We start from the raw sequence: 57173 nt of genomic DNA on the forward strand, positions 1-57173 counted from the left end.
CATGTCATTCCACCCGTCCGCGAAACACCCTCACTGCCCTCCGGACAGGCGCACATTTCGGTTGAGCCAGAGTCTTCCGGACAAACATCTGACACCGCAAGCCATATTTTCAAAACAAAAGGCTCAAAAACAAATAGCGTAAAAGAAGCCTCTGTGCAGGAATGTCAATCATGAATATTATCGGAATTTATAACGCCCCGGCCTGCGTGACCATGCTTGGCCTGATTGCATCCGTATTCGCTTGTACACTGGCCATTAACGGCAATCATGAGTTTGCTCTGGCTGCACTCATCTGGGCCGGTATTTTTGACCTGTTTGACGGCATGGTGGCCCGCCGCGCCCCTCGGACAGAGACTGAATCCCGCTTCGGGGTTCAGATTGACTCGATTGTCGATGTCATCAGCTTTGGCATTACACCGGCCATTATCATGACCACGATGTACCACAACATCTGGACCCTGATGATTGCCGTCTTCTATGTTTGTGCCGCTGCGCAACGTCTGGCTTATTTTAATGTCCTTCAGGAATCTCACGTACCGCCGCAAAAAAACGCCCGGCAGGGTCAGCAACCGGTCAAACAAACCGCCACAAAATCGTATCTGGGCCTGCCCGTGACATTTGCAGCGCTGATTTTCGGTGTCGGTCTTTTCCCTTCCGTGTTGATGTCTGAACAGGCTGCAAACCAGTATGCTGATGGCTTGATGCTGCTGACCGGCATGCTGTTCATTACACCATTCACCATGAAAAAACCGGGCGGCATTGTCTATCTGCTGATGCCGGTGCTGGCTCTTGCGGCCACTGTATTCTGGCTTTGGCAAGGTATCAACGGAGGCTTCCATGTGGGCTGAGATTATTTTATCCGCATTGATTCTCATGCTGCCGCTGATCATTTCCGGTTCCTTTCACATGATGGTGGTCAAACGAAACTGGTTCTCTGCCTGGGCCATTCCGCTCAATGAACACGCCTTCGGCAGGAATAAAACCTGGCGGGGTATGTTGGTGATGCCGCTTGCCACCATTCCCGGCACCGTCCTGATCTGCATCCTTTACACCTGGTTCCAGCCATGGATGCTGGTTGACCTGACCACCACAGATCCGGTGTTGCTGGGCATTTTGCTTGGCATCGGCTATGTGATTCCTGAACTGCCGAATTCATGGGTCAAACGCCGGTTGAAGATTCCGCCGGGCCAGCAGGCGGCAAAAAATGCGTTCTGGTTTACGCTGATTGATCAGACGGACTCAGCCATTGGCTGCGCGATTGTATACGCACTCATGCTTGATGTGCCGGTGATCGTCTTTCTCTGGATTATTTTACTCGGCCCGCTGGTGCATCTGATTGTGAATCTCACCCTCTACAGCATTGGCCTGAGAAAACAACCCTTTTGATGTGAGGCGAAATCGTATGCCAGTACCCAATCAACCCTCAGATTCTGACCGGCGCTCCGTTTCTGAAACACGGGCCGGGCCAGTTAAACCACACCGGATTCCGCAGATACAGTACATCAACCGGGAAACCGGGCTGAAAGAAACGGAACGGGTTTATGGTGAACAAGCACTGATGTTTCTGTATCACACCCGATCCGGTGTGTTCCTGCGTAAACACCTGTTTCGTCATCCCTGGTTCAGCCACCTGAACGCGATAAAAAAGCGCCTGTGGCTCAGCCGCAGGCACATCCGTGAATTTGCGGATACTTTCGGTGTCGCGATCGATGAAGCAGAAAAACCCATCGGCGACTATCACTCGCTGGATGAATTTTTCTGCCGCCGTCTGACACCACAGGCCCGTCCTCTGTGCCCGGAGCACCGGGCGCTGCTGTCACCGGCGGATGGCCGGGTACTCTGTTACCCCATCCGGCCAGGCGCCAAAATGCAGCTCAAGGGCCAGCAGGTCAGTCTGGAAGCGCTGCTCCGGTCTGCGGAAAGCGCAGCGGCACTTGATGGCGGCACAGCCCTGGTGATCCGGCTGGCTCCCAAAGACTATCACCGTTTCCATTTTCCGTGTGACGGGACACTGGCTCACCAGAAAAATATCTCAGGACCACTGGAATCAGTGCATCCGATCGCTTTAAGCAGTGGCGCCCAAAGTTTCCTGAATAAACGCACGATCACCACCATCACATCACCGCACTTCGGGGAGATTGTCATGGCAGAAATTGGTGCCCTGACGATTGGCACCATCGAACAAACATTCAGTGGCACGACCTTTTCACGGGGTCAGGAAAAAGGCTGTTTTCGTTTTGGCGGCTCAACCGTCGTCCTGCTGTGGGGCCCCGAAGGCCCGACAGTCGATGCAGACATCCTGGCCAACAGCACCAGCGGCATTGAAACACTGGTGAAATACGGCACACAAATCGCTGCCCTGCATAACAATTAACAGATTTAACATCATCGACAGATTCAACGACCATGAAACAAAACTACATTATTCATACACCAAATGATGCCGCTGAAAAGCAGGCACAGCTCGGCGGTAAAGCGGGCAACCTGTTCCGCCTTCAGTCGGCGGGGCTCAAAGTCCCTGAGTTTATCTGCATCTCTGCAGAGGCATACCGTCAGTCAACCGCCGCCATCCGGCCACAAATCCGGCAATATCTGGACCAGTGCCAGTTCGGCTCGCTCGACTCACTCACCGCAACGGCCAAAGCAATACAGGCCCTGATTTTGTCTTGTGAACTCCCCGAAGCCCTGTGTCAGGCGCTGGAGGAACACCTCAATCACTTTGAAACGACGACGCAGTTCTCCGTCCGTTCATCAGCCATCAGTGAAGATGGTGACCGAAACTCCTTTGCCGGACAGCTCGGTACATGGCTGAATGTCAGTGGTGCCGATATTCAGGCCAAAATCAAAGCCTGCTGGGCCAGTGCTTTTGAACCCGGCGTGCTGACTTATATTCACCAGCGCACCAATATCCGTCATGAAGAGAATGCGGTTGCCGTGGTAATTCAGCGGATGGTGCATGCTGTCAGTTCAGGCGTCATGTTTCAGGCTGACCCGCAAAACGGGCTGGAAAAACTGGCCATTGCCGCCGGTTACGGACTGGGAGAAGGCATTGTTGGCGACAAGGTAGAAACCGATTTATACCTCTTTGATAAACCTACCCGGACATGGCAGCTGCACATCGAAGAGAAACAGCGGCAACTGCGCAGTCATCCCGGAGGCGGCACGCAGGAAACCAGAGTACAACCGGACCTGCAAAAACAGGCGGTGCTTTCTGAGCAGCAGCGGCTGGCCCTGCTGCAGGCTTCAGACCAGATAGCCCGGATTTATACCACCTGGCAGGATATCGAATGGTCGTTCGATCACAGCGGGCAACTTTATATTCTGCAGTCCCGCCCGATCACAACGATTCCCGCCGGACATGAACGTGTCTTTGATAACTGTAATATTGCAGAAAGCTATCCGGGTATCATTCTGCCGATGACATTTTCCATCGTCCGCAATGATTATTATCACTGCATGAAAGGCACGATGCAGATGCTGGGTATCCCGGCCAGTGTGATCAAAGACCGGGAAGACGTGTTACAGCATCTGGTCGGATTTATTCATGGCCGCACGTATTACAACATCAGTAACTGGTACCGGATATTTCTGACCATTCCTTATTTTAAACAACGGTTTATTCACTTTTTTGAACAAATGGTCGGCACCGACGGTTCCTTCACCGACAATCTGGATGACATGCCGCTCAGCCGCTCAGCGCGTTTGAGAACAGCGGTGATGTTTCCGCTGAAACTGGGCTATTACGCACTGCGCCACCGGCAGATGATCAACAAATATTTTGCGATTACCGCTGAAATCCGCCGGGATTACGAAGCCATTGATACCGACAATGCCGGTTCTGATACGCTCATCGCAGCACTGCATCAGCTGGTGATCCGGTTTACCGAATCGATGGCGTTCCCGCTGCTCAATGATTTTTATGCCATGTCCTTTATGGCGCTGACCCGCGAGCAGTTTGCCAGGGCCGGTATTGCCGATGCAGATAATCTCATCAATCAGTTACTCGGCAATCAGTCGGTAGAGAGCACCAAACCTGTTGATTCCCTCAATACCCTGATCACACAGGTTCGACGCGATGAACAACTGCAGTCCTGTTTAAAACGGCTGAAACAGATGCCACATCTGAACCAGCCACAGGCGCTCGCCAGTGCGCTGACTCACGAAGGATACACAGCTTTTGCCGCGGCGCTGAAAGGGCATATTGAACGCTACGGCTACCGGTCCCCGAAAGAACTGATTATGGAAGCCAGTACTTTCCACGAAAATCCATTCCATTTACTGCATATCCTGCTCGAGTCAGCGGCACAGGAACCGTCAGAGCCAGCACCAGCGACCGATGCCGGACCGCAGCTGGAAGCCGCACTCAGTCAGAGTAAGAAAAAACGCTGGCTGAAATGGTTACTGAAGAAAACACGCCAGGCGATTGCTAACCGCGAAGCCACCCGTCTGGACCGGGGGCTGCATTTCTCTTTCTTCAGAACCCTGCTCCACCATATCGGTCACCGTCTGGTCAGCGAAAATATGCTCACCCGGGCGGAGGATATTTTCTATCTGACATTATCTGAACTGGAAGATTTTCGTCAGGGTTGCGGCGTCACCTCAGACTTCAGGCCGTTAGTGGCACTGAGAAAGAATGAGGTAAAAAATCAGGAGCGAAAAACGCAGGATAACAAAATATTTACCCGCGGCAGCGTTTATGCCAATACAATCCCGGATATCCGGCTGAATTTACAAGACAATCCGGATATATTAAAAGGCGTCGGCTGTGCCGGAGACCGGGTCAGTGCACCCGCACGGATTATCACCGACCCGTCTCAGGGCTCTGACCTGAAAGGCCGGATTATGGTCTCAGAAACAACCGATCCGGGTTGGGTATTTTTAATGACGATGTCAGCGGGGTTAATCTCAGAACGGGGCAGCCTGCTGTCTCATACTGCCATTATTGGCCGGGAACTGGGCATTCCGACGGTGGTTGGCGTGAAACACGCCACCCGTTATATTCAGGATGGCAGCCCAATCACCCTGAACGGAAAAACCGGGGAAATTCATCTGAATGAAGCAAAGAACCCGGCGGTTTCTCCCGTGTCTGAAACGGATTCAGCCACCGGAGCAGAGCAACTGCCAGCCTGACGCGGCCGTCCGTCCCTCCCCCTGAAAAAGGGGGAGAGTCTGATAAGAGGGACAAGGGTATGATAAGAGAAACAGGAGTCTGTTTTGTGGCGTAAAGTATTCAAAATCATAGGTCTGTACAGCCGGGAACGCAGTCCTGCCGGGATCACCCTGCTGATTTCGGTTCTGTTGCTGGCCCCCGTCATCAAACATCCCGTCCACCCGGTCGTCCTGTTTACCGGCATACTTTCAGCAGTGTTGATGTTATTCCTGATTCGCCTGTCTGATGATTTATGCGATCTGGGGATTGATCGCATCGCTCACCCGGAGCGCCTGCTGTGCCGCGATCAATTCAGTGTGTCTATTCTGAAACGATGTCGCTGGCTGGTAACAGGGCCGCTCATCGTCATGAATACTGTGGCGGCAGCCCACCCTGTTGCCATGCTGATTTTTTTACTGTCCGCCCTGCTGATTTGCAGCTTATTTTTTTTCATCAAGCCCTGGCTGCCAACCTTGGTTCATACCGCATTGCTGAATGCGATGCTGGGTATTTTTCCCTGTTATGCCGGGGTATTAACCACCGGGCACATCGGGATGGCACACCTGCTGATGGCGCTTTTCTTCTGGCTCGGCAGCTTTGCCCATGATTTATCTCACTCGCTGCTGGATACGGCGCACACCCCTCCCGGTCAGCTCAAACCACTGAACCGGTTCAACCAGAAAACACTGGCGATGACATCACTGGCCCTTTATTTACTCAGTGCCGGCACCGGTTATCTGCTGTTTCACTATCAGGCAGTCAGCTCTGTTTTCCTGGCCGCACTTGGCATTTGCACACTGGTGATCATACGTCTGGAATGCGCACTCATCCGCCATCCGACCCGCAATACAGCCCGGCCGTTTTACGTCTGGGGCTACCTGTTCTTTCTGCTACCGGTGCTGGCCGACATCGCTTTCCACCTGTTTCACTGAGCAACCTGATCTGAGCGCGCTCAGCCGCTACCGGCGCTGTCGCTAACCACTTTTTCCATCAGAAAATTGTTAAGGATTTGTCCGCGTATCTCACATGCGTTTTCACGAACCACCGAAAACCCCATGTGTTCATAAAACGGTCTGGCGGTCAGACTGACTTCGGAATAAAACCGGGTCATCCCGGCTTTTGCCCCGGTCTCCAGCACATGCTGCATCAGTGCTGTTCCCACACCCAGCCCCTGATATTGATGATGGCAGAAAAAATGGTCAATCAAACCATCCGGCTGTAAATCGGTATAGCCGACAATTGTCCCGTTGATTTCAGCCACAACCGGCTGATTATCATCCATCTTCTGCTGCCAGATCGCCATATCAAATCCCTCCGGCGCCCATGCTTGTGTCTGGGCCGGTGAATAATCCCGAATGTTGATATGGCGCACCGTATGATAAAAAAGTTGCCACAACATCGGGGCATCACTGGATTGATAAGCCCGGATAGTGAGTGCTGTCAATGTCTTTTCCCCGCAGATTATTCTGATTTTCAGTAAGGTATCGAATTCTGATCACCCGGACAACCGGAAAAATAATGTAGGCATCGGCCTTCACCTTGGTTATAGTTGATTATATTTATCCAGATCCGGAGACAAATATGCCAGAAAAATGCCGGTGGTATTGTGTCACTTCGGTGTTGCTTTGCCTGCTTTTAGCCGGGTGTTCCGGACAGTTTTTGTTTCGCAATATCGACTGGTTCGTACGTGATTATGTGGATGACTATGTCTCACTCACGGATGCGCAGGAAGAGATACTGGATGAAGAAGTTCACCGCATCCAGCGCTGGATGATTCATCATGCAGTCGCAGAATACATCCGCTTTCTTGATCAGCTCTCCGGACTCAACCCGGCTGAGATTTCATCCGGTGAATTCTCATCACTCCGGCAACAAACACTGGTGTTTACCCGCACACTGATGAAACAGGCAGCCCCTGCAATCACCCGCCTTTCAGAAACGTTCACGCCAGAACAGTCCCAGCAATTTATCTCGGCTTTACACCAGCGCCATCATGATCTGAATAAAAAATATCTGTTTGGGACTGCCGAAGAACTCAGGGAAAAAGCCGAAAAACGCATCCGGGAACGTCTGGAAACATGGCTGGGCGATCTGACGCCAGAACAAAATCAAACGATCCGGGTCTGGATCAACCATAACGATATGAATTCACGGACCTGGCGAACCTGGCAGCACAAGCTGGAAGCGGAAGCACAGTCTTTGATGGACCAGAGAAAAAAGCCGGCAAGCTTTCAGGCCCGGCTCAATGACTTATTACAAAATACAGAAAGCTATTACCCTCCTGGCTTTCGCAGGCTGGTTGAACATAATCAGCGCACCAGTCAGACTTATCTGTTGCAAATCATCCACCAGATGACTCCGGCCCAGACAAAACATTTCCGGCAAGAAATACAGGACTGGAAAGATATCGCACTGGAAATTCAAAACACGGTCATCAAATAACGTCAGGGTGACCGGAAAGTATGATGATACGGTCATAAACCTCTCGCCAGCCGCCACGCCACCCGTTATGATAACGCTTTCTGTTCATAGCGCTTTTTGTTCATAGCGCTTTTTGTTCATGGCGCTGTCTGTTCATAGCGCTTTCTCTGTTCATACTGCGTATTAATCCTGAAAGGTAAGGAATCATTAATGTCTGTCTGTGCTGTACTCTTCGATATGGATGGCCTGCTGCTTGATAGCGAACGGCCGGCGCTGAAAAACTTTCAGGCGACCTGCCGGCAGTTTGGTCTGAATGATTTTACGGAAGTGTATCTGACCTGTATCGGCACCAACCTCGCCCGGACGCACGAGATTTTACAGCAAGCCATGGGACAGGTGGTCGATTATCCGGCATTCGCCCAAACGCGGGAGGAAAATTATCAGGCGCTGCTCGCGCAGGGAAATGTACCGCTGAAACCCGGCGCTTCTGAACTCCTTCAACAACTTCAGGCACTGGGCATGCCTATGGCAGTCGCCACATCGACCCACCGGGAACGCGCATTACTGAAACTTCGCCAGACCGGGCTGACCGGTTATTTTCAGACGGTGATCGGCGGCGATCAGGTCACACACAGTAAACCTGCCCCGGAAATTTATCTGAAAGCCGCCGCCGCATTGAATATCGCTCCGGCAGATTGCCTCGTACTGGAAGATTCAGCCAATGGTGTGCGTGCCGGTGTCGCAGCCGGTATGCAGGTCATTCAGATCCCGGATCTCATTCAGCCGGATGCGCAGCTGCTGACGCTGGGACATACGGTCTGTGACAGCCTGACCGAAGTACCCCGGCACTGTACATTCACTCCTGCAAACATTTCTGCGGTTGATTCATGTTGTCATTAAGGAGAATACGATGACCCTCACCCACTGGCTACCCTTTTTCACCATTTGTTTGCTGGGCGCGATGTCTCCCGGTCCCAGCCTGGCTATTGTCGCCCGGCATGCTTTGGCAGGCAATCGTTTGAACGGGCTGGCGGCGGCATGGGCGCACGCCTGCGGCATTGCTTTCTATGCGTTTATCACGATGTCAGGTCTGGCGATTATCCTCCGGCAACACCCGACGTTGTTTCAGGCCATCAGCTATGCCGGCGCTATCTATCTTGCTTATCTTGGTTTCAGGGCACTCCGGTCTCAAAATGGTCTGGCAGCTAAACTGGAATCAGGCCAGCAAACCTCCGTGTTACAATCGGCCCGTGAAGGCGCACTGATCTCCTTGCTGAATCCGAAAATTGCCTTGTTTTTTATCGCGCTGTTCAGCCAGTTTGTCGCACTGGGTCATGAGATAACCGGCCGGATCATTATCGTTGCCACACCGGCGGTAGTGGATGGTTTGTGGTACAGCCTGGTGACATTGTTGCTGTCAAGTGCACACGTGGTCGACCGTATCCGGTCCAAAGCCGTGATGGTTGATCGCCTGTCAGGAATCGTATTGATTTTACTGGCTGTCCGGGTTCTTTTCGTTATCTGACCGCCCGGACAGAACACGCCCCGGAGTCACCATTCAATCCGGATCGGGGTGCCGACTTTGACCAGCGCCATAAATTCGTCCATTTCGTGGTTGGTTAACGCAATACAGCCATCGGTCCAGTTAAACCGCTGAGCCACATGACCCAGACTGCCGAAACCATTTTTTTGTCCGTGGACCATGATCAACCCACCGGGGGAAACCCCGGCTTTTCTGGCGTTGGCGATGTCCTGCTCATTCGGATAGCTGATATGCATCGCCCGGTAAAAGGACGAATCTTCTTTTTTATAGTCCAGTGTATACGTCCCTTCGGGCGTTTTTTCATCCCCCTGCTGCCGTTTGTGACCTTTCGGATTCGCACCCAGCGCAATTCGAAACTGTTTCACCACCTGATTCCCGTTCATCAGATACATTATCCGCTCGGATTTATCAACTTTCACCAGATCAACGCTGGCGTATCCGGGCAGGGAAATCAGGCAAACCATCAACAACATCAATTTCATAAGGAAGTGATCATCTCTCATCGCTGACTCAAAAACCTCCGGGTCATCAGGGCGTGTTTAAAGCGGTCATGGTATGTCGGTTTAATTTTAGTTCAGACCGAATCAATCGTCAGGTGTCCGTCTCTTCTCTCAGCCAGTTTTTGAACACCTCAATCCGGGCCAGACGAGACGATTCGGGATCATGCCAGATATCAAACCGTAAACCGGGTGTCAGCGCAATATCAAATGGCTTGACCAGCAGTCCACGCTCAATAAAATCATCTGCAAAACTCAGTGGTGCCAGACATGCCCCATGCCCGGCAGCCACTGCATTCAGCGCCATATCAAACGTCGTCACTTCCATCCACATCACATCTTCACCCGACATTGCAACACCCGCGACCTGAAACCAGTGCTGCCATGAAGTATGCTGCGCATCAATCCCTTCGATGAGCCAGCATTTCAGCAACTGTTCTGGTGTGGTGAATTTTATTGATTCTGCCAGTTCAGGCGAACAGAAAGGAATCAGTGCTTCCTCAAAAAGTAACTCTTTGTGAAAGCGGCGATTATCGAGTTCCGTAATCAGATTCTGCCAGATAGCCACGTCCACACGGGTATAGTCCTGATCGGGAATTTCACAGCAGGAATAAACCCGGACCTGAATCTTCGGATAACGCATGGTAAACTTCCACAGTTTGGGCATCAGCCAGCGGGAAGCAAATGACGGGGTTGTATACACCTCCAGCGGGCCTTCTACCGGCTCCGACTGAATCGTATTCAGCCCGGAGATGATCTGTCCGAAGCCATCATTCACCCGCTCAAACAGAATTTCTCCTTTGCGCGTCAGCCGCATATCACGTTTATGACGGACAAAGAGTTTGCAATCCAGCGCCTCTTCTAACTGGCGTATTTTCTGACTGACAGCCGCCTGACTCACACATAATTCACGGGCTGCTTTGGTGTAACTGCCCAACCGGGCGGACACTTCAAAATACCGCAGCCCTGAGAGCCATCTTAATCGTTTATCCATAAGCTTTACTTATTATTTATATAATCATTCATCGTTCGTCTTTCCTGTTGATAATACGCATACTGACGCCATTATGTCACGTCAATGGAATCATAATGATGATAAAAATGGTACTTCAATGGGATATCAGCTTCCGTATTTCACTGAAAAAGCGTGATTTTGTATGGCAAACACGTTCACATTCAACCAAACCTTCCACCCTGCCGGAATGCTTTTCAGTGCACCTCAGAAAAGACACCGGCCTGCCCACAGAGCAGGATGATCAGAGTGATTATCGTAAATATTTATAACTTCAGCTTAAGTAGCATAACCTGACATGGATGCCTGTCAGTCACTGACTGCGTATTTTCTGATTGCGCAACCGTCCTATCTGATGCAGCATATTCATCACATCATTCACAACAAAGGAATTCATATGTTGATCAGCAATCTGGAAGTGGTTCCCGGAAAAACAATTACCCGGCATCTGGGCCTGGTTCAGGGCAGTACTGTCCGGGCAAAGAATGTCGGACGCGATATAATGGCTGGCCTGAAAAATATCACCGGCGGAGAACTCAAAGGTTATACCGAACTGCTGGAAGAATCCCGCGCGGAAGCGATGGCGCGAATGAAAGCACAGGCCGAATCCATTGGCGCCAATGCGGTAATTAATGTTCGCTTCTCGACGTCTTCTGTTGCTCAGGGAGCTTCCGAGATCTTTATTTACGGAACGGCTGTTGTCGTGGAGTAATGCCATGAACGCCATTCTTTCCCTGATTACATTTATCGTCCTGATTAGCATTGGCTATTTTGCCGGACGCTGGCTTGAAAAACGCCATTATCAGCGCATATTTCAGCGTGAAGAAATATTTCGTGATTTGGTGGTCATTCCGGGACGCCAAATCCCTGCCGGTGTGACTGAGACCACACTCGTTTGTGGCAGTGTGGTGATTTCCGTCGACTACTTTAAAAGGATTCTGGCCGGATTGCGGATGATTTTTGGTGGCCGGCTGAACAGTTATGAAAGCCTGCTGGACCGGGCCCGCCGTGAAGCGATTCTCCGGGTTCAGGAACAGGCGAGCGACCTGAATGCTTTTGCAGTCTATAATCTGAAGATGGAAACTTCATCGGTCTCGAAGGGGCGCGGTAACAACATAGGCAGTATTGAAGTGATTGCTTATGGTACCGCACTGATCAAATGACATTCCCACAGAAAAATCCGCGTATTCCGGAAGGGATTAATAACCCCGCAGCCCACCCGCTGCGGGAGTTGATTTTTCTCGGATCAGGTTTATGTATCCTGCTGCTGTTAACGGCTGTACTCATCTGGACGATGTTCACACATTTCGCCCAATGGATTCCGGTTCGCTGGGAAGCCCGGATCGCTCCGGACATCTCTACCCCGGCTGAATATCAGGCCTCCCGCCAACAGCTGCAAGCCCGTCTGGATCAACTGCTCACAGCAATGAACACAGCTTCGCCATCTACAGCGTTTGACCCCGGTGTCTCCATTGAACTCAATATGATGAAAAGCGATGAAGCCAATGCTTTTGCAACTCTCGGCCCGCAGATTTTTGTCACCACAGCCCTGCTCGATGAGGTTCACTCTCAAATCGGGCTGGATATGGTGCTGGCGCATGAAGCGGCACATATTGTCCACCGCGATCCGATCCGGACGCTGGCGGGAACTCTGGGTGTGCAACTGCTGATGTCAATGGTGACAGGCAATACACAGGTCGCCACACTCAGCGGAAGCGGCAGCCAGCTGTTACTGCTCCGCTACAGCCGGGAACAGGAAACCGCAGCCGACGAGCTGGCCCTGAAAACACTCTGGCGGGTTCATGGAACGTTAAGCGGTGCAGACGAGTTTTTTCAGCAAATTCTGAATAAAGACAACCATAGACTCCCTACATTTCTGCTCTCTCACCCGCATCCTCAGGCCCGGATTGAGCACATCCGCCAGATGATGCAGCAATACGACTTTTAAATCGACGAATCACTGGCTTATGCCAAGGCCATCGGTGCAGATCCCATCATGCAGTTACCGACACTCAAGGATAAAAACGGCAATGATGCCAGCGTTGCAGGCTGGCATGTTTCTCAATCATCAACTATTGCTGAAATGCCGGACGGGCTGCAATCATTTGTTGCCAGCGCAACAAATGCGGATAAGCCTCCATTGGCAGTTCCAGCGCATTTTTCGCCATAGTAAACGTCACAAAGGCGGTAATATCTGCAACCGTAAACCGGTCACCGGCAATGTATTCACTTTCACTCAGCCGGTCATTGAGCTGTTCTAAAAAGCGGATACTGCGCTGCTTAGCTTCCTCTCCCCATTCGGCCACACAATTTTCGCGGTCTTTATAAATTGCGGTGAGATGACGAAATGCAAACGACACCATTTGTAATCCCTCACACTCCACAATCCGCTGCCACATTTCAACCTGCGCTTTTTCTTTCGCTCCCGTGCCAAACAATGCTTTATCGTTCCCGACGCTTTCATCGAAATAGCGACAGATAGCAAGACTTTCACAAATCGTGCTGCCGTCATCCAGCTCCAGCATGGGCACTTTTCCGTTCACACACTTGCGTACATAGTCCGGATCCAGGTTATCGCCTTGCCGGACGTTGATCTCAACCCGCTCTGCTTCAGCGCCGATTTCTTTGAGAAAAAAGCTCACCCGCAGGCAATTCGGTAATCCATTCATTTGGTAAATTTTCATTCATGTTCCCTTTCACAATAACTAACTGATCGTTCTGAATTCTATTTAACCTAATAACTAAACGATCAGTCAAGAATAATCTGATAAACTATGACGGTTTGAATCAGTTATATCGGGAAGTACCAGCACACATGGCACGTAAAGCAAATTTTGACAGGCAGGAAAAGTTACTGATTGCAATGGAGTTATTCTGGAAAAAAGGGTATGCAAATACCTCTGTTTCTGAGTTGGTGGAGGCGTTGAACATTAACCGCTTCAGCCTTTACAACACCTACGGAGACAAACAACAACTCTATTATGAAGCGCTGGAAACCTATCTCAATCACGTTTCTTTCCCTTTAGCAAAGCCGCTGGCAAAAGAAGATGCGGATTTAGACACGCTGGCTGATTTCCTGAAAAAGTTTGCGAAACGCCAGCGGGAAAAAACATGTGGATGCTTCGTCCAAAATGCACTGGTTGAGCACGCCGGAGAAGATCATCAGGTCCTGCGCAAGGGCCACTTTATTTTTGATTACATGCTGGAGATTTTCACCCACGCACTGGAAAATGCCAAACGTCAGTCGCAGATTTCACCGGACACCAACGTGCACCAGCTAGCCAGATTACTGCTGAATCATATTCAGGGCATGCGGGTGCTGGGCAAAGCGAAACGCTATGATGATTTAGATGATGCGGTGGCATGTTTGCTGGGGTTGCTCAATGGGTACAGAGTAGAGAAACATTAGTATGAATTATATACAAACTAAAAAGGTCCGTTGGTTTACCAGCCTCGTCGATGTACTGGGCTGGCTTGAAATTAAAGCGGAAGATTACGACTGGCATTTCTCGGATGTAGATGGTGGTTGGGAAACACTGAGCGATCCTTCATGGGTAACAGGCGAAGAATTAGCCAGGAATTTGGCGGATTTTGATTATCAGTTCATATGGTCGGTTATATCGGTCTTTCCCAAAGGTACCAAACCTTTCACCAGTGAAGAACCTTACGCTAATGGTAACCCTGAGTTCTGGTCGGGAAAACCCGAAAAACAGTTGAGTGATTCATTATTTGAAATTGTGTGTTGGGACAGCAGTGCAACATTGTTTATCGGATTGCCTCCTGAGCTTGAGAAAAAATTGCTCAAAAATGCCCCGGGTATTAAAGACTTAAACAAGCAAAATGAGCAGCGTCGGCGTTAGTACATACAAAACTCATCCTTCACCAAAGCTCAATAAATCACCAAACCAAGAAAACTATTCAGGGATGAATGGTCAGGCTTTTCAGCACAGGGACGTGCTTAAAAGCCGGTTCTGGACAACACGCACAAAAGCCAAATAAAAAGATTTTCTGGTTCGTCTTTCATCTTTGAAAGATGAACTGGTTTGTTATACAGATTTATGTCAATGTAACTAAAGCTTTTATGGCTTTATCCCGTGTAAGTAGACGGGAATTAACCTTCACGCTCGAGAATGACTTGTTAAAAATCTGAACAGTCATGCTATTTTCTTGGAAAGTTAGCCCAAGCCCCCAGACATCCCCAGATTTTGGGCGATTATCCATTAATTCAGTGGTTATTAGCTTAGAAACTTTGTTTAAGGGTTCGAGGACAAAATAATCAGGAACAATCCTTATGCACAAGTATGCCTCTGAAGTTAACCGCTCAATATTTACTTTACGCACATCAAACCAATAACCACCTGATTGATTTTTTGCAACTGCCGGAGATAGTAAACTAATCCGATCTTTATGAAAAACAGTGGTATTTGAGTATTTTTTAAATCCAAGAGCCTGTAATACATCCAAATTGTGATCTCTTGTTACGCGGCTATCTACCATGCTACTACTTCCGAAAATTGTCCCAGGGAGGGCTACAGACCAACGCAAATCAACTTTGCTATCCCCACCATGTTTTTTTAAAGGCGAAAAATGCTCCAATATAAATCAATTAAATATTACTGATTAACATTGGCTCCATATACGCTTATGAACAGCTTCAATACAAAAATTTACGTGGATTGTGACTAGCTATAGTCCAAAATAATTCTTCACCCAATTTCACTCTAAGTTCTGTCGACAGACGTTTCTCTGAATACTTCTCACTTTCTACCATATAGAAATCAGAACCAAATAATACATGCGATAAAATTTCCTTATCTTGAAGTAAAATTTTTAAGTATGATGAATTTTCTTGAAAATTAAATATTGTATATGAGATATCGGTGTATAAATTTGGATAATTTCTACTTTGTATCATATCAACAATTTTTTTAACCCAAGTAGGATAGCTGATATCTCTCGGTTCATCTAAGTGTCTCTTCCATTCAGAGATCCCTCCAAAATGAGCAAGACAAACCTTTAATTTGGGAAAGACTTCCATAATTTCTTTATAGTTATCGGGATCAGCAAAAGAATGAGCAACTTCTTTTTTATATTTTTTTGAATTAACGGAGCCAGGAGAACAATGAGCTAACAATGGAATATTATTCTCAGACATATACGGGTAAATATATTCCATCAAAATGGGGTGATCAGGCCTGTACCCTAAGGTCGGATAGATTTTTACACCTTTAAATCCATTTTCTTCAATTAATGATTTCAGCCTATCTAACGCCAATGGCCTTCTTGGATCTATATGGGCAAAAGGAATTAATATATCTTTATATATTTCTGATTTAGCAAGCTTGGCTAATTCCTTATGCTGTTGATCTATATCTTCTTCTACTTCCCCTGCCCCCATATAAGCCATATCCATCGGTAAAATGATAAATTTTGTTTTTTGGGGATAATACCCCATCAAATTCAATAAATTATCTTCCTGTGTTTCTCTGTAAGCAGCTTTTATAAATGCTGAATATCTATGCATTTTGTCATTTTTTGTCCAAGGGATGATTACTTTCATAATCCCTCGCAATACCCAGCGCAGTGGCTTTATTCTTGCGGCTGGAACTAGAAATAAAGGGAAATATCTATTAGGAATATGTTTATGAGTAAACAAATGGTTATGGCAGTTATATATGATTTTATCATCCATACTTTGTCCCCTTTTTTAGATAATAAAAACATCCAGGAACAGTCACCGCCAACAAGTCCCCACCCAGAGCAAAATTCCGGACGAATTTTGAAGCTGTCTGAGCAGGATATGAGCACAAACCCACTCAAGTAAAACCACCAAAACTAATCCATCAACACCGTATATGCTAAACGTAGTATAAAGTGGTCAAAATTCAACTCAGAAAATGTTGTGAAGTCCAATCTGTATTCCAACTCAAAGCATTAAAACAAGCGCCACACTTCTCCTTCACCAAAGCTAAATAAATCACCAAACAAAGAAAACCATTCAGGGATGAATGGTTAGGCTTTTCAGCACAGGGACGTGCTTAAAAGCCGGTTCTGGACAACACGCGCAAAAGCCAAATAAAAAAGATTTTCTGGTTCGTCTTTCATCTTTGAAAGATGAACTGGTGCGCTATCGACATTGCCCATGAAACCGGTGAACGATTTAGCGCATCATATCAACCGCCGCTGGCGTGATTCTGCCCTGTATGCATTCCCACCAAAAACCATAAACCTGCATGAAACTCATAGACTTTTTCCGCCCGCCCCGCCACACTATGGGGATGATTGACCAGCAGATTTGATTCACCCAACCATGAAGACATCACTCGACCACCTTCCCGAAAGAAAGCAGCATGAGCTGGCGCAGATTTCAGCCATTCTCCGCAATACGCTGGATGAATATCTCGTCGGGAAGCAAGGGAGTAAATCCGGGTTTCAGATTCATAAAATCATTCTGTTTGGCAGCCATGCCAAAGGCGGCTGGGTCAGTGATATTCCCAATGGTTATGTCTCCGATTACGATGTTCTGGTGATCGTGAACAAAGATGCGCTGGTCGATGAGGATATTGTCTGGCGCAAAGCGGAAGAGCAGATCGAGCGCAAAGTCAAAAGCGCCCCGCTGGGGTTAATTGTGCATACCCTAAATGAAGTCAATGAGCAGCTTCAGAAAGGCCACTATTTTTTTAAAGATATCCGCGAGCAAGGGATTTTGCTGTTCGATGCAAATAAGAAGGCACTGGCTGAGCCGGGAGATTTGACGGATGAAGAGCGGCTTGAGATTGCGCAGGGGCATTATAATCATTGGTTCCAAAGTGCAAAAGAATTTCAAGAGTTCTTTGAGCTTGCAATTACAAAAGGCTACATCAATAAAGCCGCTTTTGAACTTCATCAGGCTACCGAGCGCTTTTATGCCTGTACCCTGCTTACTCTGACAAATTACCTGCCTAAAACTCATAATCTCGAAAAACTGAAAAAGTATTGTGCGGATCAGGATTTGGCTTTTGCGGATATTTTTCCGATGGATGATAAATTTCACCGGCGGAGTTTTCGTCGCTTACAGCGGGCTTATATTGATGCACGATATTCAATGCATTATGAGATTACTGAGGAAGAGCTTCGGTATCTGGCTGGTGAGGTGGAGAAGTTGAAGGAGCTGGTTGAACGGGTTTGTTTGGTGCGATTGCAGGGGTGAGCGACCTATCGTTCCCACGCTCCCGCGTGGGAATGCATACTGCAGCTGAATCGCACTTCATCAATATCTATTTCCCGACAAGCCGGTTCTATTCGCATCCTGCTCAGAGAACCTGAAAATTTGTCCATGAATTTTCGCCCTTGGATTGGAATTTTCTTTTGGAAATGTCTGTCTCTCAATTTTCTCGTTCCCATATAGGATGATAAACAATCTTAAATCAGAGAAATACAGAATAATAAACAGTCTCCAATCTCGACATTATTACTTGTGGATACTTATCTAATTTGGTTGTCATGAGTTTTCTTTTGCATGTCTTGCTATATTTTCAATGCCATCAACAACGGATTTTATCTTTGAATAATTTTCAAAATACCGAACGTTGCAATCTGCTACCCTCTTGTGAATTGAAGTGCAATAATCAAAAGCTTCTTTGTCACCAAGCTCAAGTGAACTACTTAACTCTTTATATATGTCACTCAGCTCTTTCTTAATCTGTTGAATATTACGAAGGTGCATCATATACAAATTGTAGGCTTGTTGGAACCCATGACTACCAATATACGGGGAGTCCAAAAGGTCAAAATCATTGCGCCTTGCCATAACTTCCTGTGTTTGGTGGATAACTATCTCAAGAGCATCCTTTGTTTCATCAACGCAAGTTTTAAAATATAAACGCTTGTCTTTATATTCTTTCTTTTCATCAAGCTTGAATAGCCTCATGTAATTGAAAAAAGTCAGCACCAACGCAGCAACTGAAATTATTACACTAAAATATTCCATAGTTCTTACCGAGGAAATAAATCAAGTATTTTTCACACTTCATAAAATCTGACAAAAATCTGGGAACAGGCACCATATAACTCCCAATAAACCCCACCCCCAGGGCAAAATTCAGGACGAATTTTGAGGTTGTCTGAGCAGGATGCGAATACAACCGTCCCGGCCAACACCAAAGCACCCAAAGGCTCTTTCTGGTTCCTCTTTGAGCCAGCAAAGAGGAACTGGTGCACAATCACCGATGCCAAATAAAACGGCGAACGAAACAGCGCATCATACAGCCTCACTCAAATAAAACGCCAAAACTAACCCGTCAATAGACTTATGCTAAACGTAGTATAAAGTGGTCAAAATTCAACTCAGGAAATGTTGTGAAGTCCGGTATGCATTCCCACGCGGAGCATGGGAACGAGCGCATTAATACCAAATCTTCCGGGGACAGGCATCATATAACACCCAAGAAATCCCCCACCCCAGGGCAAAATTCACGACGAATTTTGAGGTTGTCTGAGCAGGATGCGAATACAACCGTCCCGGCCAACACCAAAGCACCCAAAGGCGCTTTCTGGTTTGGCTTTGAGCCAGCAAAGAGGGACTGGTGCGCGTTCACCGATGCCAAATAAAACGGCGAACGAAACAGCGCATCATACAGCCGCATTTAAATAAAACGCCAAAACTAACCCGTCAACATACTTATGCTAAACGTAGTATAAAGTGGTCAAAATTCAACTCAGGAAATGTGGTGAAGTCCGGTATGCATTCCCACGCGGAGCATGGGAACGAACACAAACACTGACCTTAAAAAGTAAAAAAGCCCGGAAGAGTGGGCTTTTGAGCGTCGTAATTCACTCTTTTTTGTTTAGTTTTGGGCGCTCGACAATGTAGGCGTACAGAGCAATGAGGGGAAATATGACAAAGGCATGCTCTCCCAGACTATGCCAGAATATATATGCTGCAATCGCAGCAACAACCGAAAATAATATTAATAAAATTCGATCCTTTATCCAGCTTCGCATTAGTGTGTCCTTAGTGCTGGTTGTTTTAAAGCCTCATCAGCCGCCCACGCAGGGAAACCAAGCTCCCGGAACGCTTTCTATAGTTCTGCCCGGCTGCATGACGTCGCTCTGGTTGTTGCCATAAGAGCCGAACCAATGATTACACCGGCGTAGCCCGCCGCAGTGATACCGGCGACAGTTGTCCCTGCTGCTCTTCCTGCAATCGTAGCAATTGGCATATCCGCGGCTTTTGTCATCAGAGACGTTTCTATGCTTGCGAGCGCACCAGACATTGTTGTTACACTGCCAAACACAGTTTTTGGGGTAGGAACTCCCATTGAATCCATATACGTCTCAATGTTATACGTAAACGTGTCTATATCAAATCGACAAATAGCCATTTTGTTGATATTACTCCTCATGATATGCACTATATTGCGCAATTATTACTTAAAAACTGGCAGTAAACAAGTCGTAAAATAAACAGTCTCTCACGAACGGATTTCACGGAAAGCTTCATAAATATTCCGGCGGTAACCTTCCGGGAACAGGCACCATACGCCCCCCAAGAAATCCCCACCCCAAGGGCAAAATTCAGGACGAATTTTGAGGTTGTCTGAGCAGGATGCGAATACAACCGTCCCGGCCAACACCAAAGAACCCAAAGGCTCTTTCTGGTTCCTCTTTGAGCCAGCAAAGAGGAACTGGTGCGCGTTCACCGATACCAAATAAAGCGACGAAATAAACGGCGCATCATACAGCCTCACTCAAATAAAACGCCAAAACTAACCAGTCAACACACTTATGCTAAACGTAGTATAAAGTGGTCAAAATTCAACTCAGGAAATGTGGTGAAGTCCGGTATGCATTCCCACGCGGAGCATGGGAACGAGGAAAAACGATGAACTAATAAGCGCATCAAACCACACCATAATCAACAAAAATCCGCCACCTAACTTAAATGAAACGCCTCCATAAACATCGATTTCACCTCATCTTCCGACGGCTTCACTTTGCAATTACCTTCGATACTTTTTACGGTCACAGCTTTCGCGGTATACTTCAGCACTTCCGCCTGGGTCAGCACTTCCGCCGCCCCAAGCAGCTGATTTAATAATGCTTTGAACTGACCCAGTTCCGTCATACCGAGTGCTGAAAGAATATCTGTAATTAATTGCGGCTCGCTTTCCTGCACCACTGCCATATATTCAGCCAGCAACAAACCATTCGCCCGGCCATGATCAATATCTTTAAAATAAGTGAGAGAATACCCCATGGCATGCACCGCCGTGGTGCCGGTTTGCGCGATTACCATTCCGGCGAGCATAGCGCATTGCATCAAATCATTTCTCACGCGCTCATCAAGCACGGATGCATCGTTCCGGGCAACCGCTTCACACATCAAAGGGGCTGCTTTGACAAAAAAACGGATACTTTCTTTTGCCAGTGCGTCGGAGACAAGTGAAGCACGGATGCTTAACATCCCTTCAATGGCATGCGACAGCGCATCAACAGCCGTATTCACCGTGGTTGTGACCGGTAAGCCCAACATATATCTGGCGTCAACAAACGCTACTTTCGGGAAAATAATGTCTGACACGATACTTGTTTTCGTTTCAGCAGCATCGTTGGTCAGGATAGAATATTGCGTAACTTCAGAACCCGTCCCGGCAGTCGTAGGGACAGCGATGACAGGTAAAACATCCTCCGAATACTGACCATTAAACAGATCGGCTTCTGCAACATCCTGCTTTGCCAGTAACGCCATCGCTTTGGCCGCATCCATGGGGGAACCACCACCGATCGCCACGATAAAATCAACCTGATTTGCTTTTGCAAACGCCGCACCTTCATACGTACAGGCAACCGTAGGATTTGCCATCACCTGATCAAAAACAACGTATTCAATCCCCTGCTTTTCCAGCGCTGCAACCACATCGTCCTGCGATCCGTTTTTCTTCGCTGAAGATCGCCCGGTCACCAGCATCGCTTTGTTGCCGAATGATTTCAGTACATGGCTATTTTCAATAATACAATGATTGCCGGAAAACACTTTCGTTGGCATATGATATGTGTAATTCATATTTTTCTCTTTATTATGTACGTTTTTCCCGCTTTACAAAATTTCCCCAGCCCGGCTCACCGACAAAATCACCATGATCGTAAACTAAACGGCCACGGGAATAGGTTTGTTCCGGATACCCTTTTAACTGAATGCCTTCCCAGATCGTATGATCATAATCGGAATGCATGTTATCGACGGAAATTGTAAAATTGGCCTGCGGATCATAAATCACAATATCCGCATCTTTACCCACTGCGATACTGCCTTTATCCGCACAACCAAAAATTCTGGCCGGATTGGTCGAACACAATTCAACCGCCTGATTAAACGAGATTTTCCCTTCATTGGCCGCTGATAACATATAAGGATAAAGATTTTCTACCCCGGCACATCCGTTGGGGATTTTAGTGAAATCATCTTTGCCCCAGTCTTTTTCAAATGACTGGAATGGACAGTGATCCGTTGCCACCACATCAATATCGCCATTTTTGATTGCTTTCCACAATGCATCCTGGCTTTCCTGACCTTTCATCGGCGGGGAGCAGACAAAATTCCGGCCATCTTCCCGTTTATAAACATCACAGGTAAACTCCAGATATTGCGGGCAGGTTTCAATGAAAATATCAGGGTTTTCTTTTTTGGCTTCAATCGCCGCTTCAAGCCCTTCTTCATCGGCCATATGCACCAGATACAGCGGCGCGTTGAGATGTTTGGCCCAGTGTACCGCCCGCTTATCCGCTTCCGCCTCAACATACTCCGGACGACTCAGATAGTGATACCAGGCAGAGGTTTTTCCTTCCGCTAAAAACCGCTCTGTATTGTAATCAATCAAATCGGGATTCTCGGCATGGAGATTAATCATCGCACCCACTTCTTTCGCTTTCAGCAGCAATTGTACGAAGGTGCCGTCATCAACCATCATGCCTTCTTTTTTATACACAAAGAAACATTTAAAACTGGTAATTCCCGATTCAACCGCCGAACCCATCTCCTCTAAGATCGCCCCGTCATTTAAATCGGTAATAATGCAGTGATACGCGTAGTCAACACAGGCTTCCTGTTCACAAATCGCTTTTTTAGAATCGATCACCTCTTTGATGGTCATGCCTTTACGCTGCATCGGGTAATCAAAAACCGTGGTTACACCGCCACAGGCCGCCGCACGGGTACCTGCCAGATAACTGTCGGCTGAAGTCGTTCCGCCAAATGGCATCGCCAGATGGGTATGTACATCAATTGCGCCCGGTAACACCAGTTTATCCGCGGCATCAACCACGGTTGCGCCCTCAGCCTCAAGGCTCATCCCAATCGCGACAATTTTACCGCCGGCAATCCCCACATCAGCTTTGACTGTCTCGCCAGCGTTAACCACTGTGCCGTTTTTAATAATCAAGTCCATATGATTTCCTTACTCTACTCTGCATCGGCTTTTAAGACGGCATTTAACAAAACTGTCGCACCGGAAGTACAATGCTCAGGTGAAGAGTACTCCAGTTCGCAGTGCGATAAGCCATCTTTTGACTGAACAAAAATCATGGTTGAGGGCAGCATATAGGCGACAAACTGGGCATCATGTCCGGCCCCCGAATGGAGCACCTGATGAGACACACCCGTTTCTTCAGCCGCAGCTTTCACAAAGCTCACTAAAGTATCATTCCAGTACACCGTGTCCCGGTTCCACATTTTATCCACCTGACAGCTGCACCCTGCCCACGACTTTTCCGCACAGGATTTCACAATGGCTAATACCTGCCCTAACACCTCTGCACTTTCATGGCGTACATCGATACAAAAATCGACTTCATCCGGCACGCAGGTATGAACATTGGGATGGCATTCGATTTCGCCGGTTGTATACACCAAATCTGAATAACCCAGTTCGTCGATTTCATCATGTAAATAACACAACGCCTGTGAAGCCGCATATAAAGCATCACGACGTTTCGGCATCGGGAAAGTCCCGGCATGCACCGTTTGTCCGTAAAATCTCAGGCGGTAGTTGAACATCCCTAAGACACAGTCAACCACCCCAATATCATTACCGGCATCTTCCAGTATCGGCCCTTGTTCAATATGAATTTCAAACATGCATTTATAGGTGTCCGGTGAGAGTCTGTTTGCAGCATCGCCTTTAAAACCAGAGGCTTCCAGCGCCTGACCGAAGGTTGTCTGCTTATCGAGCACACTTTTTGACTGCATCATGTCGTCGTATTGAAACTTACCTTTCACATCTTCGGGTAAATAGTCATAACAAACGATACCGGAGACCATCATTGCCGGCGGATAAAGCGAACCTTCTTCATTGGTCCAAATCATCGCCGTGAGCGGATGTTTATGCGGAATGTTTTGTTCAGCCACTGTCTCTAACACTTCCATTGCAGACATCACGCCTAAAATGCCATCGTAGTTGCCGCCATTTTTAACCGAGTCTGAGTGCGAGCCCATGACGATGCGCTTCGCTTCGGGATCGGAACCCGGCAGCGTGGCGTATACATTCGCTACATCATCGATTTCAATCGTCGCGCCAATCGCTTCCATGCGTTTAATAAATTCGTTTCTTGCCAGCACATCCTCTGGCGACAGGGTATAGCGGGTGATGCCACCATGTCCGGCATCGCCAAACTGACTAAACGTGGATATTTTATCGGTCATTCTTTCTAAGCTACATTTATACATCTTTTTATCCTTTTAATTCCCTTTATAAAATGCCATCAGCTACAGCAAACTCACCCTGACTGACCATCTCCTGCCAGCTTTTCACTACATTCGTTGTGGAAACATCTTTCATTGAAATACAGTCACGCGGGCACACCAGAGAACACAAATTACAGCCTTTACATGTATCGGTATTAATCGCCGGAATCGGGTCGCCTGTTCGGGATTTTTTATCTGTTAATCCGATGGACTGATAAGCACCATCATTACAGGCGGTATAACACTTGCCACAGCCGGTACACCGGCTTTCATTGATTGAGGCGACGACCTTATAGTTCATATCCAGCTCGGCCCAGTCTTTATAATGTGACAATGCCCTGCCACGCAGCTCACTGACACTCTGCATGCCTTTCGAATCCAGATATTGGGACAAGCCGGTGATCATACCTTCAACAATCCCGAAACCATGGTGCATGACGGCAGTACACACCTGAACAGTCGTGCTGCCGAGTGCAATAAATTCGGCACAATCCTTCCAGTTGCCAATCCCGCCGATTCCGGAGATCGGTAAATTAAACCAGTCGGTCCGGCCAAGAGAAGCCAGCATATGCAGCGCGATAGGTTTAACCGCGGTGCCGCAGTAGCCACCATTGGTTGCGCCATTCCGGCCTTTGGGATACGGAATAAAATCATCCAGATCGACACCAATAATCGACTTAATGGTATTGATTAAAGCCACCCCATCTGCCCGGCCATCCACCGCAACTTTCCCCTGATCACGAATATCGGCGACATTTGGCGTGAGTTTCATCAGGACAGGTAAATGGGTTGTATCTCTCACCCATTGCATGATCTCTGCTGCAACTTCCGGCTCCTGCCCAATCGCAGAACCCATCCCTCTTTCACACATGCCATGAGGACAACTGAAATTCAGCTCAAAACCATCCACACCGGTATCTTCTATGCGGTGAATCAGTTCAACCCATTCGTCTCTGTTTCCGGCCATAATCGAGGCAATGAGCGCATGTTCGGGGTATTTTCTTTTCACTTCAGCCATTTCTTTGAGGTTAATACTTAACCCGCGGTCAGAAATAAGCTCAATATTATTTAAACCGATAATCTTGCCTTTACCTGCTTTTAAAGCGGCATAGCGGCTATGTAGATTTTTCACCGGATTTCCGACCGCTTTCCAGACAGCGCCCCCCCATCCGGCCTCAAAGGCTCTCATTATTTGTGCACCGGTGTTTGTTGGTGGTGCAGACGCCAGCCAAAACGGATTCGGGCTTTGAATGCCACTGAATTCTGTTTTTAAATCTGCCATATATTTATGCTCCCTGTCGTTCGACGGTATACCCAGGCGATCTGAAGATGCATCATTCTGGTTGCCCGGGTAAAAAGTCCTTTTATTTCTTATGGTTATTATTGTTCATGCTCTTTGTTTTTTAAAACAGTTGAACTGTACTCAACAGAAACCGATCCGGAAAAAATAAAACGGACAGGCAAAGTATCCGTTTCAGTTTTTTCCGGATGTGAATCAGATGAGTACATCGACCTGATGCAAAATTTCATCCATCTTGAGCATTTCTTCAGAAAGCTGTTCATCATCAATGATCAATGCAGGCGCAACAATCAGTACATTTTCATGGGAATAGGTCATAAATTTTTTGTCCTTCAGCATCCCCACGATTTGCTTCATGATTCCCTGCGGGTCTTTTCCATAAGGCACCAGTGGCTCACGCGTCGCTTTATCTTTGACCAGCTCAATGGCCGCAAACAGGCCGATGTAGCGAACATCCCCCACGCAAGGGTGTTTTGTTTTAAGCGATTCAAGAATTTCACCAAGCGACAGGCCGATCTGGCTGACATGGTCGAGAATCCCGGCATCCCGATAGTAATTCACGGTTGCCAGACCCGCTGCACAGCCAAGCGGATGACCACTGTAAGTCAGACCGCAGGAAAGCACATTTTCATCGAAATAATCCGCAATCTCCTGACTGACAGCCACGCCACCCAGCGGGACATAACCGCAGGTCACACCTTTGGCAAAGGTGACGATGTCCGGCTTCACCTTAAAATGTTCAAAAGCGAACATCTTTCCGGTTCTTCCCCACCCGGTCATCACTTCATCACAGATCATCAGAATGCCAAATTCATCACAGAGCGCACGAACCCCCGGCAGGTAACCTTCCGGCGGGATAATCACCCCATTCGAGCCGGTGATTGTTTCCATCACAATCGCCGCAATATTGTTTGGGCCTTCATAAAGGATCTGCTCTCTTAACTTAGCCAGATAATAGGCTGTCGCCTGTGTTTCTGACTCAAAATCAATGGATTCCCGATACATATAAGGATCGAAAAATTTGATAAATCCAGGCGCACCCGGTTCCAGTGCATAACGGCGTGGCTCCCCGGTTAAATTCCCCGCACCAAAAGAGGAGCCGTGATAACTGCGATAGCGGCTGAAGACCTTAAATTTGCCTGAAAACATCCGGGCGATTTTGACTGCATTTTCATTCGCATCGGCACCCGCATTGGTGAAAAATACTTTGCCCATGTTATCAGGCATCAGATTGATAATTTTTTCGGCAAGCGCAGCCCGCGGCTCTGATCCCAGCGAAGGTGAGAGAAAACAGTATTGATCGACCTGATCTTTAATCGCCTGATTAATCACGGGATTCGCAAACCCCAGATTCAGATTCACCAGCTGAGAAGACATATCGGTATAGCGATTTCCATCATAGTCCCAAAAATAAATGCCTTCCGCCTTTGCAACCGGAATCGGATCGCTTCCTTTCTGAGCACTCCAGGACTGTAAACTATATTTTTTTTGAGTTGCTTTTATTTCGCTTCCATTCATTGTGTATCGCCTTCTTGGATATGGCTTAACTACCTTGATAACCTGAGCACTTTGCTCAGGGCGGGTGGAGGAGATAAACCTTCAATTCGTCATGGTTATTAATTGAATATCCACTGTAAGCATTTCTCATTGTTTGATAAATTAACATTTATCTAACTAAACATGACGGTTTATGAAACAATGAAAGCTTTACTTGGACAGTTGTCCGATATGGATATCAGGTTGCTGCGGGTGTTTATCGCTGTTGTTGAAAGTGGTGGTGTGAGTGCTGCGGAGATGGAACTGAACATCAGTCGCTCGACAATCAGCCGTCATTTAAAGAGTCTCGAAGCCCGGCTGGGTATCGTACTTTGTCACCGGGGCAGAGCGGGTTTTTCTCTGACCAGTGAAGGAGAACACATTTACGCTTCCGCTGTGCGTTTGCTCATTTCAATGGAAGATTTCCGGCAAGATGTGAACGATCTTCATCAAAGCATCAAAGGCCAGCTGGTCATTGCCATGTTCGATATGACCGTGACCAACCCGGCATGCAGGGTCAATGAAGCGATTGATAGTTATATAAAAAAATTCCCGGACATCTCAATTGAAATCCATGTTGTGCCGGTCAATGAAATTGAAAAAGGCGTGATAGACGGGCGTTATCATATTGGTATCATTTCCCCGGTTCGCCGCTCGGCGAGTTTAAGATATATTCCGTTATTCGGAGAAAAAATGAACCTGTATTGTGGAGAAGGACATCCTCTCTTTGACACCAGCGGTTCGGTGAGCACACAAAAAATTATGGCACAACGCTATGCGGGACTGACGTTCAGCAGTCCCAACATGGAACATGGAAACGCACTCGGACTGATCAAAAACGCAGCGGCAAGTAATCAGGAAGGCATTGCTACGTTAATCCTTTCCGGTCAGTATATCGGTTTTTTGCCGGAACACTTTGTCCGGCGCATGGAGCCTGACGGACGATTCCAAAAGCTGGAGAATGCAAAATTCAGTTATGATTGTGAGTTTACCGCGATCCACCGAAAATCCCCCAAACCGACACGGGTTGTTCAACAATTCATTGAAGCTTTATCTCAGGTCAAAGAGCGCTGAAGGCGCCCTTTATTTTGACATTCCTGTCACCTCTTCAGGAATCAGATCTCAGATAGATGATTCAGTCAAATCTGACCTCATTACAATTGTTGCACTAATTGTAATGTTTAGTTGGATAAATGTTAATTTATCCAACATTCATCCTCCCTTAAAGTAGATCAATCAACCCAATGTCATTTACCATTGCATAAACAAGGAATGTCATATGTCTGAGACAGTGAAGGATGATAGATCCAGTCAACTCAAACAGATTGGAAATTTTTATGAACTCGAAATCGGTCAGGATCTGACTGAAAGCCCCTACTACAACGACGATCTTGCCCCGACAAAAGTGGCAGAGCGAACCTGGGGAAAATGGAACATCGCCGCGCTGTGGGTCGGTATGTCCATCTGTGTGCCAACTTATACGCTGGGAGGGGTGCTCACCGCTTACTTTGGACTGTCGGTCACCGAAGCGCTGTTCACCATTCTCATTGCCAATCTTGTTGTTTTAATCCCACTCACACTGAATGCATTTTCGGGCACGAAGTACGGCTTACCGTTTCCGATCATCCTGCGTTCATCCTTCGGGATTAAGGGGTCGAATGTTCCCTGTTTAATCCGGGGGTTCGTGGCATGCGGCTGGTTTGGCATTCAGACTATGTTTGGCGGGTTAGCCATTCACTTATTTCTGTCTGAAATATCAACATCCTGGGCAAGCTTAGGCGGTCAGGGAGAAGTGTTTGGTTTCTTCATTTTCTGGCTGCTGAATATTGGCGTGGTGCTGAAAGGTTCAGAATCAATCAGGTGGCTGGAAACGCTGTCTGCACCATTACTGTTAGTCGTCGGGCTGGGTCTGTTAGTGTGGGCGAGTGACAAAGTCTCTTACACTGAATTACTGGCAACCCCGGCGAACCGCCCGATTGGGGATGGCATCGCCAAATACTTCTTTTCCGGGCTGACAGCGATGGTTGGCTTTTGGGCCACGTTGTCACTCAATATTCCTGACTTCAGCCGTTATGCAAAATCACAGAAGGATCAGGTCGTCGGGCAGATTATCGGGCTTCCCATCACCATGTTTTTGTTCGCCGCCCTTGGCGTGGTGTTAACCGCAGCGTCAACAACGATGTTCGGTAAAACGATTTCAGATCCCATCACTCTGATCGGGCAAATCCAAAGTCCGTTTTTAGTTTCGGTTGCGATGATTTTCATTGTGATTGCAACCTTATCAACCAACACTGCGGCCAATGTCGTCTCCCCTACCAATGATTTCCAGAATGTCGCGCCCAAATACATCAATCATACCAAAGGCGTTCTGCTCACCGGGGTGATTGGCCTGCTGCTGATGAGCTGGGAACTGCTGAAGAAAATGGGCTGGATTCAGTCAGATGTGAGTGTTGAAGCGTTTATTTCCAATTGGTTACTTGGCTATTCATGTTTACTGGGACCAATCGCCGGTATCATGATTGTCGATTATTTCTTTGTGAAGAAGCAGTCCCTGAATGTACCCGCCCTTTATCTGGAAAATGCATATCCTGCGGTAAACCGTGCTGGTTTTATCGCATTCTTTGTGCCGGTCATCTTTACCTCGATGACGCTCTCACTGAATGTGATGCCCTGGGTTTATAACTACGGCTGGTTTACAGGGGCCTTCTCCGGCGCGGTGTTATATTTCGTTGCATCTCATTTCCAGTCGCAGCCAGTATTTGATGCGGGTTTGGAAAAAGCCTGATTGTCAGGTAATTATTCCGGGACTCTCCACCTTCTGCTGTCAATTACCACGCTTTTTGCGTGGTAATTGGTACGAGAGAACATCCCCGCAGAAAACCACAAACACGTATGAAACTCATAGACTTTTTCCGCCCGCCCCGCCACACTATGGGGATGATTGACCAGCAGATTTGATTCAACCAGCATGAAGACATCACTCGACCACCTTCCCGAAAGAAAGCAGCATGAGCTGGCGCAGATTTCAGCCATTCTCCGCAATACGCTGGATGAATATCTCGTCGGGAAGCAAGGGAGTAAATCCGGGTTTCAGATTCATAAAATCATTCTGTTTGGCAGCCATGCCAAAGGCGGCTGGGTCAGTGATATTCCCAATGGTTATGTCTCCGATTACGATGTTCTGGTGATCGTGAACAAAGATGCGCTGGTCGATGAGGATATTGTCTGGCGCAAAGCGGAAGAGCAGATCGAGCGCAAAGTCAAAAGCGCTCCGCTGGGGTTAATTGTGCATACCTTAAATGAAGTTAATGAACAGCTTCAGAAAGGCCACTATTTTTTTAAAGATATCCGTGAGCAAGGGATTTTGCTGTTCGATGCGAATAAGAAGGCACTGGCTGAGCCGGGAGATTTGACGGATGCAGAGCGGCTTGAGATTGCACAGGGGCATTTTGACTATTGGTTTGAAAGTGCACAACGGTTTATCTATTTCTTCGAACAATCCCTATCTGACAGAAAATGGTTCAATGAAGCAGCTTTCAATCTGCATCAGGCAACGGAACGCTTCTATACCTGTTTATTACTAACTCTCACCAACTACCGTCCTAAAACCCACAATGTCGAGAAATTGAAACATTATTGTGCCGAGCAAGATCCTGACTTTGCAGATATTTTTCCGATGGATGATAAATTTCACCGGCGGAGTTTTCGCCGCTTACAGCGGGCTTATATTGATGCGCGGTATTCGATGCATTATGAGATTACAGAGGAAGAGCTTCGTTATCTGGCTGGTGAGGTGGAGAAGCTGAAGGAGCTGGTTGAACGGGTTTGTTTGGTGCGATTGCAGCAGTAAATTTACCTCTCGTTCCCACGCTCCTGCGTGGGAATGTGTACTGAGGGTGAAGACCATCATCCCTATTAATTCAATGACTTTTATATGCTTTTACCTTATCCCAGAAAAACAATACATCAGCAAACTTCCCAGAAGAAGTTGAAAAGTACATCTTATCAAGAGCAATACAGGTTTTTGGCGAAAGAATACTTGCTGCTTTCAGTAAGCACCCAGTGTAGGCATGGTTGTATGGGAATCGTTTATGAACATTCAGACCTGCCAATATTGGATTCATAGCACACCATATCGATACTAATTTCGGATATTCATCAGAGAGTATTTTTAATTTCTTGATAATATCTTCATTTAGAAGATCTTTTTCATCAATACATTCAACTTCAGAATGAAGGACATCTCTAACTTTTTGATTTTCATTAGCATTTTGTTCAAGAAACCGATCTAATTCTAATATGTAGAAATCAAAATCTTTTTTGCAACCTAGAATAAAGGACTGATCATAGTGGTATTTATCTATTTTTTGCTGCGATTTCACCTGAAATGCCAGCACAACAAATGCCAACAAAGCAATAATTGGTGAATAAATGCCACCGAAAGCACTTCCCATTTCTGACCAGTATTTATGTTCGCTCCAAATTCCAAAACCAAACTTGAAAATATATAAACCTATCGGCAGAAACAAAATAACTAACAAAACGACATTAATTATAATTTTCATCTTGTTGTTTTTCATGTTAGTTCCCTAAAGCATAACTGTTGTTCTTCAGCACTTTGCTGGCGGTGTAACTCAATTTCAATGTGCTGGCATAATACAACTCCCAAGAAACCCTAACCCCAGGGCAAAATTCACGACGAATTTTGAGGTTGTCTGAGCAGGATGCGAATACAACCGTCCCGGCCAGCACTAAAGAACCCAAAGGCTCTTTCTGGTTCCTCTTTGAGCCAGCAAAGAGGAACTGGTGCGCGTTCACCGATGCCAAATAAAACGGCGAACGAAACAGCGCATCATACAGCCTCACTTAAATAAAACGCCAAAACTAACCCGTCAACATACTTATACTAAACGTAGTATAAAGTGGTCAAAATTCAACTCAGGAAATGTTGTAAAGTCCGGTATGCATTCCCACGCGGAGCATGGGAACGAGCGCAAAGCTATTTCACGAATACTTAAAGCTGTTTTTTTATTCATAATCAACCCAGATAAAATAATCTGGATTATGGATGCACATCAACTTTGGGATTGAATTAGCTCTCATATTAAACAAACCGTTTGGTACTGATGATTGATTTTATAATAATAAATCCCTATTGATTTTCAGAGAGGGAAAGATCGGTTATGCCCATCTATCCAACTGCACCTGAAGGTGTTTCAGTTGATGAAAATATGAAGATGATACGATCAAAATTTGGACGTATTGTTGGTCCAGGGGATTATTATTGGTTTTATGAGCAAGTCAGGAACAAAGGCCCATGGGATTTTAAACAAGTAGGTTCATTTGAAAACTTCGGAAATTTCCATTACGGTGCCGTAGGTTATGCTGGTGGTATTCCCGAACCCATATTACTCAGGGCAGCAGGGTGTGCTCAAATGAAAGCAGGAACATCACTTGATAACTGGGGAAGCTGTTGGGGAGGTGAACCATATGGGGATGACCCTCATGATCAATATTACATCTCTTTAGGGATTGAATATGCAAAAAACAAAGGCTATTAGCCTGATATTACTTGGCGTTCTTCTTACTCTGGCTGGGCATTACCTTCTTCAGCCTGAAGTTAATCTGGATAAGCAGGTCTTCAACAAGCCAATTTCAGAAACACTCTCCGTTGTCGGCTACAGAAATAACACAGGTAATGCAACCGCAGGATTCAGCTATTTCTTTTATGTAATGTCACAAGGCGATGATTTACCTGAACCATTTTTGGTAACAGATACGCCAGAAATTCAGGTAACGCCTGATAATCATCAAGCATTTACCCTCACAGTGAAAGGGAAGGTGTATCAATTTACCAATTTGATATGGGTGAAAGAGGATGGGAAGCTCGTGCCAGTTTCCATCATGTTCAAAGCTGAGAATGAAAAACACAAATCGCAGATTCAGCACCTTCAATGAAAATTTCTAAGGCGATAACTCTGTAAGCTACCACCTTCACTTTTCTTTACAAAAGCTTAATCACTCACAAAATCTTCCGGGGACAGGCACCATATAAACCCCAAGAAATTCCCTACCCCAGGGCAAAATTCACGACGAATTTTGAGGTTGTCTGAGCCGGATGCGAATACAACCGTCCCGGTCAACACCAAAGAACCCAAAGGCTCTTTCTGGTTCCTCTTTGAGCCATCAAAGAGGAACTGGTGCGCGTTCACCGATGCCAAATAAAACGGCGAACTAAACAGCGCATCATAAAGCCTCACTCAAATAAAACGCCAAAACTAACCCGTCAATAGACTTATGCTAAACGTAGTATAAAGTGGTCAAAATTCAACTCAGGAAGTGTTGTGAAGTCCGGTATGCATTCCCACGCGGAGCATGGGAACGAGTCCATTAAGAAATCTTCCGGGGACAGGCACCATACAAACCCCAAGAAATCCTCACCCCCAGGGCAAAATTCACGACGAATTTTGAGGTTGTCTGAGCAGGATGCGAATACAACCGTCCCGGCCAGCACCAAAGAACCCAAAGGCTCTTTCTGGTTCCTCTTTGAGCCAGCAAAGAGGAACTGGTGCGCAATCACCGATGCCAAATAAAATGATGAAATAAACAGCGCATCATACAGCCTCACTCAAATAAAACGCCAAAACTAACCTGTCAACACGCTTATGCTAAATGTAGTATAAAGTGGTCAAAATTCAACTCAGGAGATGTTGTGAAGTCCGGTATGCATTCCCACGCGGAGCATGGGAACGAGAATAAGCCGATGAAATAAACAGCGCATTATACAGCTTCACTCAAATAACCCGCAGAAAAATACCAGCGACAAATTCAATCATGAATTTTCTTCATGTTAAACGTGAGTGAATACCATTGTTAATTTAATCACCCACCAAGTATAAAAATAGTCAGGCACCATTGATACAAATCAATATCGATGCTGATTTTTACTTCGGCATTTTGATTAGAATCAATAAAAACAACATAAATCAGCAAAACAGATTAGAAAACTAACAACGCCCAAGGCTTAAATTCACGCTTATCGAAGAAGATGAAATAAACATGACGACAAATAACGATTTTACATTCACGATTAAAAGCATCCGTTTCGATGAACATTACCGCCCATCGGACAATACACGGATCACGACTAACTTTGCGAATCTGGCGCGTGGCGATTACCGCCGGGACAACCTGCGCAACGCGTTAACCATGATCAATAATCGTTTTAATGCCTTAGCGCACTGGGATAACCCGAATGGCGACCGCTACGCCGTCGAGCTTGAAATTATCTCCGTGGAGATGGATCTGGGGGTTGAAGAGCGTCAGAAAACATTCCCGGCGATTGAAATCCTGCAAACCCACATCGTTGATCACCACACGAATCAGCGCATCGAAGGCATTGTCGGCAACAACTTCTCTTCCTATGTACGCGACTATGATTTCAGCGTTTTATTGCCCGACCATAACAAAGATCAGGCCCAATTCACTGTGCCGGCAAGTTTTGGCGAACTGCATGGCAAACTCTTCCATCATTTCATCAATTCAGCGGCTTACAAATCACATTTTGCCAAACAGCCGGTGATTTGTCTCAGCGTATCAGACAACAAAGTCTATCATCGCACGGGTAATCAGCACCCGGTTTTAGGCGATGAATATGAGCCGAATGAATCATCGCTGACGGAGCAGTATTTCAAAAAAATGGGCTTGCAGGTTCGCTACTTTATGCCACCTAACAGTGCGGCACCTTTCGCCTTTTATTTTGTCGGCGATTTGCTGCGTGATTACACCGATCTGGAGCTTATCAGTACCATCAGTACGATGGAAACATTCCAGAAGATTTACCGCCCGGAAATATACAATGCCAATGCAACCGCCGGGCAGTGTTATCAACCCAATCTGAAAAACAGCGATCATTCACTCACCCGGGTGGTTTATGACCGTGAAGAACGCAGCCGCCTGGCGATTGAACAAGGGAAATTCACGGAAGAATATTTCATCAAACCTTATCAGAATATTCTCGAGCAATGGGCTGCTGGCTATGCTTTTTAAGGCTTATTTTTTTAAAGTACCATTTTTTAAAGTACCGTTTTGCAAAACACGATTACTGAATCAACGGCTCTTTAATGAACTCTTTTTTCATGGCTTGTTTTTTAACGAAATGATTTTAAATGCTCCGTTTTATGAGCTAACGAACCTGAATTCACCTGACAAAGATTAACGGCATTACGAATGATGAAAACATTATTACCCACTTCAACGGCAGGCAGTTTGCCTAAACCTTCCTGGCTGGCACAACCGGAAACGCTTTGGTCTCCCTGGAAATTACAGGATGAGGCGTTAGTTCAGGGCAAACAAGATGCCTTGCGTTTGTCTTTGCTGGCACAGCAACAAGCGGGCATTGAGATTGTCAGTGACGGTGAGCAAACCCGCCAACACTTCGTCACGACCTTCATTGAACATCTTAACGGGGTGGATTTCGATCAGCGTAAAACCGTGAAGATTCGGGATCGTTATGAAGCGAGTGTTCCGGTGGTGGTTGGTGATGTGTCGCTGAGCAAACCCGTGTTTGCAGAAGATGCAGCCTTTTTACGCCAGCAAACCCAGCAGCCGATCAAATGGGCCTTACCGGGGCTGATGACCATGGTCGATACACTGTTCGATGATCATTATCACAGCCGGGAAAAACTCGCGTGGGAATTTGCCAAAATTCTCAATCAGGAAGCCAAAGCATTACAAGCGGCGGGAGTCGATATCATTCAGTTTGATGAGCCGGCCTTTAATGTGTTCTTTGATGAAGTGAATGACTGGGGCATCGCCGCACTTGAAAAAGCGATCGAAGGGCTTGAATGTGAAACGGCCGTGCATATTTGCTATGGCTACGGCATCAAAGCCAATACCGACTGGAAGAAAACGCTGGGCTCAGAGTGGCGCCAATATGAAGCGATTTTCCCCAAGCTACAGCAGTCAAATATCGATCTGATCTCACTCGAGTGTCACAACTCCCGCGTGCCAATCGATCTGCTTGAACTGTTGCGTGGCAAAAAAGTCATGGTCGGCGCGATCGACGTCGCCACCCATACGATTGAAACGCCGGAAGAAGTGGCACAGACGCTGCGCAAAGCACTTGAGTTTGTCGATGCAGATAAACTCTACCCGTGCACCAACTGCGGCATGGCCCCTCTGCCCCGTGACGTGTCAAACGCCAAACTGGCGGCTCTGAGTGCCGGGGCTGAAATCGTGCGTCAGGAGCTTTCTGCTTTGAAGGCATCTTAGATTGTTCACGGGTTTGGCATTAACGGATTTGTGCAGTTAATAATTAATTGAGACTGCACACTCCGCCATCGGGCATTCGGCCAGGTAGCATGCTTTCTCTATTTACTTTTTCTCTTTCACCGGCAGCTTTTTCAAACCGGGGGTTTCCATTTGTAACTTGTTGAACAAATCTTCTTCCTGCTGCCGGATATTGTGATGACATGCCTGAATCTGATCTCTTAAATCACTAAGCTCAATCACCGTAAACTGGTTTTCTTCAATATGCAGATAATCCGCTTTACTCAGCTGGTTATTGCTATACCCAAGCAACCTGAAGATGCTCTGTTCAGTGAGACTTGTTCGGGCTTGAAACAAGGCACTCCTTCTTTATAACGAAAGAGGGAAAACATAGTTATTCTACGTCGAAAATCAGTAACGCTGGGGCAAGCCCGGACAAACTCACCCGCAGGGCGTCAGCCGAAACGCACATCTCACATGATTTAATACTCATGAAACAAACTCATATCAATCTGGAAAATAAACGGATCATCTGGATGTGTCTGGTGGAGCAAATAGACAAGGGCATGGATGGCTTGAGCGGTTTGCGGAACCAGATATCCGGATCAGCAAATGACTTAGAATGGTATCGGTACCCGGCGAAACCCCACCTTTCTTCTGGTGAATTGCGGATAAGTTCGCTACATTCATTTTTCATTCAGTCTGTCGTGTCAGGATTTACCCGGATATTTATGAAATTTTGTGATGAAACCCTGAGCCCCCCGATACTTGCGTATGCACACAATTATTCCCATGGGGAGGTTGAACCACCTCATACGCATCAGTGCGCTCAGTTCTTACATGCGCTGAACGGTGTGATTCGGGTCGATACGCCATCAGCGTCGTGGGTTGTGACAACGAATCAGGGGCTGTGGATACCTGCCGGCATTTCACACAGTCTACGAATCACAGGCGACGTGCGGGTGCGGACGCTTTTTGTTGATCCCATGGCCAGAGCCGATCTTCCTAATACTTGTGTGTTAGCGAAAGTTTCATCGTTGCTGACCAGTTTAATTGTGGCGGCCGTCTCGCTGCCGGATATCCGGATTGCGGGAACACGGGAAGAACGTATCTTCGAACTGATACTGGATGAACTACGTTTATTAAACCCGATTGATTTTTATCTGCCCAACCCAACAACAGAGGCATTGGTTAAGCTCTGTCAAAACGTCTCTGAGCGTCTTGCACACCCGTGGACCGCTTCTGATGCTGCCAAATTTTTAGGTCAAAGTGAGAGAACCATATCCCGGCGCTTTCAGCAAGAACTGGGCCTGACGTTTACAGAATGGCTGCGCCAGAGAAGGCTCCTCCACGCTTCTGAGCTTTTAGCCAGCGGAGATAGCGTTTTAGAGACCGCATTAGCGATTGGATATGACAGCCCCAGCGCATTTAGCGCGATGTTTAAAAGCCGGACCGGGCTGTCTCCGAGTGAATATGCGCTGATGGCAATGCCATCCGATCTCAGTTAAAACGTCACGTGAGTCTGTACGAGATGAGCATAAGCATTCAGCAATGCCTGCAAAGAAGCTTTGGTTGCATCTTCTTCAATCGCGACACCAAAAACACTAGCATTAGACATCGCAGGCTGTAGCTGTACATAACCCGCCGCTTTACTCCGTGTTTGCGACCCCAGCGTATGTTCGTGGTAATCGATAATATTGACGTGAAGACCAAATTGTTCCGTTAACCCGCTGAGCAAGGCAGACATCATGCCGTTCCCCGCACCGGTGCATACAATGTCTTTGCCGTTGTGACGCATCCGGACTTCAATGTGTTGACCCTGCGCTGTTGGCTGGCTGTGATAGTGCTGCAAACTCAAGACGGGGTTTTTCACCAAACCATAAGATTGCCTGAATAATTGCCATAATTCTGACAGGGAAATTTCACACCCCGATCGATCAGTATGGACTTTCACTTTTTGACTTAAATCAGCCTGAAGCATTTTAGGCAGCCTCAATCCGTGGTTTTCCTGGAGTAGCCATGCCGCACCACTCTTGCCTGACTGACTGTTGACCCGGATCACTTCTTCATAATTACAGCCTAAATCCATAGGATCGATTGGCAGATAAGGGATATTCCAGTGTTGCTTCAACGTCGCATCATACGCAGAGAATCCTTTTTTGATCGCATCTTGATGCGAACCGGAAAAGGCAGTAAACACCAGCCTTCCTGCATATGGATGACGCGGATGTACCGGGAGTTCATTGCACTGTTCAACGAGTTCAACCGTGCGCCGGATATCGGGAAAACGCAATGTGGGATCAATTCCCTGTGAATAAAGGTTTAATGCGAGCGTGACCAAATCAACATTCCCGGTACGCTCACCATTACCGAATAAGCAGCCTTCGACCCGTGTTGCGCCTGCTAACATGGCAAGTTCGGCACTGGCGACCCCAGTTCCCCGATCATTATGCGGATGAATGCTGATAGTCACGTGCCCGGGTGAATGAAAGTGACGAATAAAATGTTCGATCTGATCAGCAAAAACATTGGGGGTGTTACATTCAACGGTGGTTGGCAGATTGATAATCAGCGGCCTTGTTTCCTCCGGCTGCCATACAGACGCGACGGCTTCACAGATTTCAAGTGCAAACGCTGCTTCAGTAAAATTGAACGTTTCTGGTGAATACTCAAGCGTCCACACCGTTTCAGGATGCTTTTCACATAACGTTTTGATCTGTTTAGCCCCATCAACAGCCAGCGCCAGAGTCGCCTGTTTGTCCTGAGAAAACACAAGATCTCTGAATGACGGCGCCGTCGCATTGTACAAATGAACAATCGCCTTAGAAGCACCTTTCAGGCTCTCAATCGTTCGCTCAATCAAGTCGCGTCTGGACTGTGTAATCACCTGAATCGTCACATCATCAGGAATCAACCTGTCCTCAATCAAACACCGGACAAAATCAAAATCGGTTTGTGATGCTGATGGAAATGCAACTTCAATCTCCCTGAACCCACACTCAACGATGTGGTTGAAAAGTTTCAGTTTCTTCTCAATACTCATCGGATTCGATAAAGACTGGTTCCCATCCCGTAAATCGGTGGAACACCAGCGCGGGGCTTTCTCCAATTGCCTTGATGGCCAGGTTCTCTGCGGAAAACGGATAACGGGGGCAGCCCGGTATTTCTCTGATGGTCTGTCTAACATGGTTCATCTGTCCTTTCCTGAAAAAGAAAAACTGATGTTAGAAGAGTTTGGATATGAAATCTGAAGAGAAGCTGACGACAATCGTCGCATTTTGGACAAATGCAGGCGCGTGGTCATTCACAGTTTTGGCTCTCGTTAACTTTCGTTCCCACGCTCCGGAGAACGAAGAGAACAAAGGTTACGCTAGTACACCTAATCCCTTATCCGCCACCAGATTTAACAATTTCAACGATGGACCATTCGGTTTCTTCTGACCTTGTTCCCATTTCTGCACGGTGGATTTGCTGATATTCAGATAGGCAGCAAAAACACCTTGACTGGCACGGTTTTGGGTACGAATTGCTTTGATTTCTTTAGCAGAAAACGTTTTAACCAGCGGCAGGCAAAGGGTATCGAATTCCCGCATCGTCGTGTCTTTCATGACACCTGCTGAATGTAGATCATGCGCAGTATGATGCACAGTTTCTAAGATAGATTTATTCATCATCTTCAACCTCAATTAACGCGCCATGCTCAATAGCAAGGCCTAGAGCGTGTTCAGAATAGTTCAGGAGCTCAATGGCTAATTGCTTTAGCGCTTTTAACTCATCAGGAAGAATATTCGAGCGGGCATTTTTGGCAAAACCATAGATAAAAAATGCCTGATGATGAGCTTGATACACCAAAACAGTTCTGGCGCCACTACGCTTTCCTCGTTGAGCAAGCGAGACACGCTTTTTAATCACATGCCCGCCCAAATCAGCATCGACAAGACCATATTCAATCTCATGGACTGCCGTCAATAGCGCCAGATCATTGAGTCCGGTTTTGATTGCCCATTTGTGAAAAGCTCTGGTTTTGAATATCCTCATGAATATTTCCAATAAAGTGTAGTATTAGGTGCTATAGTTTTCAATCAGATTTTCCAGCATGCCGAAAATGAATTAAACAAAAAACGATAGAACCGGAAATATACGAGTGAATTCAAAATAATATCCAAACAACATCAGAACTATCAATCGGGCATAAAAAAACCAGCCCGAAGGCTGGTTTCTCAACAATCAACAGAAAGAAAAAACAGTTATCCGATTAATCCCTGCTTTGCCAGATACTCATCATAAGTGCCGTGGAAATCATTCACACCCTGTTTGGTGATCTCGATGATACGCGTCGCAATGGATGACACGAACTGACGGTCATGGGAAACAAACAGCAGTGTGCCTTTGTAGTTCTCCAGCGCCAGGTTCAGGGCTTCGATCGACTCCATATCCATGTGGTTGGTTGGCTCATCCATCAGCAGAATATTTGGCTTTTGCATGATCAGCTTACCAAACAGCATTCGTCCCTGCTCTCCCCCGGAAATCACTTTGACGGATTTCTTAATATCATTCTGTGAGAATAACATCCGGCCAAGAATGCCACGCACGACCTGCTCGTCATCGCCTTCCTGCTTCCACTGTCCCATCCAGTCCATCAGGTTCATCTCTTCACTGAACTCGTGAGCATGGTCCTGCGCATAGTAGCCGATGTTGTTGTTCTCAGACCATTTGATCTCACCGGCTTTGGGAGTCATCACGCCCGCAAGCGTATTCAGCAGCGTCGTTTTACCGATCCCGTTTTCACCGATAATCGCAATCCGCTCACCGACTTCCACCATCAGATCAACGTCTTTAAACAGGATATTCTCGTCGTAACCTTGCGTCAGCCCGGTCACTTCCAGTGCATTACGGAACAGTTCTTTTTCCTGATCGAAACGGATAAACGGCGACTGACGGCTGGAAGGTTTCACTTCATCCAACTGAATTTTGTCCAGCTGCTTCTGGCGGGAAGTGGCCTGTTTTGCCTTCGATGCGTTCGCAGAGAAACGGCTGACAAAGGTTTGCAGCTCTGCAATCTGTGCCTTTTTCTTCGCATTATCTGCGAGCAAACGCTCACGCGCCTGTTCTGCGGCACACATATATTCATCGTAGTTACCGGTAAACAAACGCAGTTCCCCGTAATCCAGATCCGCCATATGGGTACAAACCGTATTCAGGAAATGACGGTCGTGCGAGATGATAATCATGGTGCAGTCCCGCGCCAGCAGCGTTTGCTCCAGCCAGCTGATGGTATGCATGTCCAGGTTGTTGGTCGGTTCGTCAAGAAACATAATGTCCGGTTCAGCAAACAGTACCTGTGCCAGCAACACCCTAAGTTTCAGGCCGGGCGCAATTTCACTCATCAGGCCGAAATGCTGCGCTTCCGGAATGCCCAGACCCAGCAACAGTTCCCCGGCACGCGCTTCAGCGGAATAACCATCCATCTCGGCGAATTCGGTTTCCAGATCGCCAACGCGCATGCCGTCTTCATCAGACATTTCCGGCAGCGCATAAATGCGGTCACGCTCTTCTTTTACTTTCCATAACTCTTTATGTCCCATGATGACCGTATCAATCACCGAATAGTCTTCAAACGCAAATTGATCCTGACCTAATTTGGCAATCCGTTCATTCGGATCGTATGAAACCGTACCCGAAGACTGTTCCAGTTCCCCACCAAGAATTTTCATCAGCGTAGACTTACCACAGCCATTCGCACCGATTAAACCGTAGCGGTTTCCCTGACCGAATTTGACAGAGATATTTTCAAATAATGGCTTATCGCCAAATTGCATTGTGATATTAGCAGTTGATAACACAGGACATTCCAGATTGGTTTAAAACATAAAAAAGCCAGCCATAAAAAAACAACTTCAGGCCAACTCCGCAAAACGAGCGCTATGTTAGCAGGTTCTGTGATGAACATCACCCTGTAAAGAAAAATCTGTTAACATCTGAAATTCAAAATAACAATAAGGAGATTGTCATGGTCACATGCTATGTAAAATACATCATTGATCCAAAGAAAATGGCTGAGTTTGAAGCCTATGCAAAGATGTGGATGCCACTGGTAGAGAAATTCGGCGGCCAACACCTTGGCTACTTTCTGCCTTCAGAAGGCGCAAACAATGTCGCTCTGGCTTTATTTACCTTTGAATCTCTGGCAGCTTACGAACAATACCGGCAGGATTCATTCGCCGATAAAGACTGTCAGGCGGCTTTTCAGTATGCCGAAGAAACCGATTGTATCGTCAGCTACGAGCGGAGTTTCTTCCGCCCTGTCATATGAAAAAAATTAAAATGATCATGGTCAGCACATCAAAATGTATCTGAAAGGCTGAGCTGATACAGAATAAACACCGTAATCAACGCCCCGGACAGGGCGTTAATTCAAGACACAGATAAAAGGAACATCATCAACACATGCTTGACTACATGCTGCACACTTTCTCATTTCTGCCCTACCCACCACAAGTACTGAAAGATAATCTGGAAACGTTTTTATCAGAACATCTGGCATACTGTGATGATCCTGATTTTTCGGCACGCTTCCCTTTTGAGCAAACAGGTCTTGACCAGTCCTTCTTTCTGCAAAAAGTCATACATACCGATGGAGAAGCCTATCTGACCGGCCCGCGTTATCTGGGTGGTGATATCAACCAACCTTTTATTGAGCTGCTTGCATCCACGGCCCCGGTCACCGCCGAAGCAGCCCGGCAAATTTTCGACCGCTGGCAACCTCTTCAGGCGAAAGAAATCCGGATACTGCGTCGTCCCGGAGCCAACCTGCCGGGCGTAACCGATCAGCTGATTTATATTGGTGAGATTCCCCAAACCCCGGATGAACCGTCCCTGAATAAACCATTCCTGAATAAACAAGACAACAACGTCCGTCTCAGAACCGCGCAATCCGCTGATCTGGACTGGTGCCAGCAAGCGATTGAAACCTCTTATCAGGAAACATTCCGCCAACTGCCACAATTAAAAGGCCAATTAGAACCCACAGAAGGTACAGCGCTCAAAGACGCCATCACCCACGCCAGTGCGTGGATCATTGAAGAAGAAGGCATACCTGCGGGTCTGATCATCTGCGCTCCGGATGCCTATGCATTTATTGGCGGCTATTGCATCACCGGGGAAATTATTCTGCCGCAATTCAGGGGCAGGAATCTGGCGGCCAAAGCACAGCGACAGCTCTCCCGTCAGAGATTAACCCACCCCGAAAATCACTTACTGATCGGCACGATCGCCAGAGATAACATCCCATCCAGACGCAGCGCAGAAAAAGCCGGACGCAAGGCATTACTGGAATATGCGTTTATGCGGCCGGAAGATTTTGCATGAACATACAGGGAGCCATCGCTCCCTTTGGGTTTATTGCGGGCCGCGCAAACCAATCAAATTACCGAACGGGTCTTCCACCTGACACATCGCCAGCCCGTTATCAATCTCAAGCGGGCCACGATATAACACCGCCCCCAATGACTGAAAAAAGGCCAGTGAATCAGTGCAATGAGCGCCCACCACCCTGAGCGGCCGGTATATTGCTTAGTTTCAGGCAGATTATTCATAGATCTTCGACTGAGCTGGTTGGTTTGATCCTCCCCAGCCTCGATACATACCTTCAGTATTAAACGGAAGACTGATGTTGCCTTTATGATCAACAGCGATGACACCGCCGCTACCACCAGTACTTGGTAAGTCTTTAAACACAACATGATGAGTTGCCTGCTCCAGGCTCTCGTTTGCCAGCATCATTCGGGATGAAATGTTGTGAGCAACGACATGACGTAAAAAATGCTCGCCATGGCCAGTAGCAGAAACTGCACAAGTTTGATTGTTGGCATAGGTACCTGCACCAATGACTGGTGAATCACCAATACGACCATACTGCTTATTTGTAATGCCCCCTGTTGATGTTGCAGCGGCCAGATTGCCATGCTTATCAAACGCAACAGCACCTACAGTCCCATACTTGTAGTCATGATCTGTGGGTTCAAGAATAACCGCTTGTGCTTTTATCGCAGACTGTAACTGCTGGTAACGCAAATCCGTCGAAAAATAATCATTTTCAACCTGTGGTAGCCCTTGTACCCGGGCAAACTGCTCTGCACCTTCTCCGCCTAAATACACATGAGGTGAATTCATCATTACCTCACGGGCAACATCGATTGGGTTAGGACTAAAACGAATACCCGAAACCGCTCCGGCTTCCAGATTTTTACCGCACATAATAGATGCATCAAGTTCATGATTGCCCTGATGATTGAATACTGCACCTTTTCCTGCATTAAACCATATACTGTCTTCAAGACGATTTACCGCTTTTTGGACAACATCAAGCGCATCAGCCTCAGCCTTCAGAGCTGCTAACCCTTCTTCAACGATGCTTTTTAATACTGATTTAATTTCTGATTCCTGAGCCGGAGTTAGCTTTCCTTTAGACATTGCACCAGCCCCACCATGAATCACGATGGCATATTCATTTGGCATACAACACACTTCCTTTGGATATAAAGGAGCTGTTAACCTCATAAGGACAGCTCCCAAATTTATATTTGTTACATTTGAGTCGTAGCAAGATAAGAGAATGCACACAAAAGACTGATCAGCGACTTCATGTCATTCGCCGTATACGTTACTGTGCGGGCATCCAATTGCTCAACACCGGGAATCAAGGCAAACACATCTGCCATAACCGGTTTTACAGCACTAAGTTCAAGAATATATGGAGGCTGAATCAGGCAATTATCTGTTTTGGTGAGATTTTTCACTGCATTGCTCGCTGCTACACGAATTTTTTCCTGAGCGTCTTTCGGGCTTAATGACTGAGCTGCAGTTGTTGATACCGCACGTTTAACGCAGCAATAGCTAACGCCCGGATAACGTGTTTCAACCCATTGCTGAAACTGATCGTCTCCGGAAACCAACAGCAAAGGTGTATTATTCTCCGACGCCGACGCATTGTATAAATCAAGCTCTGCCATCGGTTTTCCATTGACGACGACCCGGTAGAATCCTGCGCCATTTATAGTATGAGCCAGCACGCCTTTTTCTCCGGCGGCACTGTGATAACCAATACAAAACAGCCCGCCAAATGGTTCATTATCTATCCCTTCCACCATAGAAAAAGGACGGGGTTTACTCTGAACCAATTCCGCTCGTGGATCGATGTTGGCTGACCGTAGATTCGTCATCGAACCATGGCTATCCGCCACAACAACTTTAGTTGCTCCACCTTCAAAAGCGCCGGCTATAGCTGCGTTAACTTCCTGCTCCATCAGAGCTCTGGCTGATTCATATTCGGTATTACCGGCACGGCATTGCTGAGGTGAAACGACTCCGGCAATACCTTCTATATCAGCTGAGATAAAAATATTCATAATTTCCCTGTTTAGTTAACACCGTTATGTTCATAGAGGTCTTGAAGAATGTCAGATAAAGCATAACGAGTGTGATCCTGAAATCCTGTCACCTGCGTCGCCTGCAGCAATGCGTCCAGTACTGCAGTTTCGGTTCCTTCAGCCGCAGCCCGTAACAAAAGTTCTAACTCACTATCACGAAGCTTCTTATCTTCTCCGGAGGTCGAAAATGCGACTGCAATATCTCCAGAACCATGCCCCCAATAGCTACCTAATCTTCCCAAACCTGCTCCCGCACGCTTAGCTATCCGCTTCAATTGACGCCCATCTAAAGACGCATCGGTCGCCATTAAAATAATGATGGAACCTTTATCTTCTTGCTCTGAATCTGTCTTCAGGTGAGTTTCAATAATATCGCCAAATGGCAGGCCTTCGAGACGTAATGCACTTAACGCACCAAAATTAGCGAGCACCAACACACCCACAGTCGCATTGAGCTCAGAGACATAACAAGAGCTGGTGCCTATGCCACCTTTGAGTGCAAAGCAACTCATGCCACGTCCGGCACCAACACTTCCTCTTTCAAACTTAACGCCAGTATTACGTAATGTATCAATAACCAGATTTTCGCTAACCGCCAGCGCCTGAATATCATTCAGATATCCATCATTACACTCAAGAACCAAAGGGTTTACCGTAGGTAATGAACGACCAATATCCGGGTTCTGCTCAATCATATATTGGACAGTGCCACTGAATGCCCTGCCAACACACAAAGTGTTCGTCAGTACTATTGGGGTTTCCAGTACACCCAGCTCTTCAATCTGAACCAGTCCGACTGGTTTAGCAAAACCATTTAATACAGCACAACCACAGGGAACCGGACTCTGGTAAATATTATCCTGTACCGGTTGAATGACTGTCACACCAGTCTGACATTCACCAGAATCTAAGGTGGAATGGCCGACGGTTACACCGCCGACATCACTAATACTATTATTGTTTCCGGAAGGGAAGAAACGGTACCCAATCGTCCCCTCTTCTTTCCAACGATTGATAACTAACTGTATTCTTTGTTGTAAACTATTCATGTATTTTTCTAAGATTTAAGCTTCGGGTCTAAGGTATCGCGCAATGCATCACCGAGTAAATTAAACGCTAATACTGCCAGGAAAATTGCCAGGCCAGGAAAAACACTCACATGCCAAACCCCTGCCATCATCATATTGCGTCCCATTGCCAGAATATTACCCCACTCAGGAACATCAGGTTCAGGGCCAAGACCAATAAAGCTCAAACTAGCCGCAGTCAATATACTCGTCCCTATCCGCATGGTGAAATAGACAATTACACTGGACAACGTACCCGGGAGAACATGACGGAATAAGATTAATTTATCCGCCGCACCCACACATTTTACAGCGTCTATATAAGGCGTTTGTTTAATAGACAGGGTGGACGCACGCACTATCCGGGCAAACACCGGTACACTGAAAACAGCAACAGCAATAATAACGTTATTCAGGCCTGTACCAAGAATCGCCACCACAGCAATTGCCAGTAGCATCCCCGGAAATGCAAACAGAACGTCCGCACCACGCATGATAAACATGTCAGCTTTGCCGCCGTAATATCCGGCGATAAGTCCTGATACGATACCAACGACCATGCCCAGAGTTACCGATACAACACCGACATACATGGATATTCGCGCACCGTAAATAATCCGGCTTAAAATATCACGCCCCAGATCATCAGTTCCCATAAGATGTTGCCAACTCGGAGCAGCAGAAAGTGCCATCCAGTCAGATATCATAGGATCATAAGGCGATAACCACGGAGCAAAAATCGCTACAAGGACCAAAGCCAGTACAAAAATACCTGACACCAACGCCATTGGGTTGCGTCTAAAACGCTGCCAGAAATCACGCCACGGAGAGCGAATTGGACCCTGACTGCTTACTTCTAATGTCACTTCCATATCTTTCTCCTAACGTAACCGAATAGCCGGGTTCACAACCGCATACAAGAGATCGACCAGTAAGTTGATCACTATAAATTCCAGAACAAACAACATCACTAGTCCCTGAATAACAGGCTGATCCTGAGTTTGAATAGATTCAATCAATAGCCATCCCAAACCAGGCCAGCTAAATACTCGTTCAACAACAATAGAGCCTCCTAACAGAAATCCGAACTGTAACCCAAGCATAGTAATAACCGGAATGAGGGCATTTCGCATAATATGCTTCCATGTCACTAATCGGGCACGTAATCCCTTTGAGTGAGCAGTACGCACATAATCTTCCTGAGCGACTTCTAAAAAAGCCGAGCGAGTAAAACGCGCCATAACCGCTGCCACTGAAGCGCCTAATGTAAAAGCAGGTAAAATGATATCGCTTGGCTGGTTGAACCCGCTGACGGAAAAAATACCAAATGGCATAGCAACAAACTGGATAAGTAATAAGCCCAGCCAAAATGGGGGGACAGATATCCCACCAATAGCCAGGCTCATTAAAGTCCAGTCTTGCCACTTACCTCTTTTTAATGCAGAAACAACCCCAACTAACAGGCCTAAAACAACAGACCAGGCGAAGCCAGCTAATGCCAGCCACAAAGTCGGCATAAAGCTTTTAGCAATAACTTCTGTGACAGGTTGACGAGTACGATAAGTAATCCCCATGTCTCCATGAGCTAACCCATTCAACCAATGAAAATACTGCTGGGGTAATGGCTTATCGAGTCCAAGCTGCACTCTTGCAGCCTGGATTGCTTCGATAGGAGCATCTTCTCCCGCATATACGCGTGCCGGATCTCCCGGTAGTAGTTTGATAAATGCAAACACCAGTAAGGAGACCACCAGCAGTACCGGGATCATTTCTAACAATCGACGAACAACATACGATAACACGGTGCTCTCCTCTCTTGTTTAGTTAAACTGCGCTTAGTTAAACTTCGCTTGATTAAACAGTAAAGAACCATCAGCCAGCATCGAAACACCCGCCAGTTTCTTCTTTTTGCCCACTAAATTGTCCGGAGTACCCAAGAATACAATTGGTGCATCCTTCCAAATCAATTGTTGAGCAGTCGCGTAAGCTTTAGCACGCTGTTCCGGATCTGCGGTTTTTAAGCCACCCATAATTGCATTATCAACACCTTCGTTGCTGTAGTACGAGACGTTATAAGCCGTCGGAGTCCAGGATTCGCTGGCAAACAGAGGACGTAGTGCCCAGTCTGCATCACCTGTTGAAGGTGACCAACCACCGTAATACAAGTCAAATTCAGCTTTCTTAGGATCCTGAACACTCCACAATTTCGCATTTCGTGTACCTGAGTCCATCGGAACAACAGTCACCTTAATCCCAACCTGAGCTAATTGTTGCTTCACAAACTGAGCAGTACGAACGCGAGGAGTAGAGTTAGATGTCCAGAGTTTCAACTTCAGCCCATGCTCATAACCCGCTTCTTTCAACAATTTCTTCGCTATTTCAGGGTTATAGGAGTAATCCGGAGAAGTTTGCTGTTGATAGAACTGTACTTTAGGCGCCATTGCTGAATGTGCAGGAACCCCCATGCCCGCAGCGTTCACTTTTAACCACAAGTGACGATCTAACGCATAGTTAAGCGCCTGGCGGACACGTACATCTCCCAGCGCTTTATGCTGCGTATTGATAGCCATATACATCAGGTAAATACTAGGGTCACGTTGAATAGCTAACTTGTCATCACTTTTGACTGTATTTACTAAGTCCGCAGGAAGTGGATAAATTGCATCCACCTGACCTGATTTAAGTGACGCTACCCGCGTTGAGTCTTCAGGTGCAGGGAAGAAAGTTACACTGTCTACTTTAGGCCAACCTTTTTGCCAATAAGAGTCGTTCTTAACCAGTTTTACATCTTTACCAGGATGCCATTCTTCGAACACAAATGGACCAGTACCCACCGGATGCAAACGAAGTTCAGCTTCTTGTGGATATGCAGCAAGTACTTTAGGGCTCCACATCACAGCAGAAGGGTGAGCCAGAGTATTGACAAAGGCACCAAAAGACTGATTCAGAGAAATTTTAACCGTTTTACTATCGACAACATCTACAGACTCAATCATTTTATAAAGACTATTTCGTTTCAGTCCTTTAGTTTGGTCTGCCAAACGAGTGAGGTTCGCTTTCACCGCCTCAGCATCAAATGGTGTTCCATCCTGGAACTTCACCCCATCACGTAAAGTAATAGTGAACTCTGTAGCATCATCATTACTGGTGTATTTGGTTGCTAACTGAGGCACCAGCTTCATACTGGCATCAAACTGAAATAAGCGCTCAAAAATACCACTTTGTACAGAGTAGCTGACGTTGTCGGACGTATCATGAGGGTCCAGACCTGTAATATCAGCATACATAGAAATCTTAAGATCATCTGCCATTACGCCTGCTGAAAAGCTCAAAGCCAGCGCAAGAGCAACTGTTGTTCTTTGTGATAGTGGTTTCATGTGTTTCTCCTGATTATCCTTAATCGAGTAAGTAGTAACTTTGCAAATTTTGTTACTATAATTGTTCCGCGACCCAGTGTTGCGAGGTCACTTTACGGAATGTTGCTCTGTTTACTTCAATACCAACAGGTTTCATGGGTGATGGAGGGAGCTCTGAGTCGTCAAATACCCGCTCTTTACGCTGACTTGGATCAGCAATTGGCACAGACTCCAGTAAGCGCTTGGTATAAGGGTGTTGCGGGTTGTTAAATACAGACTGGCGGCTTCCTAACTCAACAATCTGTCCTAAATACATCACAGCAACCCGGTTGGCGATTCGTTCAACGACCGCCATATCATGTGAAATGAATATCCAGGCGACGCCAGTTTTCTTTTGCAGATCCATCATTAGGTTAATCACCTGAGCTTGTACTGATACATCGAGTGCAGAAACGGCTTCATCGGCAATAATCACTTTAGGCTTCAGGGCCATTGCCCGGGCAATGGCAATGCGCTGACGTTGACCACCAGAAAATTCATGTGGATAACGTCGCGCATGTTCCGGTAATAAACCAACACTCGTCAGAAGCTCTTCCACAACGGGCGTTGCTTCCTCCAGGTTTTTAGCTAAGCCATGAATCAGTAATGGTTCCGCGATAGAAAATCCGACCGTTAAACGTGGATTTAATGAGGCATATGGGTCCTGAAAGACCATTTGGATTTCACGTCGAATTGGTTTAAAGGCTTTTTCATTAAACAGCGAAATTTCCTTCCCCTGAAAATGAATACTTTCAGATTCACTTTCTATCAAACGCAGAAGAGAGCGACCTGTCGTTGATTTACCACAACCACTTTCACCCACAATAGCAAGTGTTTCACCAGGCCAGACATTAAAATCGATCTGTTCCACCGCGTGAACTTCATGACAAACACGGGACAAAATTCCGCTACGGACCGGGTAGTACACCTTTAGCCCCCGGACATCCAGTAAAGGATTGCTTTCATAATTAGCGGTTTTATGTTCGCTATGCTCAAGCTCTCTCGATTGCCCCACCAAATCAAAAGGTTTCGGCCAATAATAATCGGTCATATCCCCTAGTTTAGGAACGGCAGCAAGAAGTGCTTTCGTATAAGGATGGGAAGGTGCTTGAAAAATGTCACGAACCGGACCCGCTTCTACAACCTCACCCCGGAACATAACAACAACTTTATCCGCGATTTCAGCCACAACCCCCATGTCATGGGTGATAAACATGACCGACATATTACGCTGTGCCTGTAGATCACGCAGAATCCGAAGAATTCGGGATTGAATGGTCACATCCAATGCTGTAGTCGGTTCGTCAGCTATCAGCATTTCCGGATCACAGGTCAATGCTAATGCAATCATCACTCGTTGTCGCATCCCGCCAGAAAGTGCGTCTGGGTAACTACTCATGACCCTGTCAACATCTGCAATATGGACTTGTTGTAGCAACTCACAGGCTTTGCTGTAAGCTTCTTTTTTACTGCATAATTGATGATCGAGAAGAGCTTCTGTCAACTGATCACTAATTCTCAACACTGGATTCAGTGATGTCATTGGCTCCTGGAAAATCATTGAGATCTCTTTTCCACGAATCTGACGCTGCTCTTCATCTGTTAATGACAGAAGATCTTTAGAAAATTCGCCGGACTGAAACAGAATACTGCCTTTTTCAACCACAGCACTTCCGCTTAATAGTCCCATGATGGAAAGTGAAGTGACTGACTTACCAGAGCCACTTTCCCCAACGACAGCGACAATCTCTCCTCGTTCAACGGAAAAAGATACATCACGTAAAGCGCGGTTTATACCTTCGTGACTTCGGAAGCTAACATTCAGATCCCGTATAGATAGTAAAGGTTTACTATGGTGATTCATCATCCGTGACACTCTCCTGATTAAGTCCAAATACGTCCTTCTCGGTACTCCAGATAAGGAACACTGTCGCCAGCCAGCCAGATAGGCCCGTCAAGGTCGATTAATTCGCATTGTGCTGCGATTGGTAACGCAGCATCCATCGCTAAAGATGAACCTAACATGCAACCTACCATCAGACGCATGCCTTTTGCCTTAGCCTGTTCTACCATTTTGAGTGCCTCAGTGAGGCCACCACATTTGTCGAGCTTGATATTAATAAACTCATAACGCGAGGATAAGCTGTCGATATCTTGATTCACGTGACAACTTTCATCAGCACAAACTGGAATGACATGTTCAAAGTCTGCCAGGATTGAATCATCACCAGCGGGTAACGGTTGTTCAATCATCGTAATGTCATATGAAGTGAGAGCTTTGAACAAAACCGGAAGGTCACACCCAGCCCAGGCTTCATTAGCATCTATGATTAAAATAGTCTCTGGCGCAACAGAGCGTATAGCAGCCACTTTTTCCACTATCTGCTCAGCATTCAATTTTATCTTGAGCAGAATCGCACCTTTTTTAACGGCTTTTTTCGCACTGGATTTCATCGCATCTACAGAACCTAAACTAATGGTTTCTGCTGTAATCACACTTTCCGGTTGGCTGACACCGCTCATTGACCATAAGTTTTTTTGTGTAGAAGCAGCTTCTAATCGCCATAACGCGCAATCCAGTACATTCCTGGCAGCTCCCGCTGGCATCAGAGCCTGTAGCTCTTCTCGCGTAAGACCTGACTCAAAGCTTCCCCTTATATCTTCAAGTTGTGCGACAACACTCTCAGGCGATTCACCATAACGAGGGGTTGGCGTACACTCTCCTAAGCCAATAAAGCCATTTTCTTCCACATTTACACGCACCACTGTGACCGCAGTACGCGTGCCTCTGGATATAGTAAACGGACGTGATAAGGGGAGCTCAACAACATCAATTTCGAGGTTTCTCATACCCATCCTTTATGCTGCATTTTCTTTTAAAAACACGGCTATCGAATCGATGCCAAAACGGACTGAATCCACAGCAGGAACCTGGAATTCTTCACTCAAATTAGCCAAATATTCCTTTGCTTCTTCTTCGGAATATCCAGAAGTATTCACCGAGATACCAGCAAGCTTAACATTAGGGTTTGTCAGTCGGGCGTTATACAAATTCAGATAAACGCAGTCATTGATTTCGACAAGTGGATGATGAGGCAGATGACGGGTATGTGGACGACCCATTTCATGGCACATGACCAACCAATCTGGTTGGGAGCCGTGTAGTAATCCTAAACTAACACCTGCATATGAAGGGTGAAACAACGAGCCCTGACCTTCGATGATATCCCAATGGTGCGCATCATTCTCAGGTGAAACCCATTCAGCAGCACCAGAAATAAAGTCAGAAACAACCGCATCAATTGGAATACCTTCTCCAGCGATTAAAAGTCCGGTTTGACCCGTGGCACGGAACTGAGCATTCATATCTAAATTCTGCATCGCTGATTCCAGAGCAAGCGATGTATACATTTTCCCTACCGCACAATCAGTTCCAACGGTAAGTACACGCTTCCCGGATCTTGGCAAACCTGAACCAACAGATAACTTTGGCTGGTGATAACGAACATCGAATAATTTCACCTGGTACTGTTCTGCCAATTCAACTAACTCAGGGAAATCAGTAAGTTTTTGATGTAACCCACTTGCGACATTTAAGCCGCATCTAATGGCTTCAATGACAATTTCTTTCCAATCCTCTGGAATATATCCACCAGCATTTGCAATACCCAGAACAAACGTCTGTGCACCTTTCTGTTTTGCCTCTGATGGGGTGAGTTCTGGCAGTCCAAGTGAGACGGTACAGCCGGACAGACTCATTTGTCCTACACTGGCCTGCGGGCGCCAGGCATGAATACCACGGGCGGTTTTGGCCGCGAGTGGATCCGATACATCGCCGAGAAAAAGAAGGTAAGGTTGCGGTATTTGCATATCCGTATCTCTAGCTATTCCTATTCAGGCAACTACTATTTCACGAATTAATCGCTGCTAACGAATACTTATTTGTGCTACACCCATAACCTTAAGTTATACCTCAGCCTAGAGCGTGCTCTAAGTTTGATTCGTATTTCGACCTGCCAATGACAGAAGGGCTCATCATGGTCCGTATATTGCTTATCTGTATATTGCTTAAACATCTGGTACTAGCGAGGTAAACACTCCCCTCAATTCAGACATATCTAAAATAACAGTCCATATAATCTGCGCTGGCTAACGCGAATAATAATATTGACCATGTTTCAGGAACGTCACTTAGGAATGAATTTGAGAGAAGGATTACCCATGAGATTGAGACAAATAGAAGTCTTTCAAGCCATTGTTGAGGCAGGTACTATTAGTGGTGCAGCACGCATATTGAATGTCTCCCAGCCAAACGTCAGCCGGGTACTAAACCACACGGAACAACAGTTAGGTTTTAATCTCTTTGAAAGAAGTAGCAAAGGCCTTATTGCGACTAAAGAAGGGCAATTATTACTACCCGAAGTAGAACAATTGACACAGCACCTGAAAATTATCGACGAACTGACACGCAGCATGCACACTAAAAAAGCGCAAACGCTCCGAATTGGTGCAGCACATGCCTGCTCACAAATGATCATTGCGCCGACCTTAGTAAAATACAGAAAACAAAATCCCACATTAAACGTTGACCTGGTCACCGAACATTTTGCAGCACTTCAACAAGCCGTGCTGAATAATGAACTAGATATTGCTTTGGTATTCGGGCAGCAAGTTGACAAAGCTCTACTTACCGAGCCACTATTTCAGGAAAATATGGTTGCTATCCTTCCCAAAGATATGTCAGCACCAAAACAAGTTAGTCTTTCCTGGTTATGTGAGCATAACTTTCTGATGATGCAGAAAAATGATCCCCTTGGTCGTGTTTTACACAAAGCAATAGACACGCTTAATTTACAACCGGCGAACTCTATCTTAATCAAAACTTATTCGGTCATCGCTGACATGGTCTTATCTGGAGGTGGTGTCGGAGTTGTTGACCGATTTACGGCAAACCGCTACTCCAACGAGGTAAACATTGTACCAATCTCCGAGAGATTGCCATTTGAATTGATTTTAATTAGCCGCAGAGACAAACCACTGTCACCTCAGTTATTAGCGCTTAAATCCCTGTTTAAACAGCATTGCAGAAGCAATTATCTGCACAAAAACCTCTAAATCCAGACGTACCGCAGAAAAAGCCGGACGCAAGGCATTACCGGAATATGCGTTTATGCGGCCGGAAGATTTTGCATGAACATACAGGGAGCCATCGCTCCCTTTGGGTTTATTGCGGGCCGCGCAAACCAATCAAATTACCGAACGGGTCTTCCACCTGACACATCGCCAGCCCGTTTTATGACGGATTATATGCTGCATCGGACGCTTTCGGGTCCGGGCCATATTCATTACTGCCTTTATCACCTTCAAAAATCGTCAAAACAATCAACACAAGCGTACCAATGAAAGGAATCAGTGCAATGAGCGCCCACCAACCTGAACGGCCGGTATCATGTAAGCGACGCACCGTCACTGCGATCCCCGGTACTAAAACCGCCACACCATAAACAGTCCCGATAGCAACCGTGCCGAAAAAACCATCCAGAACTCCGGCAATCAGAGAGAAAATCAAATTGAACAAAAAAAACATCCAATACTCTTTTCGTCTTGCTCTTCCTGTAAATACTGCATACTGCCTGATAACAGCGATATACCATTCCATTGTCTTTCCTCTCTTTTTAACTTATGAATTTTGCGCTTCATACTAAAACGATTGTTTATTATAACAAGCGGGAAATCATTCGCTATGAAGGTTTTTTCTCTGGCTTCTGTGAGATTGCTGTCCGGTAGACTTATTCTCGTGACCCTGCTCCTGCGTGGTCATGCTTACGGGGCTTAAAACCGGTGATTGTTGAGACTTTTCCCGGAAGATTCCGGCTTTCGTGGCGGGTTTGGTGCGCGGGTTAGTTTTGTAGGTTCAAGCGGCATTTGGTGCACGCGCCCCAGTTACTTTTCACGGAGGAAAAGTAACCAAAACTCCTTTTTCTTTGGCTCTTCCAGGCGTTGGTCAGGAACGATTTTTATGCACATCCTGTGCTGAAAAATCTAAAAATTCTTCCCTGAATTTTTTCCTTAGCTGAGTGTTACTCTTCTGTTTAATCGCTGTTTTTTCCTCGTGACCATGCTCCTGCGTGGTCATGCATACGGGGCTTAAAACCGGTGATTTGTTGAGACTTTTCCCGGAAGATTCCGGCTTTCGTGGTAGGTTTGGTGCGCGGGTTAGTTTTGTGGGTTCAAGCGGCATTTGGTGCACGCGCCCCAGTCACTTTTCACGGAGGAAAAGTAACCAAAACTCCTTTTTCTTTGGCTCTCCGGGCGTTGGTCAGGAACGATTTTTATGCACATCCTGTGCTGAAAAATCTAAAAATTCTTCCCTGAATTTTTTCCTTAGCTGGGTGTTTCTCTTCTTTTTAATCGCTGTTTTTTCCTCGTGACCATGCTCCTGCGTGGTCATGCATATGGGGCTTAAAGCCAGTGATTTGTTGAGGTTTTTCCCGGAAGCCGCCTAATATGAGATGTGTCCCAAGCCACCACCAATATTTTTTCCGGTAGGTAAAAACACAGCCAATAATGGTCACAAGTGCATTGACAAGCAAAAGGAACAGTATGAATAACAATCCTAATTCGCCGTTACTATCAGCAAGGATGTTGTAATACTATTTTTTACAACCAATGCCTATGTTCAGCATCATTACAAAATACCTAAATTTGCTCCGGTAACACCGAAAAAATACACACAGACAGGTATCCCTCCCAAAATGGCATAAGCTCCAAACCATCGCCAGTGTTTCTTATAACCTGTGTAAATTGAGCCAGCCAGAAATGAAACCGGAGTTCC

59 protein-coding genes and 1 pseudogene (2 of these 60 only partly in view) are annotated in these 57173 nt (G+C 46.6%); 28 read left to right on the forward strand and 32 right to left on the reverse strand.

Translation table 11 applies throughout. The features are described 5' to 3' along the window. From OCV29_RS09930 to OCV29_RS09955, 6 genes are all read left to right on the forward strand, one after another. Positions 1-174, forward strand: the end of a protein-coding gene (locus OCV29_RS09930; RefSeq protein WP_261887314.1) for a PEP/pyruvate-binding domain-containing protein. 2655 nt of this gene lie to the left of the window's left edge; 174 of the gene's 2829 nt are visible here — the last part of the coding sequence; its start codon lies off the left edge, out of view; its stop codon occupies positions 172-174. Continuing rightward, positions 171-848, forward strand: coding sequence for a CDP-alcohol phosphatidyltransferase family protein (locus tag OCV29_RS09935; RefSeq protein ID WP_073603969.1), 678 nt, complete (start codon positions 171-173; stop codon positions 846-848). Before OCV29_RS09930 ends, OCV29_RS09935 begins: the two co-directional genes overlap by 4 nt. Next, positions 838-1386 carry a CDP-archaeol synthase gene (locus OCV29_RS09940; protein ID WP_084193323.1) on the forward strand — a complete coding sequence of 183 codons (549 nt, stop codon included), beginning with the start codon at positions 838-840 and terminating at the stop codon, positions 1384-1386. The genes OCV29_RS09935 and OCV29_RS09940 overlap by 11 nt, the downstream gene beginning before the upstream one ends. Positions 1387-1402: 16 nt before the next feature. Next, positions 1403-2374 carry a phosphatidylserine decarboxylase gene (locus OCV29_RS09945; RefSeq protein WP_084193322.1) on the forward strand — a complete coding sequence of 324 codons (972 nt, stop codon included), beginning with the start codon at positions 1403-1405 and terminating at the stop codon, positions 2372-2374. A 32-nt stretch (positions 2375-2406) separates the two neighbouring features. Further along, positions 2407-5130: a PEP/pyruvate-binding domain-containing protein gene (locus tag OCV29_RS09950; RefSeq protein WP_073603968.1), complete on the forward strand. Its 2724-nt coding sequence runs from the start codon at positions 2407-2409 to the stop codon at positions 5128-5130. An 84-nt stretch (positions 5131-5214) separates the two neighbouring features. Next, positions 5215-6081: a hypothetical protein gene (locus OCV29_RS09955; RefSeq protein WP_073603967.1), complete on the forward strand. Its 867-nt coding sequence runs from the start codon at positions 5215-5217 to the stop codon at positions 6079-6081. A gap of 20 nt (positions 6082-6101) precedes the next feature. Here the strand turns inward: OCV29_RS09955 and OCV29_RS09960 are convergent, their stop codons facing one another. Next, on the reverse strand, positions 6102-6548 hold the full coding sequence (locus OCV29_RS09960; RefSeq protein WP_073603985.1) for a GNAT family N-acetyltransferase: 447 nt from the start codon (positions 6546-6548) through the stop codon (positions 6102-6104). 182 nt (positions 6549-6730) lie between these two features. Between OCV29_RS09960 and OCV29_RS09965 the strand changes: the two genes are divergently transcribed. The 3 genes from OCV29_RS09965 (at position 6731) to OCV29_RS09975 (ending at position 9095) form a co-directional block, all read left to right on the forward strand. Further along, positions 6731-7591, forward strand: coding sequence for a DUF6279 family lipoprotein (locus tag OCV29_RS09965; RefSeq protein ID WP_073603966.1), 861 nt, complete (start codon positions 6731-6733; stop codon positions 7589-7591). 189 nt (positions 7592-7780) lie between these two features. Further along, complete coding sequence (locus OCV29_RS09970) at positions 7781-8470, forward strand: HAD family hydrolase (protein ID WP_073603965.1); 690 nt, start codon at positions 7781-7783, stop codon at positions 8468-8470. Positions 8471-8480: 10 nt separating this feature from the next. Further along, positions 8481-9095, forward strand: coding sequence for a LysE family translocator (locus OCV29_RS09975; protein WP_073603964.1), 615 nt, complete (start codon positions 8481-8483; stop codon positions 9093-9095). Positions 9096-9121: 26 nt separating this feature from the next. Here the strand turns inward: OCV29_RS09975 and OCV29_RS09980 are convergent, their stop codons facing one another. Together OCV29_RS09980 and OCV29_RS09985 are read right to left on the reverse strand one after the other, a co-directional pair. Then, on the reverse strand, positions 9122-9595 hold the full coding sequence (locus OCV29_RS09980; protein WP_073603984.1) for a L,D-transpeptidase family protein: 474 nt from the start codon (positions 9593-9595) through the stop codon (positions 9122-9124). A gap of 109 nt (positions 9596-9704) precedes the next feature. Next, complete coding sequence (locus tag OCV29_RS09985) at positions 9705-10604, reverse strand: LysR substrate-binding domain-containing protein (RefSeq protein ID WP_073603963.1); 900 nt, start codon at positions 10602-10604, stop codon at positions 9705-9707. A 95-nt stretch (positions 10605-10699) separates the two neighbouring features. Between OCV29_RS09985 and OCV29_RS09990 the strand changes: the two genes are divergently transcribed. The 4 genes from OCV29_RS09990 (at position 10700) to OCV29_RS10005 (ending at position 12570) form a co-directional block, all read left to right on the forward strand. Beyond that, entirely contained in the window at positions 10700-10894 is a 195-nt protein-coding gene (locus OCV29_RS09990) for a hypothetical protein (RefSeq protein ID WP_073603962.1), read from the forward strand. 125 nt (positions 10895-11019) lie between these two features. Beyond that, positions 11020-11334, forward strand: a complete 315-nt coding sequence (locus OCV29_RS09995) for a YbjQ family protein (RefSeq protein ID WP_073603983.1) — start codon at positions 11020-11022, stop codon at positions 11332-11334. A 4-nt stretch (positions 11335-11338) separates the two neighbouring features. Then, the gene (locus OCV29_RS10000; RefSeq protein ID WP_073603961.1) at positions 11339-11785 is read left to right on the forward strand and encodes a YbjQ family protein; all 447 of its coding nucleotides are present in this window, start codon (positions 11339-11341) and stop codon (positions 11783-11785) included. Then, positions 11782-12570 carry a M48 family metallopeptidase gene (locus OCV29_RS10005; protein WP_073603960.1) on the forward strand — a complete coding sequence of 263 codons (789 nt, stop codon included), beginning with the start codon at positions 11782-11784 and terminating at the stop codon, positions 12568-12570. Before OCV29_RS10000 ends, OCV29_RS10005 begins: the two co-directional genes overlap by 4 nt. A gap of 124 nt (positions 12571-12694) precedes the next feature. Here the strand turns inward: OCV29_RS10005 and OCV29_RS10010 are convergent, their stop codons facing one another. After that, entirely contained in the window at positions 12695-13306 is a 612-nt protein-coding gene (locus OCV29_RS10010; RefSeq protein WP_073603959.1) for a glutathione S-transferase family protein, read from the reverse strand. A gap of 131 nt (positions 13307-13437) precedes the next feature. Between OCV29_RS10010 and OCV29_RS10015 the strand changes: the two genes are divergently transcribed. Together OCV29_RS10015 and OCV29_RS10020 are read left to right on the forward strand one after the other, a co-directional pair. Next, positions 13438-14031 (forward strand): TetR/AcrR family transcriptional regulator, encoded by a 594-nt coding sequence (locus OCV29_RS10015; protein ID WP_073603958.1) that lies wholly within the window; start codon positions 13438-13440, stop codon positions 14029-14031. Position 14032: 1 nt separating this feature from the next. Next, the gene (locus OCV29_RS10020; protein ID WP_073603957.1) at positions 14033-14482 is read left to right on the forward strand and encodes a hypothetical protein; all 450 of its coding nucleotides are present in this window, start codon (positions 14033-14035) and stop codon (positions 14480-14482) included. 196 nt (positions 14483-14678) lie between these two features. Here the strand turns inward: OCV29_RS10020 and OCV29_RS10025 are convergent, their stop codons facing one another. The 3 genes from OCV29_RS10025 to OCV29_RS10035 form a co-directional block, all read right to left on the reverse strand. After that, positions 14679-15218 carry a hypothetical protein gene (locus OCV29_RS10025; protein WP_245796858.1) on the reverse strand — a complete coding sequence of 180 codons (540 nt, stop codon included), beginning with the start codon at positions 15216-15218 and terminating at the stop codon, positions 14679-14681. A gap of 58 nt (positions 15219-15276) precedes the next feature. Further along, positions 15277-16314, reverse strand: coding sequence for an amidohydrolase family protein (locus tag OCV29_RS10030; RefSeq protein ID WP_073603955.1), 1038 nt, complete (start codon positions 16312-16314; stop codon positions 15277-15279). A 481-nt stretch (positions 16315-16795) separates the two neighbouring features. After that, entirely contained in the window at positions 16796-16942 is a 147-nt protein-coding gene (locus OCV29_RS10035) for a hypothetical protein (protein ID WP_175561542.1), read from the reverse strand. On the opposite strand from OCV29_RS10035, the gene OCV29_RS10040 reads away from it, so the two are divergent. Then, on the forward strand, positions 16933-17811 hold the full coding sequence (locus OCV29_RS10040) for a HEPN domain-containing protein (protein WP_261887315.1): 879 nt from the start codon (positions 16933-16935) through the stop codon (positions 17809-17811). The genes OCV29_RS10035 and OCV29_RS10040 overlap by 10 nt on opposite strands. Before the next feature lie 291 nt (positions 17812-18102). Here the strand turns inward: OCV29_RS10040 and OCV29_RS10045 are convergent, their stop codons facing one another. Next, positions 18103-18591 (reverse strand): hypothetical protein, encoded by a 489-nt coding sequence (locus OCV29_RS10045; RefSeq protein WP_073606104.1) that lies wholly within the window; start codon positions 18589-18591, stop codon positions 18103-18105. A 513-nt stretch (positions 18592-19104) separates the two neighbouring features. Here OCV29_RS10045 and OCV29_RS10050 point away from each other — a divergent pair. Beyond that, complete coding sequence (locus tag OCV29_RS10050) at positions 19105-19254, forward strand: hypothetical protein (RefSeq protein ID WP_175561614.1); 150 nt, start codon at positions 19105-19107, stop codon at positions 19252-19254. A gap of 427 nt (positions 19255-19681) precedes the next feature. On the opposite strand, the gene OCV29_RS10055 is transcribed toward OCV29_RS10050, so the two are convergent. The 6 genes from OCV29_RS10055 to OCV29_RS10080 all read right to left on the reverse strand — a co-directional run bounded on the left by OCV29_RS10055 (position 19682) and on the right by OCV29_RS10080 (position 27160). Then, positions 19682-19984 (reverse strand): hypothetical protein, encoded by a 303-nt coding sequence (locus OCV29_RS10055; RefSeq protein ID WP_073606107.1) that lies wholly within the window; start codon positions 19982-19984, stop codon positions 19682-19684. 551 nt (positions 19985-20535) lie between these two features. Next, positions 20536-21666: an iron-containing alcohol dehydrogenase family protein gene (locus tag OCV29_RS10060; RefSeq protein WP_073606108.1), complete on the reverse strand. Its 1131-nt coding sequence runs from the start codon at positions 21664-21666 to the stop codon at positions 20536-20538. Between the two features lie 13 nt (positions 21667-21679). After that, positions 21680-23047: a dihydropyrimidinase gene (gene hydA, locus OCV29_RS10065; protein WP_073606109.1), complete on the reverse strand. Its 1368-nt coding sequence runs from the start codon at positions 23045-23047 to the stop codon at positions 21680-21682. A gap of 14 nt (positions 23048-23061) precedes the next feature. After that, positions 23062-24324: a Zn-dependent hydrolase gene (locus OCV29_RS10070; protein ID WP_073606110.1), complete on the reverse strand. Its 1263-nt coding sequence runs from the start codon at positions 24322-24324 to the stop codon at positions 23062-23064. Between the two features lie 22 nt (positions 24325-24346). Further along, positions 24347-25624, reverse strand: a complete 1278-nt coding sequence (gene preA / locus OCV29_RS10075; RefSeq protein WP_261887316.1) for an NAD-dependent dihydropyrimidine dehydrogenase subunit PreA — start codon at positions 25622-25624, stop codon at positions 24347-24349. Positions 25625-25837: 213 nt separating this feature from the next. Continuing rightward, a complete protein-coding gene (locus OCV29_RS10080) occupies positions 25838-27160 on the reverse strand; it encodes an aminotransferase class III-fold pyridoxal phosphate-dependent enzyme (RefSeq protein WP_073606112.1) in 1323 nt (440 codons plus the stop codon). A gap of 180 nt (positions 27161-27340) precedes the next feature. Between OCV29_RS10080 and OCV29_RS10085 the strand changes: the two genes are divergently transcribed. The 3 genes from OCV29_RS10085 to OCV29_RS10095 all read left to right on the forward strand — a co-directional run bounded on the left by OCV29_RS10085 (position 27341) and on the right by OCV29_RS10095 (position 31028). After that, positions 27341-28252, forward strand: coding sequence for a LysR family transcriptional regulator (locus OCV29_RS10085; protein ID WP_073606113.1), 912 nt, complete (start codon positions 27341-27343; stop codon positions 28250-28252). A 205-nt stretch (positions 28253-28457) separates the two neighbouring features. Continuing rightward, entirely contained in the window at positions 28458-29963 is a 1506-nt protein-coding gene (locus OCV29_RS10090; RefSeq protein WP_073606114.1) for an NCS1 family nucleobase:cation symporter-1, read from the forward strand. Positions 29964-30119: 156 nt separating this feature from the next. Then, complete coding sequence (locus tag OCV29_RS10095) at positions 30120-31028, forward strand: HEPN domain-containing protein (RefSeq protein ID WP_261887317.1); 909 nt, start codon at positions 30120-30122, stop codon at positions 31026-31028. Positions 31029-31098: 70 nt separating this feature from the next. On the opposite strand, the gene OCV29_RS10100 is transcribed toward OCV29_RS10095, so the two are convergent. Further along, positions 31099-31758, reverse strand: coding sequence for a hypothetical protein (locus OCV29_RS10100; RefSeq protein WP_139281585.1), 660 nt, complete (start codon positions 31756-31758; stop codon positions 31099-31101). A gap of 603 nt (positions 31759-32361) precedes the next feature. Between OCV29_RS10100 and OCV29_RS10105 the strand changes: the two genes are divergently transcribed. From OCV29_RS10105 to OCV29_RS10120, 4 genes are all read left to right on the forward strand, one after another. Further along, positions 32362-32739 (forward strand): polymorphic toxin type 44 domain-containing protein, encoded by a 378-nt coding sequence (locus tag OCV29_RS10105; RefSeq protein ID WP_073603952.1) that lies wholly within the window; start codon positions 32362-32364, stop codon positions 32737-32739. Then, positions 32717-33136, forward strand: a complete 420-nt coding sequence (locus OCV29_RS10110; protein ID WP_073603951.1) for a hypothetical protein — start codon at positions 32717-32719, stop codon at positions 33134-33136. The genes OCV29_RS10105 and OCV29_RS10110 overlap by 23 nt, the downstream gene beginning before the upstream one ends. A gap of 1101 nt (positions 33137-34237) precedes the next feature. After that, positions 34238-35227, forward strand: coding sequence for a DUF1852 domain-containing protein (locus OCV29_RS10115; protein WP_073603949.1), 990 nt, complete (start codon positions 34238-34240; stop codon positions 35225-35227). A gap of 183 nt (positions 35228-35410) precedes the next feature. After that, positions 35411-36451 carry a methionine synthase gene (locus OCV29_RS10120; RefSeq protein WP_261887394.1) on the forward strand — a complete coding sequence of 347 codons (1041 nt, stop codon included), beginning with the start codon at positions 35411-35413 and terminating at the stop codon, positions 36449-36451. 102 nt (positions 36452-36553) lie between these two features. On the opposite strand, the gene OCV29_RS10125 is transcribed toward OCV29_RS10120, so the two are convergent. Further along, positions 36554-36805 carry a hypothetical protein gene (locus tag OCV29_RS10125; RefSeq protein WP_073603947.1) on the reverse strand — a complete coding sequence of 84 codons (252 nt, stop codon included), beginning with the start codon at positions 36803-36805 and terminating at the stop codon, positions 36554-36556. Between the two features lie 134 nt (positions 36806-36939). Here OCV29_RS10125 and OCV29_RS10130 point away from each other — a divergent pair, with 134 nt between their 5' ends. Beyond that, complete coding sequence (locus tag OCV29_RS10130; RefSeq protein ID WP_245796857.1) at positions 36940-37956, forward strand: AraC family transcriptional regulator; 1017 nt, start codon at positions 36940-36942, stop codon at positions 37954-37956. On the opposite strand, the gene leuA is transcribed toward OCV29_RS10130, so the two are convergent. The 4 genes from leuA to OCV29_RS10150 form a co-directional block, all read right to left on the reverse strand. Beyond that, positions 37953-39635: a 2-isopropylmalate synthase gene (gene leuA, locus OCV29_RS10135; RefSeq protein ID WP_073603946.1), complete on the reverse strand. Its 1683-nt coding sequence runs from the start codon at positions 39633-39635 to the stop codon at positions 37953-37955. The two genes, OCV29_RS10130 and leuA, sit on opposite strands and share 4 nt — an antisense overlap. A gap of 178 nt (positions 39636-39813) precedes the next feature. Then, positions 39814-40122, reverse strand: a complete 309-nt coding sequence (locus OCV29_RS10140) for a helix-turn-helix domain-containing protein (RefSeq protein WP_245796855.1) — start codon at positions 40120-40122, stop codon at positions 39814-39816. Further along, the gene (locus OCV29_RS10145) at positions 40112-40486 is read right to left on the reverse strand and encodes a type II toxin-antitoxin system RelE/ParE family toxin (RefSeq protein WP_073603944.1); all 375 of its coding nucleotides are present in this window, start codon (positions 40484-40486) and stop codon (positions 40112-40114) included. Before OCV29_RS10145 ends, OCV29_RS10140 begins: the two co-directional genes overlap by 11 nt. Positions 40487-40695: 209 nt before the next feature. Further along, complete coding sequence (locus tag OCV29_RS10150; RefSeq protein WP_073603943.1) at positions 40696-42291, reverse strand: ABC-F family ATPase; 1596 nt, start codon at positions 42289-42291, stop codon at positions 40696-40698. Positions 42292-42458: 167 nt separating this feature from the next. Between OCV29_RS10150 and OCV29_RS10155 the strand changes: the two genes are divergently transcribed. Together OCV29_RS10155 and OCV29_RS10160 are read left to right on the forward strand one after the other, a co-directional pair. Then, entirely contained in the window at positions 42459-42761 is a 303-nt protein-coding gene (locus OCV29_RS10155; RefSeq protein ID WP_073603942.1) for an NIPSNAP family protein, read from the forward strand. Between the two features lie 134 nt (positions 42762-42895). Further along, positions 42896-43816, forward strand: coding sequence for a GNAT family N-acetyltransferase (locus OCV29_RS10160; protein WP_073603941.1), 921 nt, complete (start codon positions 42896-42898; stop codon positions 43814-43816). Positions 43817-43846: 30 nt separating this feature from the next. Here OCV29_RS10160 and OCV29_RS10165 read toward each other — a convergent pair. The 10 genes and pseudogenes from OCV29_RS10165 to dgcN all read right to left on the reverse strand — a co-directional run. Further along, positions 43847-43975: pseudogene (locus tag OCV29_RS10165) on the reverse strand (glyoxalase/bleomycin resistance/dioxygenase family protein); the annotation flags it as partial. Between the two features lie 60 nt (positions 43976-44035). Continuing rightward, positions 44036-44965 carry an isoaspartyl peptidase/L-asparaginase family protein gene (locus tag OCV29_RS10170; protein WP_084193321.1) on the reverse strand — a complete coding sequence of 310 codons (930 nt, stop codon included), beginning with the start codon at positions 44963-44965 and terminating at the stop codon, positions 44036-44038. Positions 44966-45033: 68 nt separating this feature from the next. Continuing rightward, positions 45034-45855, reverse strand: coding sequence for a M55 family metallopeptidase (locus OCV29_RS10175; protein ID WP_073603939.1), 822 nt, complete (start codon positions 45853-45855; stop codon positions 45034-45036). 11 nt (positions 45856-45866) lie between these two features. Continuing rightward, positions 45867-46925 carry a DmpA family aminopeptidase gene (locus OCV29_RS10180; RefSeq protein ID WP_073603938.1) on the reverse strand — a complete coding sequence of 353 codons (1059 nt, stop codon included), beginning with the start codon at positions 46923-46925 and terminating at the stop codon, positions 45867-45869. Between the two features lie 8 nt (positions 46926-46933). Beyond that, positions 46934-47815 (reverse strand): ABC transporter permease subunit, encoded by an 882-nt coding sequence (locus tag OCV29_RS10185; protein ID WP_073603937.1) that lies wholly within the window; start codon positions 47813-47815, stop codon positions 46934-46936. Positions 47816-47824: 9 nt separating this feature from the next. After that, positions 47825-48745, reverse strand: coding sequence for an ABC transporter permease (locus OCV29_RS10190; protein WP_073603936.1), 921 nt, complete (start codon positions 48743-48745; stop codon positions 47825-47827). A 33-nt stretch (positions 48746-48778) separates the two neighbouring features. After that, the gene (locus OCV29_RS10195) at positions 48779-50320 is read right to left on the reverse strand and encodes a glutathione ABC transporter substrate-binding protein (RefSeq protein WP_073603935.1); all 1542 of its coding nucleotides are present in this window, start codon (positions 50318-50320) and stop codon (positions 48779-48781) included. Positions 50321-50375: 55 nt separating this feature from the next. After that, entirely contained in the window at positions 50376-52205 is a 1830-nt protein-coding gene (locus OCV29_RS10200; protein WP_073603934.1) for an ABC transporter ATP-binding protein, read from the reverse strand. Between the two features lie 17 nt (positions 52206-52222). Then, complete coding sequence (gene dgcA / locus OCV29_RS10205) at positions 52223-53188, reverse strand: N-acetyl-D-Glu racemase DgcA (protein WP_073603933.1); 966 nt, start codon at positions 53186-53188, stop codon at positions 52223-52225. Positions 53189-53197: 9 nt separating this feature from the next. Continuing rightward, complete coding sequence (dgcN, locus tag OCV29_RS10210; RefSeq protein WP_073603932.1) at positions 53198-54208, reverse strand: N-acetyltransferase DgcN; 1011 nt, start codon at positions 54206-54208, stop codon at positions 53198-53200. A gap of 351 nt (positions 54209-54559) precedes the next feature. Here dgcN and OCV29_RS10215 point away from each other — a divergent pair, with 351 nt between their 5' ends. Then, a complete protein-coding gene (locus OCV29_RS10215; RefSeq protein ID WP_073603980.1) occupies positions 54560-55453 on the forward strand; it encodes a LysR family transcriptional regulator in 894 nt (297 codons plus the stop codon). A 178-nt stretch (positions 55454-55631) separates the two neighbouring features. On the opposite strand, the gene OCV29_RS10220 is transcribed toward OCV29_RS10215, so the two are convergent. Together OCV29_RS10220 and OCV29_RS10225 are read right to left on the reverse strand one after the other, a co-directional pair. Then, entirely contained in the window at positions 55632-55997 is a 366-nt protein-coding gene (locus OCV29_RS10220) for a DUF805 domain-containing protein (protein ID WP_073603931.1), read from the reverse strand. A gap of 1029 nt (positions 55998-57026) precedes the next feature. Then, a protein-coding gene (locus OCV29_RS10225) for a hypothetical protein (protein WP_073603930.1) crosses the window boundary here: on the reverse strand, positions 57027-57173 show its final stretch. Its footprint extends 189 nt past the window's final position; the window shows 147 of its 336 coding nt (coding positions 190-336); its start codon lies beyond the right edge, outside the window; it ends in the stop codon at positions 57027-57029.

This window comes from Vibrio aerogenes (assembly GCF_024346755.1).
Classification (GTDB): Bacteria; Pseudomonadota; Gammaproteobacteria; order Enterobacterales; family Vibrionaceae; genus Vibrio; species Vibrio aerogenes.

Coding starts and splice junctions, on each gene's coding strand:
- OCV29_RS10080 (WP_073606112.1), bottom strand. CDS start 27,160: ATGAATGGAAGCGAAATAAAAGCAACTCAAAAAAAATATAGTTTACAG.
- preA (WP_261887316.1), bottom strand. CDS start 25,624: ATGGCAGATTTAAAAACAGAATTCAGTGGCATTCAAAGCCCGAATCCG.
- OCV29_RS10030 (WP_073603955.1), bottom strand. CDS start 16,314: ATGGATGATAAAATCATATATAACTGCCATAACCATTTGTTTACTCAT.
- OCV29_RS09980 (WP_073603984.1), bottom strand. CDS start 9,595: ATGAAATTGATGTTGTTGATGGTTTGCCTGATTTCCCTGCCCGGATAC.
- OCV29_RS09965 (WP_073603966.1), top strand. CDS start 6,731: ATGCCAGAAAAATGCCGGTGGTATTGTGTCACTTCGGTGTTGCTTTGC.
- OCV29_RS10145 (WP_073603944.1), bottom strand. CDS start 40,486: ATGAGGATATTCAAAACCAGAGCTTTTCACAAATGGGCAATCAAAACC.
- OCV29_RS09940 (WP_084193323.1), top strand. CDS start 838: ATGTGGGCTGAGATTATTTTATCCGCATTGATTCTCATGCTGCCGCTG.
- OCV29_RS09985 (WP_073603963.1), bottom strand. CDS start 10,604: ATGGATAAACGATTAAGATGGCTCTCAGGGCTGCGGTATTTTGAAGTG.
- OCV29_RS10055 (WP_073606107.1), bottom strand. CDS start 19,984: ATGGCTATTTGTCGATTTGATATAGACACGTTTACGTATAACATTGAG.
- OCV29_RS10170 (WP_084193321.1), bottom strand. CDS start 44,965: ATGCCAAATGAATATGCCATCGTGATTCATGGTGGGGCTGGTGCAATG.
- OCV29_RS10115 (WP_073603949.1), top strand. CDS start 34,238: ATGACGACAAATAACGATTTTACATTCACGATTAAAAGCATCCGTTTC.
- OCV29_RS10090 (WP_073606114.1), top strand. CDS start 28,458: ATGTCTGAGACAGTGAAGGATGATAGATCCAGTCAACTCAAACAGATT.
- OCV29_RS09970 (WP_073603965.1), top strand. CDS start 7,781: ATGTCTGTCTGTGCTGTACTCTTCGATATGGATGGCCTGCTGCTTGAT.
- OCV29_RS09950 (WP_073603968.1), top strand. CDS start 2,407: ATGAAACAAAACTACATTATTCATACACCAAATGATGCCGCTGAAAAG.
- dgcA (WP_073603933.1), bottom strand. CDS start 53,188: ATGAGAAACCTCGAAATTGATGTTGTTGAGCTCCCCTTATCACGTCCG.
- OCV29_RS10110 (WP_073603951.1), top strand. CDS start 32,717: ATGCAAAAAACAAAGGCTATTAGCCTGATATTACTTGGCGTTCTTCTT.
- OCV29_RS10040 (WP_261887315.1), top strand. CDS start 16,933: ATGAAGACATCACTCGACCACCTTCCCGAAAGAAAGCAGCATGAGCTG.
- OCV29_RS10015 (WP_073603958.1), top strand. CDS start 13,438: ATGGCACGTAAAGCAAATTTTGACAGGCAGGAAAAGTTACTGATTGCA.
- OCV29_RS09975 (WP_073603964.1), top strand. CDS start 8,481: ATGACCCTCACCCACTGGCTACCCTTTTTCACCATTTGTTTGCTGGGC.
- hydA (WP_073606109.1), bottom strand. CDS start 23,047: ATGGACTTGATTATTAAAAACGGCACAGTGGTTAACGCTGGCGAGACA.
- leuA (WP_073603946.1), bottom strand. CDS start 39,635: ATGTTAGACAGACCATCAGAGAAATACCGGGCTGCCCCCGTTATCCGT.
- OCV29_RS10035 (WP_175561542.1), bottom strand. CDS start 16,942: ATGTCTTCATGGTTGGGTGAATCAAATCTGCTGGTCAATCATCCCCAT.
- OCV29_RS10070 (WP_073606110.1), bottom strand. CDS start 24,324: ATGTATAAATGTAGCTTAGAAAGAATGACCGATAAAATATCCACGTTT.
- OCV29_RS10200 (WP_073603934.1), bottom strand. CDS start 52,205: ATGATGAATCACCATAGTAAACCTTTACTATCTATACGGGATCTGAAT.
- OCV29_RS09995 (WP_073603983.1), top strand. CDS start 11,020: ATGTTGATCAGCAATCTGGAAGTGGTTCCCGGAAAAACAATTACCCGG.
- OCV29_RS10175 (WP_073603939.1), bottom strand. CDS start 45,855: ATGAATATTTTTATCTCAGCTGATATAGAAGGTATTGCCGGAGTCGTT.
- OCV29_RS10085 (WP_073606113.1), top strand. CDS start 27,341: ATGAAAGCTTTACTTGGACAGTTGTCCGATATGGATATCAGGTTGCTG.
- OCV29_RS10195 (WP_073603935.1), bottom strand. CDS start 50,320: ATGAAACCACTATCACAAAGAACAACAGTTGCTCTTGCGCTGGCTTTG.
- OCV29_RS10155 (WP_073603942.1), top strand. CDS start 42,459: ATGGTCACATGCTATGTAAAATACATCATTGATCCAAAGAAAATGGCT.
- OCV29_RS10185 (WP_073603937.1), bottom strand. CDS start 47,815: ATGGAAGTGACATTAGAAGTAAGCAGTCAGGGTCCAATTCGCTCTCCG.
- OCV29_RS10060 (WP_073606108.1), bottom strand. CDS start 21,666: ATGAATTACACATATCATATGCCAACGAAAGTGTTTTCCGGCAATCAT.
- OCV29_RS10005 (WP_073603960.1), top strand. CDS start 11,782: ATGACATTCCCACAGAAAAATCCGCGTATTCCGGAAGGGATTAATAAC.
- OCV29_RS10105 (WP_073603952.1), top strand. CDS start 32,362: ATGCCCATCTATCCAACTGCACCTGAAGGTGTTTCAGTTGATGAAAAT.
- OCV29_RS10020 (WP_073603957.1), top strand. CDS start 14,033: ATGAATTATATACAAACTAAAAAGGTCCGTTGGTTTACCAGCCTCGTC.
- OCV29_RS10160 (WP_073603941.1), top strand. CDS start 42,896: ATGCTTGACTACATGCTGCACACTTTCTCATTTCTGCCCTACCCACCA.
- OCV29_RS09990 (WP_073603962.1), top strand. CDS start 10,700: ATGATGATAAAAATGGTACTTCAATGGGATATCAGCTTCCGTATTTCA.
- OCV29_RS10050 (WP_175561614.1), top strand. CDS start 19,105: ATGCGAATACAACCGTCCCGGCCAACACCAAAGCACCCAAAGGCGCTT.
- OCV29_RS09960 (WP_073603985.1), bottom strand. CDS start 6,548: ATGTTGTGGCAACTTTTTTATCATACGGTGCGCCATATCAACATTCGG.
- OCV29_RS10120 (WP_261887394.1), top strand. CDS start 35,411: ATGAAAACATTATTACCCACTTCAACGGCAGGCAGTTTGCCTAAACCT.
- OCV29_RS10130 (WP_245796857.1), top strand. CDS start 36,940: ATGAAACAAACTCATATCAATCTGGAAAATAAACGGATCATCTGGATG.
- OCV29_RS10000 (WP_073603961.1), top strand. CDS start 11,339: ATGAACGCCATTCTTTCCCTGATTACATTTATCGTCCTGATTAGCATT.
- OCV29_RS09945 (WP_084193322.1), top strand. CDS start 1,403: ATGCCAGTACCCAATCAACCCTCAGATTCTGACCGGCGCTCCGTTTCT.
- OCV29_RS10045 (WP_073606104.1), bottom strand. CDS start 18,591: ATGGAATATTTTAGTGTAATAATTTCAGTTGCTGCGTTGGTGCTGACT.
- OCV29_RS09935 (WP_073603969.1), top strand. CDS start 171: ATGAATATTATCGGAATTTATAACGCCCCGGCCTGCGTGACCATGCTT.
- OCV29_RS10215 (WP_073603980.1), top strand. CDS start 54,560: ATGAGATTGAGACAAATAGAAGTCTTTCAAGCCATTGTTGAGGCAGGT.
- OCV29_RS10180 (WP_073603938.1), bottom strand. CDS start 46,925: ATGAATAGTTTACAACAAAGAATACAGTTAGTTATCAATCGTTGGAAA.
- dgcN (WP_073603932.1), bottom strand. CDS start 54,208: ATGCAAATACCGCAACCTTACCTTCTTTTTCTCGGCGATGTATCGGAT.
- OCV29_RS10100 (WP_139281585.1), bottom strand. CDS start 31,758: ATGAAAAACAACAAGATGAAAATTATAATTAATGTCGTTTTGTTAGTT.
- OCV29_RS10220 (WP_073603931.1), bottom strand. CDS start 55,997: ATGGAATGGTATATCGCTGTTATCAGGCAGTATGCAGTATTTACAGGA.
- OCV29_RS10010 (WP_073603959.1), bottom strand. CDS start 13,306: ATGAAAATTTACCAAATGAATGGATTACCGAATTGCCTGCGGGTGAGC.
- OCV29_RS10140 (WP_245796855.1), bottom strand. CDS start 40,122: ATGATGAATAAATCTATCTTAGAAACTGTGCATCATACTGCGCATGAT.